At 39.1% G+C, this 57,671-nt stretch carries 50 protein-coding genes and 1 pseudogene (1 of these 51 running past the window's edge); 43 read left to right on the forward strand and 8 right to left on the reverse strand.

Annotated elements, in window-relative coordinates; genetic code table 11:
* Positions 1-177 precede the first annotated feature (177 nt).
* Together HMPREF2988_RS10855 and rpmB are read right to left on the reverse strand one after the other, a co-directional pair.
* Positions 178-2,847 (reverse strand): YfhO family protein, encoded by a 2,670-nt coding sequence (locus HMPREF2988_RS10855; RefSeq protein WP_070770641.1) that lies wholly within the window; start codon positions 2,845-2,847, stop codon positions 178-180.
* 238 nt (positions 2,848-3,085) lie between these two features.
* Positions 3,086-3,274 (reverse strand): 50S ribosomal protein L28, encoded by a 189-nt coding sequence (rpmB, locus tag HMPREF2988_RS10860; protein ID WP_002290463.1) that lies wholly within the window; start codon positions 3,272-3,274, stop codon positions 3,086-3,088.
* 269 nt (positions 3,275-3,543) lie between these two features.
* On the opposite strand from rpmB, the gene HMPREF2988_RS10865 reads away from it, so the two are divergent.
* From HMPREF2988_RS10865 to gshAB, 18 genes are all read left to right on the forward strand, one after another.
* Positions 3,544-3,906 (forward strand): Asp23/Gls24 family envelope stress response protein, encoded by a 363-nt coding sequence (locus HMPREF2988_RS10865; RefSeq protein WP_002290464.1) that lies wholly within the window; start codon positions 3,544-3,546, stop codon positions 3,904-3,906.
* A 51-nt stretch (positions 3,907-3,957) separates the two neighbouring features.
* Positions 3,958-5,640: a DAK2 domain-containing protein gene (locus HMPREF2988_RS10870; RefSeq protein WP_002290465.1), complete on the forward strand. Its 1,683-nt coding sequence runs from the start codon at positions 3,958-3,960 to the stop codon at positions 5,638-5,640.
* Positions 5,641-5,757: 117 nt separating this feature from the next.
* Positions 5,758-7,794: an ATP-dependent DNA helicase RecG gene (gene recG / locus HMPREF2988_RS10875; RefSeq protein ID WP_002336161.1), complete on the forward strand. Its 2,037-nt coding sequence runs from the start codon at positions 5,758-5,760 to the stop codon at positions 7,792-7,794.
* A 48-nt stretch (positions 7,795-7,842) separates the two neighbouring features.
* Positions 7,843-8,844 (forward strand): phosphate acyltransferase PlsX, encoded by a 1,002-nt coding sequence (gene plsX / locus HMPREF2988_RS10880; RefSeq protein WP_002315510.1) that lies wholly within the window; start codon positions 7,843-7,845, stop codon positions 8,842-8,844.
* A gap of 120 nt (positions 8,845-8,964) precedes the next feature.
* On the forward strand, positions 8,965-9,207 hold the full coding sequence (acpP, locus tag HMPREF2988_RS10885) for an acyl carrier protein (protein WP_002294295.1): 243 nt from the start codon (positions 8,965-8,967) through the stop codon (positions 9,205-9,207).
* Positions 9,208-9,474: 267 nt separating this feature from the next.
* On the forward strand, positions 9,475-10,479 hold the full coding sequence (locus tag HMPREF2988_RS10890; RefSeq protein ID WP_002309832.1) for an ABC transporter ATP-binding protein: 1,005 nt from the start codon (positions 9,475-9,477) through the stop codon (positions 10,477-10,479).
* Positions 10,480-11,424 carry an ABC transporter ATP-binding protein gene (locus HMPREF2988_RS10895; protein WP_002309831.1) on the forward strand — a complete coding sequence of 315 codons (945 nt, stop codon included), beginning with the start codon at positions 10,480-10,482 and terminating at the stop codon, positions 11,422-11,424.
* Positions 11,424-12,386: an oligopeptide ABC transporter permease gene (opp4B, locus tag HMPREF2988_RS10900; protein WP_002290474.1), complete on the forward strand. Its 963-nt coding sequence runs from the start codon at positions 11,424-11,426 to the stop codon at positions 12,384-12,386. The genes HMPREF2988_RS10895 and opp4B overlap by 1 nt, the downstream gene beginning before the upstream one ends.
* 26 nt (positions 12,387-12,412) lie before the next feature.
* Complete coding sequence (locus HMPREF2988_RS10905) at positions 12,413-13,327, forward strand: ABC transporter permease (RefSeq protein WP_002290475.1); 915 nt, start codon at positions 12,413-12,415, stop codon at positions 13,325-13,327.
* Positions 13,328-13,353: 26 nt separating this feature from the next.
* Positions 13,354-15,135, forward strand: a complete 1,782-nt coding sequence (locus tag HMPREF2988_RS10910; RefSeq protein WP_002315512.1) for an oligopeptide ABC transporter substrate-binding protein — start codon at positions 13,354-13,356, stop codon at positions 15,133-15,135.
* A gap of 392 nt (positions 15,136-15,527) precedes the next feature.
* Positions 15,528-15,917, forward strand: a complete 390-nt coding sequence (locus HMPREF2988_RS10915) for a hypothetical protein (protein WP_070770642.1) — start codon at positions 15,528-15,530, stop codon at positions 15,915-15,917.
* 41 nt (positions 15,918-15,958) lie between these two features.
* Positions 15,959-17,941, forward strand: coding sequence for a DUF1430 domain-containing protein (locus HMPREF2988_RS10920; RefSeq protein ID WP_070770643.1), 1,983 nt, complete (start codon positions 15,959-15,961; stop codon positions 17,939-17,941).
* Positions 17,934-18,554: an ABC transporter ATP-binding protein gene (locus tag HMPREF2988_RS10925; RefSeq protein WP_070770644.1), complete on the forward strand. Its 621-nt coding sequence runs from the start codon at positions 17,934-17,936 to the stop codon at positions 18,552-18,554. The genes HMPREF2988_RS10920 and HMPREF2988_RS10925 overlap by 8 nt, the downstream gene beginning before the upstream one ends.
* A gap of 532 nt (positions 18,555-19,086) precedes the next feature.
* Positions 19,087-19,773 (forward strand): ribonuclease III, encoded by a 687-nt coding sequence (gene rnc / locus HMPREF2988_RS10930; protein WP_002287896.1) that lies wholly within the window; start codon positions 19,087-19,089, stop codon positions 19,771-19,773.
* A 19-nt stretch (positions 19,774-19,792) separates the two neighbouring features.
* The gene (gene smc, locus HMPREF2988_RS10935; RefSeq protein WP_070770645.1) at positions 19,793-23,374 is read left to right on the forward strand and encodes a chromosome segregation protein SMC; all 3,582 of its coding nucleotides are present in this window, start codon (positions 19,793-19,795) and stop codon (positions 23,372-23,374) included.
* A gap of 8 nt (positions 23,375-23,382) precedes the next feature.
* Positions 23,383-24,192: a Cof-type HAD-IIB family hydrolase gene (locus HMPREF2988_RS10940; protein WP_070770646.1), complete on the forward strand. Its 810-nt coding sequence runs from the start codon at positions 23,383-23,385 to the stop codon at positions 24,190-24,192.
* A gap of 11 nt (positions 24,193-24,203) precedes the next feature.
* The gene (ftsY, locus tag HMPREF2988_RS10945; RefSeq protein ID WP_002287900.1) at positions 24,204-25,202 is read left to right on the forward strand and encodes a signal recognition particle-docking protein FtsY; all 999 of its coding nucleotides are present in this window, start codon (positions 24,204-24,206) and stop codon (positions 25,200-25,202) included.
* A 186-nt stretch (positions 25,203-25,388) separates the two neighbouring features.
* Positions 25,389-27,656 (forward strand): bifunctional glutamate--cysteine ligase GshA/glutathione synthetase GshB, encoded by a 2,268-nt coding sequence (gshAB, locus tag HMPREF2988_RS10950; protein ID WP_070770647.1) that lies wholly within the window; start codon positions 25,389-25,391, stop codon positions 27,654-27,656.
* Positions 27,657-27,743: 87 nt separating this feature from the next.
* On the opposite strand, the gene HMPREF2988_RS10955 is transcribed toward gshAB, so the two are convergent.
* Positions 27,744-28,196 (reverse strand): YueI family protein, encoded by a 453-nt coding sequence (locus HMPREF2988_RS10955; protein ID WP_002315517.1) that lies wholly within the window; start codon positions 28,194-28,196, stop codon positions 27,744-27,746.
* 149 nt (positions 28,197-28,345) lie between these two features.
* Between HMPREF2988_RS10955 and HMPREF2988_RS10960 the strand changes: the two genes are divergently transcribed.
* From HMPREF2988_RS10960 to HMPREF2988_RS10975, 4 genes are read left to right on the forward strand one after another with little or no spacing between them, the layout of a single operon-like run.
* The gene (locus tag HMPREF2988_RS10960; RefSeq protein WP_070770648.1) at positions 28,346-29,296 is read left to right on the forward strand and encodes an ABC transporter permease; all 951 of its coding nucleotides are present in this window, start codon (positions 28,346-28,348) and stop codon (positions 29,294-29,296) included.
* Complete coding sequence (locus HMPREF2988_RS10965; RefSeq protein WP_070770649.1) at positions 29,289-30,248, forward strand: iron chelate uptake ABC transporter family permease subunit; 960 nt, start codon at positions 29,289-29,291, stop codon at positions 30,246-30,248. Before HMPREF2988_RS10960 ends, HMPREF2988_RS10965 begins: the two co-directional genes overlap by 8 nt.
* A complete protein-coding gene (locus HMPREF2988_RS10970) occupies positions 30,245-31,000 on the forward strand; it encodes an iron ABC transporter ATP-binding protein (RefSeq protein WP_002372520.1) in 756 nt (251 codons plus the stop codon). The genes HMPREF2988_RS10965 and HMPREF2988_RS10970 overlap by 4 nt, the downstream gene beginning before the upstream one ends.
* A 22-nt stretch (positions 31,001-31,022) precedes the next feature.
* Positions 31,023-31,976: a siderophore ABC transporter substrate-binding protein gene (locus tag HMPREF2988_RS10975; RefSeq protein ID WP_002290487.1), complete on the forward strand. Its 954-nt coding sequence runs from the start codon at positions 31,023-31,025 to the stop codon at positions 31,974-31,976.
* Positions 31,977-32,115: 139 nt separating this feature from the next.
* Here the strand turns inward: HMPREF2988_RS10975 and HMPREF2988_RS10980 are convergent, their stop codons facing one another.
* Complete coding sequence (locus HMPREF2988_RS10980; RefSeq protein ID WP_002290488.1) at positions 32,116-32,412, reverse strand: hypothetical protein; 297 nt, start codon at positions 32,410-32,412, stop codon at positions 32,116-32,118.
* A gap of 229 nt (positions 32,413-32,641) precedes the next feature.
* Here HMPREF2988_RS10980 and HMPREF2988_RS10985 point away from each other — a divergent pair, with 229 nt between their 5' ends.
* From HMPREF2988_RS10985 to HMPREF2988_RS11015, 7 genes are all read left to right on the forward strand, one after another.
* Positions 32,642-33,223: a GNAT family N-acetyltransferase gene (locus tag HMPREF2988_RS10985; protein WP_070770650.1), complete on the forward strand. Its 582-nt coding sequence runs from the start codon at positions 32,642-32,644 to the stop codon at positions 33,221-33,223.
* A 63-nt stretch (positions 33,224-33,286) separates the two neighbouring features.
* Positions 33,287-33,643, forward strand: a complete 357-nt coding sequence (locus HMPREF2988_RS10990; RefSeq protein WP_002287910.1) for an iron-sulfur cluster biosynthesis family protein — start codon at positions 33,287-33,289, stop codon at positions 33,641-33,643.
* Positions 33,644-33,652: 9 nt separating this feature from the next.
* Positions 33,653-34,552: a metallophosphoesterase gene (locus tag HMPREF2988_RS10995; RefSeq protein WP_070770651.1), complete on the forward strand. Its 900-nt coding sequence runs from the start codon at positions 33,653-33,655 to the stop codon at positions 34,550-34,552.
* A gap of 513 nt (positions 34,553-35,065) precedes the next feature.
* The gene (locus tag HMPREF2988_RS11000) at positions 35,066-35,791 is read left to right on the forward strand and encodes a WxL domain-containing protein (protein WP_025477444.1); all 726 of its coding nucleotides are present in this window, start codon (positions 35,066-35,068) and stop codon (positions 35,789-35,791) included.
* A gap of 146 nt (positions 35,792-35,937) precedes the next feature.
* Complete coding sequence (locus HMPREF2988_RS11005) at positions 35,938-37,965, forward strand: lectin-like domain-containing protein (protein WP_070770652.1); 2,028 nt, start codon at positions 35,938-35,940, stop codon at positions 37,963-37,965.
* A gap of 120 nt (positions 37,966-38,085) precedes the next feature.
* Positions 38,086-39,183, forward strand: a complete 1,098-nt coding sequence (locus HMPREF2988_RS11010; protein ID WP_070770660.1) for a WxLIP family cell surface protein — start codon at positions 38,086-38,088, stop codon at positions 39,181-39,183.
* A gap of 482 nt (positions 39,184-39,665) precedes the next feature.
* Positions 39,666-40,919, forward strand: a complete 1,254-nt coding sequence (locus HMPREF2988_RS11015) for a helix-turn-helix domain-containing protein (RefSeq protein ID WP_256924706.1) — start codon at positions 39,666-39,668, stop codon at positions 40,917-40,919.
* 91 nt (positions 40,920-41,010) lie between these two features.
* Here the strand turns inward: HMPREF2988_RS11015 and HMPREF2988_RS11020 are convergent, their stop codons facing one another.
* Positions 41,011-41,745 (reverse strand): MIP/aquaporin family protein, encoded by a 735-nt coding sequence (locus HMPREF2988_RS11020; protein ID WP_002290500.1) that lies wholly within the window; start codon positions 41,743-41,745, stop codon positions 41,011-41,013.
* Positions 41,746-42,070: 325 nt separating this feature from the next.
* On the opposite strand from HMPREF2988_RS11020, the gene HMPREF2988_RS11025 reads away from it, so the two are divergent.
* The 6 genes and pseudogenes from HMPREF2988_RS11025 (at position 42,071) to HMPREF2988_RS11050 (ending at position 46,478) form a co-directional block, all read left to right on the forward strand.
* Positions 42,071-42,481: a CidA/LrgA family protein gene (locus tag HMPREF2988_RS11025; protein WP_070770654.1), complete on the forward strand. Its 411-nt coding sequence runs from the start codon at positions 42,071-42,073 to the stop codon at positions 42,479-42,481.
* Positions 42,474-43,175 (forward strand): LrgB family protein, encoded by a 702-nt coding sequence (locus HMPREF2988_RS11030; RefSeq protein WP_002315539.1) that lies wholly within the window; start codon positions 42,474-42,476, stop codon positions 43,173-43,175. The genes HMPREF2988_RS11025 and HMPREF2988_RS11030 overlap by 8 nt, the downstream gene beginning before the upstream one ends.
* A pseudogene (locus HMPREF2988_RS11035) lies at positions 43,175-44,761 on the forward strand (helix-turn-helix domain-containing protein). Before HMPREF2988_RS11030 ends, HMPREF2988_RS11035 begins: the two are co-directional and overlap by 1 nt.
* Before the next feature lie 19 nt (positions 44,762-44,780).
* On the forward strand, positions 44,781-45,002 hold the full coding sequence (locus HMPREF2988_RS11040) for a DUF2829 domain-containing protein (protein WP_002290506.1): 222 nt from the start codon (positions 44,781-44,783) through the stop codon (positions 45,000-45,002).
* Positions 44,999-45,760 (forward strand): 3-oxoacyl-ACP reductase, encoded by a 762-nt coding sequence (locus tag HMPREF2988_RS11045; protein ID WP_002290507.1) that lies wholly within the window; start codon positions 44,999-45,001, stop codon positions 45,758-45,760. Before HMPREF2988_RS11040 ends, HMPREF2988_RS11045 begins: the two co-directional genes overlap by 4 nt.
* A gap of 208 nt (positions 45,761-45,968) precedes the next feature.
* Positions 45,969-46,478, forward strand: a complete 510-nt coding sequence (locus HMPREF2988_RS11050) for a QueT transporter family protein (protein ID WP_002290510.1) — start codon at positions 45,969-45,971, stop codon at positions 46,476-46,478.
* A 74-nt stretch (positions 46,479-46,552) separates the two neighbouring features.
* Here the strand turns inward: HMPREF2988_RS11050 and HMPREF2988_RS11055 are convergent, their stop codons facing one another.
* Together HMPREF2988_RS11055 and rpsD are read right to left on the reverse strand one after the other, a co-directional pair.
* Positions 46,553-47,092 carry a biotin transporter BioY gene (locus tag HMPREF2988_RS11055; RefSeq protein ID WP_070770656.1) on the reverse strand — a complete coding sequence of 180 codons (540 nt, stop codon included), beginning with the start codon at positions 47,090-47,092 and terminating at the stop codon, positions 46,553-46,555.
* A gap of 138 nt (positions 47,093-47,230) precedes the next feature.
* Complete coding sequence (gene rpsD / locus HMPREF2988_RS11060; protein ID WP_002294265.1) at positions 47,231-47,842, reverse strand: 30S ribosomal protein S4; 612 nt, start codon at positions 47,840-47,842, stop codon at positions 47,231-47,233.
* Positions 47,843-48,103: 261 nt separating this feature from the next.
* On the opposite strand from rpsD, the gene HMPREF2988_RS11065 reads away from it, so the two are divergent.
* The 8 genes from HMPREF2988_RS11065 (at position 48,104) to HMPREF2988_RS11100 (ending at position 57,347) form a co-directional block, all read left to right on the forward strand.
* Positions 48,104-48,955 carry a formate/nitrite transporter family protein gene (locus tag HMPREF2988_RS11065; protein ID WP_002316577.1) on the forward strand — a complete coding sequence of 284 codons (852 nt, stop codon included), beginning with the start codon at positions 48,104-48,106 and terminating at the stop codon, positions 48,953-48,955.
* 28 nt (positions 48,956-48,983) lie between these two features.
* Entirely contained in the window at positions 48,984-49,619 is a 636-nt protein-coding gene (locus tag HMPREF2988_RS11070) for a DNA alkylation repair protein (protein WP_002290514.1), read from the forward strand.
* A gap of 19 nt (positions 49,620-49,638) precedes the next feature.
* Positions 49,639-50,412 (forward strand): Cof-type HAD-IIB family hydrolase, encoded by a 774-nt coding sequence (locus HMPREF2988_RS11075; RefSeq protein WP_002315544.1) that lies wholly within the window; start codon positions 49,639-49,641, stop codon positions 50,410-50,412.
* A gap of 410 nt (positions 50,413-50,822) precedes the next feature.
* On the forward strand, positions 50,823-51,620 hold the full coding sequence (locus HMPREF2988_RS11080) for a TIGR00282 family metallophosphoesterase (protein ID WP_002290518.1): 798 nt from the start codon (positions 50,823-50,825) through the stop codon (positions 51,618-51,620).
* Entirely contained in the window at positions 51,595-52,011 is a 417-nt protein-coding gene (locus tag HMPREF2988_RS11085) for a YlbF family regulator (RefSeq protein ID WP_050558407.1), read from the forward strand. The genes HMPREF2988_RS11080 and HMPREF2988_RS11085 overlap by 26 nt, the downstream gene beginning before the upstream one ends.
* Entirely contained in the window at positions 51,995-54,640 is a 2,646-nt protein-coding gene (mutS, locus tag HMPREF2988_RS11090; RefSeq protein WP_070770657.1) for a DNA mismatch repair protein MutS, read from the forward strand. Before HMPREF2988_RS11085 ends, mutS begins: the two co-directional genes overlap by 17 nt.
* Positions 54,641-54,657: 17 nt before the next feature.
* On the forward strand, positions 54,658-56,766 hold the full coding sequence (mutL, locus tag HMPREF2988_RS11095) for a DNA mismatch repair endonuclease MutL (RefSeq protein ID WP_070770658.1): 2,109 nt from the start codon (positions 54,658-54,660) through the stop codon (positions 56,764-56,766).
* Positions 56,767-56,786: 20 nt separating this feature from the next.
* Positions 56,787-57,347 (forward strand): Maf family protein, encoded by a 561-nt coding sequence (locus HMPREF2988_RS11100; RefSeq protein WP_002290524.1) that lies wholly within the window; start codon positions 56,787-56,789, stop codon positions 57,345-57,347.
* An 84-nt stretch (positions 57,348-57,431) separates the two neighbouring features.
* Here HMPREF2988_RS11100 and treP read toward each other — a convergent pair whose 3' ends face one another.
* Positions 57,432-57,671: the 3' end of a PTS system trehalose-specific EIIBC component gene (gene treP / locus HMPREF2988_RS11105; RefSeq protein WP_070770659.1), read on the reverse strand. It continues 1,749 nt past the right edge of the window; the window shows 240 of its 1,989 coding nt (coding positions 1,750-1,989); the start codon falls outside the window, past its right edge — the gene reads right to left on this strand; it ends in the stop codon at positions 57,432-57,434.

Raw genomic sequence — 57,671 nt, forward strand, 5'->3', positions numbered from 1 at the left:
CACAAGAAACAATTTCAAAAAACAGCTTCTCACGTTTGATGAATATCGCGACTTGTGAACGAAGCATGGATAAGTGAACCTTCTTTTTGCCACACTACTTTTTTGTAACCAAAAAACGATGGAACGTTGTTTTGATTGCCCTTGATGCGGACAGTCTGAACAGGTTCCATCGTTTCTTTATTTTCTTCGTCTTCTTCTGTGTGTATTTCGCGGTTTTTCTTCTATTGTTGGATCAATCGTGCCATAAAAGGGGCGATTGCGGTCAAGGTACCAGACATAAAGAATAAACAATGCAATACATAGTACAAAAAGGATTGCACCTATCATAAATCCTTCAGGCAAGTAGCTGAAAGTAACCGTGTGTTTACCTGCTGGCACTTTTAGCATCAAGAATGCGTTTTTGAAGTTGCTGACTTTGACTGGTTTCCCATCGATCTCGGCTTTCCATCCTTTGTCGTAAGGAATAGTTGTCACCAACATAGAATCTTCTGCGGTATCTACAGTTCCAGAAGCTTTTCTGCCAGAGGCTTCCATTTCGACACCTTTTTCTTTGATCTGATTCATTGCGGCTTGATAGGCTACAACATCTAGACCAACGACTTTCGGCTCCATGAAACTTACTTCTTTCGTCCCATAAAAACTTGCAGTAAATGTCACCGTTGTCTCTTGGGGGTAATAGCCAAGATCATAGTATTGTCCAGAAATATTGATTTGCGTTTTCCTTGATGTACCATTGACAGTGATCGTTGCACTAGAACTTTCTAATTGTGCAAAATTGGTTGGGAATAAGCTTAAGTAAGCTTGTGTATTTGCAGGTACATGGACTTCCCATGTGAGCTCTTTTGGTTGATTATCTGCCGTCTCTGAATAAGTCACACCAGTCGTTGTTTTTGTGATCGTCGTATTTAACTGATTCTTCAAAGTAGGCGTATAGAATGTAAAATACTGTTCATTTAGACCAGATAATGTATTGATCAAATTTGTCTGACTAGTTAAATTATCTGTTACGGGCTGCTCAATATCATTAACGGATAACGGTGCGGTAAATGCCAGTGGCAATGCATTGACATTCTGATACAGTGTATAGTCGCCGCTTTGACCAGCTTGGCGGAAGCCATATTTGCTGAACGTGCTTTCGTTCTTAGAAATGTTGTATTTGATTCCTGTAAAGCCATCCATCAGCAAAGTATTATTATTGTAGCGGATATTCAAATTTGTTCCTCTTGAACGGAACCCTAATGTATCCAGATAAGAGGAAGAATTACGATTTCTTATAGAAGAAAACAAGCTGATGCCGCTGTAACCGTAGTTGATCGAATCATTTGACGATACCGGATCCAGATTTTCCAAGCGGTAAAACGAGTCAGAATCTTCTTTTGTTTCATTTACAAGAGCTTTCAAGTCAGGATAAGGATCCGTATACAAACTGCGGGAAGCATAATTCCAATCATCAAGGATACCATGGATCATGCTGTTCGTATTGACTAATGCCTCAGCGGACATGATCAATAACAACAATATACTTAGATGGTTGAAGGAAAGTTTTTTATGCTGATAAAATCCCACAGCAAAAGCATAGATCCCTAAGAAAACAACTGTCAATACAAAGGAAGTCATCGTCACATAGGTGTAGCTTCCTTCAGGTTTGATGCCCCATGCCACCGCAAAGAGAGCAGCTACGACCAAAATGATTCCTAACAACAGCCCACGATCGTCTTGTTCTATCCTTTCCCATCCTTTTCCTGCAAGCAGGAGAACTAAGAAAGAGAACAGATAGGCATAACGGAATAAAAACATATTCGGTGCATGCATACCATGCCAAAACAAATTCAATGGAACAAGATAAAAACTTGCGATAAGTATGGCGAAAAGACCACCGTACAAAAACTTATTTTTCAACGGTACTTTCCGACTGGCAAAATAAAACAAGCAAAGGACCAGCGGAAGCAGACCTGCGTAAATGAACGGAATCGAACCGTATTTTGTGGTGTCATAAACACCAATCATGTTTTTCATGATCAGATCCAGATAAGAAGTCGCTTCTGTTTTCAACGTAGTGATTTGACTCAATGCTTCGCCATTTGACCGAAGATCCAGTACTGCTGGCAATACAATGATCATTGAAGCGCCGCCTGCCAGTAAAGAAGTGATCCCATAAGGAACAATCGATTTTTTGTATTCTGACCAGTTTGTCAATAGACGGGCAATAAAATATAAGAAAGAAAAGACACCAATCATGAAGCCCATATAAAAACTGGATAGAAACAAGAGCAAATAGCTGATGAATAAAAGTTTCGGCCGTTTCAGATCCATGACACGATGAATCCCCAAAATCACTAATGGAAGATAAACAAAAGCATCCAGCCACATGATGATCTCCGAATGTGCAGTAATGAATGAGATCAATGCGTAACTGACGCTAAGTGCAACATGCCCCCAGCGAGGAATCTTGAACGTGCGTGCAAGAAACCAAAAAGCTAATCCGGCGCAGCCGACTTTAAGCAAAGTCAGAACATAAAGTGCATCTGGCATCATCTGGTTTGGAAAGAAGAAAACCAGTGGCGTGAAGATCCCGCCGAGATAATAAGAAATCAAAGACAGATAATTCAAGCCCAGAGAAGCATTCCATGTATAGAAAATACTTTGCTTTCCAAGAAGGACATTTCGGAAGCTTGCATGAAAATTAGAAAATTGTGAAAAGGCATCACTTGCCAAAATACTTCTGCTGCTCCCGGGATAGATCCCGATACTTAGATAAACAAGTGCTAAAATCAAAAACGGAATCAGGAAACTAGCTGCTGCGTAGCGTCCGTTTTCTCTAAAAAATGACTTTAAGTTTTTTTTCATATTTATTTTCCACCAAATTTCTATGAAGTTGTATTTAGTTTATCATATCCTTGTTTTTCTCTGCTTAAAAAGAGTCTAGTTTTCATAAAAAAATAAAATTTGGGAATAAATAACTTCATAATTTGTTCGTATAACAAAAATAAACACAAAAAAAGGGGAGGAATCAAAAATTCCACCCGCCAAAATTTTTATTAAATAAAAAACCGTTCACTATCTGAACGGTCCAAGTATCATTCAATTAAACGCGTTCAACTTTTCCTGATTTCAAAGCACGAGTTGACACCCAAACTTTTTTAGGTTTTCCGTCGACCATAACGCGAACTTTTTGTAAGTTAGGTTTAACAGTACGTTTTGTTGAGTTCATAGCGTGTGAACGGTTGTTTCCACTTTTTGTCTTGCGACCTGTAAAGTAACAAACTTTTGCCATGGTAATTTCCTCCTTTGCCTTGATTTGGAGCAATAGAATAATTCAGCTCATACCAGACTAACATATCATATAGATTGGAAATTTGCAAGTACATTTTCATGGATACAATTGACATTTGTGAAGAATAATTGTAAATTAAACAGGGTTATACCTGAAATTTTGCAAGGTTTTTGAGTACTTTGGGTAACTGCCTTTTATTTCAAGTTGCGCTATGATAAAATATGATAGAAGAAAAATGGGAGTATTTTACCCGTTAAGGAGGCTCATTCATGGCTGTAAAAATTCAAACGTCAGCTGGAACCATTGAAATTACCAATGATGTAATTGCAACAGTTGTTGGTGGCGCCGCGACAGATGTGTTCGGTGTTGTAGGAATGGCCAGCAAAAATCAAATTAAAGATAATATTACTGAGATTTTGCGTAAAGAAAATTACTCAAGAGGAGTAGTTGTCCGCCAAGAAGATAATGGTATTGCTGTAGATGTTTATACGATTATCAGCTATGGTACGAAAATCTCTGAAGTTTCTCGCAACGTCCAAGAAAAAGTGAAATACAATCTAGAGGCATTATTAGGCGTAGCTGCCAATTCAGTTAATGTCTTTGTACAAGGTGTTCGTGTACTGCCAGACTAGGCAGGAGACTGGCTGATAACTCAGCAGTCGATCTGAAGGAGGATTATCTAGGTGAGTGTAACAGAAATAAGTGCAAGCCAGTTCCAGGAAATGGTGCAGGCTGGTGCGAATCGTCTGCAAGTAAATGCAGAATACGTCAATTCATTAAATGTATTCCCTGTGCCAGATGGCGATACGGGAACAAATATGAATCTATCTATGACTAGTGGAGCGAAGGCAGTAGTAGATTCAACCTCAGAAAAAGTAGGAGAATTAGCAGCAATGCTTTCAAAAGGATTGCTGATGGGTGCGCGCGGAAATTCCGGCGTTATTTTGTCTCAATTGTTCCGAGGATTTTCTAAGCAAATTCCAGATGTTGTCTCATTAAATGCTTCTGATCTTGCTGCAGCATTCACTCATGGTGTTGAAACTGCGTATAAAGCAGTAATGAAACCAGTAGAAGGAACGATTTTGACAGTAGCTAGAGAAGCAGCAAAAGCTGGAGAAAAGAAAGCGAAGAGTACAGACGATGTCGTTGAAGTGATGACAGCTGTTGTAAAAGGAGCAAAACGTGCTTTAGCTAAAACCCCAGACTTGCTTCCAGTCCTAAAAGAAGTCGGTGTTGTAGACAGTGGAGGACAAGGATTGCTGTTTGTTTATGAGGGCTTTTTAAGCGCATTGAATGGAGAATTCCAAGCGGATGAAACATATGAACCTTCTCCAGCAGAAATGGATGATATGGTCAATGCAGAGCACCATCGCAGTGTCCAAGGACAAATGGCGACAGAAGATATCCATTTTGGTTATTGTACAGAAATCATGGTGAAAATCGGTGAAGGACCTACTGTTGATAGTACGTTCGACTACGAAGAATTCCGTAACTATTTAGATGGTATTGGAGATTCTTTACTTGTGGTCAATGATGACGAGATCATCAAAGTCCACGTGCATACAGAAAACCCAGGAGAAGTCTTGAACTATGGACAAAAATTCGGTTCATTAGTCAAAATCAAAGTCGACAACATGCGCTTGCAGCATGAGACGATTTTGGAACACGATGAAGAAGTGAACGAGTTTGCGAAAAAAGAAACACCACGTATCCCGTATGGTATCGTAGCAATCGCTGCTGGTAAAGGCGTCCAAGAGCTGTTTGAAAGTTTAGGCGCTAATTATGTTATCAGTGGTGGGCAAACAATGAACCCAAGTACGGAAGACATCGTTAAAGCGATCCAAGAAGTGAACGCAGATAAAGTGATTGTCTTACCGAACAACAAAAACATCTTCATGGCAGCTGATCAAGCGGCAGAAGTAGCAGATATCCCAGTAGCAGTTGTTCCTTCAAGAACGATTTCTCAAGGATTGACGGCTATGCTTTCATTCAATGATCAAGCTTCTTTAGAAGAAAACAAAGAAACGATGACAGAAATGTTGTCTAGCGTCGTAAGTGGTCAAGTCACTCACGCAATCAGAGATACCTCAATCGACGGTGTAGAGATCAAAGAAGGCGACTTTTTAGGCATGATCGATGGAAAAATCATGATCTCTAACCCAGATATCACAGCAACAGCGTTAAGTACACTAGAACAAATGATCAATGAGGACACAGAGATCGTAACGATCTTAGCAGGTGATGAAGGAACAGTTGAACAAGCAAATGAATTTGCTGAGAAACTAACAGAAAAACATCCTGATTTGGAAATCGAGATCCACCAAGGAGATCAGCCTGTCTATCCTTATCTATTTTCTGCTGAATAATTCCTGTGACAGAATATCTTTCTAACACAGTATTCATTCATAAAAGGCCTTCGGTTAGTGATCAGGTATGATCACTGACCAAGTCCTTTTTTTGTTAAAGGAGGGAGGAAAAAATATATGCGTTCTTTAGATGATCCAATCACTATGCTGGCAGGAGTCGGAGAAAAAAGAGCGGCTAGTCTTGCCAGCTTGGGCATCCAAACGATTGAAGACTTACTGACTTATTATCCTTTTCGCTACGAAGATATTCAGGAAAGAAATCTAAACGAGATCCAAGATCAAGAAAAGGTTACTTTGAAAGGAATCGTAGTCTCTCCTCCTGTGATGAATCGATTTGGTTATAAAAAAAGCCGATTGCAATTTCGAATGATGCAAGAACATGATGTGTTCAACGTTTCTTTTTTTAATCAACCTTATCTAAAAGAAAAAGTCATTTTATCGGAGGAAATCGCTGTATACGGTAAATGGGATGCAAAGCGTAAAGCCTTGAACGGGATGAAGATTTTAGGTTCTCAAACAATGGATGACTTTTCGCCGATATATCACGTCAACAAATCGATTCGTCAAACGACATTAGTTGATCTAATCAAAAAAGGGTTTCAAGAATACGGCACATTGATCGAAGAAAACCTGCCGAACAACCTTGTGGAGAAATATCGACTACTTGACCGAGCTTCTGCTGTAAGAAGTATGCACTTTCCGAAAAACCACGAAGAAAATCACCAAGCCAAACGACGTGTCGTTTTTGAAGAATTCTTTTTATTTCAAATGCGTCTTCAAGGATTGAAAAAAGCAGAAAAAGCAGAAACGAATGGCTTGGAGATCCTTTATGATGTCCAAAAATTAAAAGAATTTACTCAAAAGTTGCCTTTTGAACTGACAAATGCCCAAAAACGGGTAACGAATGAAATCTGTCGGGATCTTCGCAGTCCTCAACATATGCAGCGACTTTTGCAGGGAGATGTAGGTAGCGGAAAAACAGTGGTTGCCGCAATCGCATTATATGCCACCGTTACAGCGGGTTTCCAAGGTGCGTTGATGGTGCCTACCGAAATCTTGGCACAACAGCACATGGAAAGTTTGCAACAGCTGTTTGATCCCAATGAAGTAACGGTCGCATTGCTTACAGGGTCAACGAAAACAAAAGAACGACGGGAACTCCTTGAAAAACTAGAACGAGGAGAAATCAACGTCGTGATCGGTACACATGCATTGATCCAAGATGGAGTTGAATTTCAGAATTTAGGTCTAGTTATTACGGATGAACAGCACCGTTTTGGTGTGAATCAGCGGAAAGTCCTTCGTGAAAAAGGCTGGCGACCTGATGTCTTGTTTATGACAGCCACTCCGATCCCTAGAACGCTAGCTATCACAGCGTACGGTGAAATGGATGTATCGATCATTGATGAACTTCCAGCTGGACGTATCCCGATTGAAACACGCTGGGTAAGAACACCTCAATTAGACAGTGTACTGGATTGGACAAGGAAAGAACTGGCAAGAGGACATCAAATGTATGTCATCTGTCCACTGATCGAAGAATCAGAAGCATTAGACGTAAAAAACGCAGTGGAAATCTATGAAAAACTTCGTGAACTATTTGCACCAAAATATGAAGTTGGCTTGTTACATGGTAAAATGAAGAATCAGGAAAAAGAAGTGATCATGGAAGCTTTCAAAGATAACCAGATGCAGATATTAGTTTCTACTACGGTAATAGAAGTAGGGGTAAACGTGCCAAACGCAACCGTCATGCTGATTATGGATGCGGATCGATTTGGTTTGGCACAGCTGCATCAGCTTCGTGGACGTGTTGGACGCGGAAGTGATGCTTCCTACTGTATCTTAGTTGCTAATCCCAAAAATGAACTAGGCGTGGAGCGGATGAAAATCATGACAGAGACCACCAATGGTTTTGTACTAAGTGAAAAAGATCTGGAATTACGCGGTCCCGGTGAAGTATTCGGCTTCCGACAATCTGGTTTACCTCAATTTGCGATTGCTGACTTGGTGACAGATGGAAATGTTTTGGAGGTAGCCAGAGAAGAGGCTGCAGCTCTTTGGCAGATAAAGAATTGGCAGATGCTGCCTGAGTATCAGCCTCTAGCACAAAGCCTCCAGATAGAAAATCAGGATAATCGTTATTTCGATTAGCAGACTATGCTATACTTTATAATGATGATGGAAAAAGGAGTTGGAACAATGAAAATTGCCGTAGATGCAATGGGCGGAGATCACGCACCTCAAGCAATTGTAGAAGGCGTGGCTTTAGCGCAGCAAGATTTTCCAGAAGTAGAATTCTTACTTTACGGAAAAGAAGCAGAAATCAAGAAATACTTAATAAATGAAAAAAACATCACGATTATCCATACAGACGAAAAAATCAATAGTGATGATGAGCCAGTAAAAGCGATCCGACGGAAAAAGACTGCTTCAATGGTCCTTGCTGCACAAGCAGTGAAAAACGGCGAAGCGGATGCTATATTTTCAGCAGGGAATACAGGTGCGCTGCTAGCAGCGGGTTTGTTCATCGTAGGACGTATCAAAAATATCGAACGCCCTGGCTTGATGTCTACTTTGCCAGTAGTAGGAAAAGAAGGTGCCGGTTTCGATATGCTGGATCTTGGCGCTAACGCAGAAAACAAACCAGAACATTTGTTGCAATACGGTATTTTAGGTTCTTTCTATGCACGTAAAGTCCGAGGGATCGGACGTCCCCGCGTTGCTCTTTTAAACAACGGAACAGAAGCCACAAAAGGTAGTGAAGTGACGAAAAAAGCCTATGAACTTCTTCAGAATGAAACAAGTTTGAATTTCATTGGAAATGTAGAAGCGCGCGAGTTGCTCAATGGTGTGGCTGACGTAGTAGTCACAGATGGATTTACAGGCAATGCTGTTTTGAAATCCATTGAAGGAACGGCAATGAATATGATGGATCTATTAAAATCCGCTATTCTAAACGAAGGGATCAAAGGGAAAATGGGCGCCATGCTTTTAAAAGACGGCTTGCGTTCTTTGAAATCTGAAATGGATTATTCCAAACATGGCGGAGCTGTTTTGTTTGGCTTGAAAGCACCAGTCATTAAAACCCACGGAGCAACAGGTCCTGATGCTGTCCGCTATACGATCCGCCAAATCCACACGATGCTTGAAACAAATGTAGTAGGACAGTTAGTCGAACAATTTGAAAAAAGCGAAGAATAATATTCAGATAGCTGAGGCAATCCGATTCGTTAAAAAAAGGTGGACATTCCTGAAAAATGTCAGTAAAATTAGCCATGGTGTAGGTAATTGACAAGTGTATGATTCTTGGAGGTGAAAAAGTTGACTCGCGAAGAAGTATTTAACAAAGTAGCGAAAATTATTTCAAATCATTTTGAGATAGATACCGATAAAGTGACGGATGAATTGAACATCAAAGATGATTTAAAAGCTGATTCAATTAGTATTATGGAGTTCGTTTTAGAACTTGAAGATGAATTCGGTACAGAAATTTCAGATGAAGACGCTGAACAAATTGAAACAGTTGGCGGCGCAGTAGATTATATCAGCAGCCATCTCAAATAATTTCAATAAAAGCAAAGAAGGATAAAAAGTTGTATGCAACTTTTTATCCTTCTTTTTTTAATCTTTTTGACACGGAAAAGACATTTTTCTGATAATTCTGGCGATAATTAGAAATTATGTTGCAAAGTAAAGCGGTTTTCTATATAATTATTAATAATTCATTACACAAAGATAAGAATAACCTTTGTTATAAAACGCTTTATTCTGTGTAATGTTCTTTTTTTACTAAGAAAAACTTCCGTTTAGGAAGCAGAGAGGGGTATTCGATTGTCAGATAATCAATTATTAGAAGTTCAGAACCTACATACAGGCTTCCGACTCAAAGATGACTATTACGATGCAGTAGATGATGTTTCATTTACTTTAGACAAAAACGAGATCTTAGCAATCGTTGGGGAATCTGGGTGCGGGAAAAGTACATTAGCTACTACGATTATGGGATTACTTGATCCTAATAACACAAAAATTACAGGTGAAATTTTATATAACGATCTGAATTTAATCGAACTGAACGAAACGCTTTATAATAAAATCCGCGGAAATGATATCGGAATGATTTTCCAAGATCCGTTGTCTGCATTAAATCCTCTCATGAGAATCGAAGACCAGATCAAAGAAGGACTTTCCTATCACACAAAGATGAATGCAGAACAGCGTCAAGCTCGCGCACTGGAATTACTAGAACAAGTAGGGATTCCTAATCCAGCAAGAGTTGGACGTCAATATCCCCATGAATTATCAGGCGGTATGAGACAACGTGTCATCATCGCGATCGCAATCGCCTGCAAACCTCCAATCGTCATTGCAGATGAACCGACGACAGCCCTAGATGTAACCATCCAAGCCCAGATTCTTGATTTACTGAAAGATCTTCAGGAAGAAACAAAAACAGGGATCATCCTGATCACTCATGACTTAGGAGTCGTAGCAGAAATGGCTGATCGAGTGGCAGTGATGTACGGCGGACAGTTTGTTGAAGTAGCGGGTGTAAAAGAACTGTTTGATCATCCGAAACATCCTTATACGCGCTCTTTATTGAATTCTATACCTCAAGAAGGAAATCATGATGCAGAACTCCATGTGATCGAAGGTGTCGTTCCTTCTCTGAAAAACATGCCTCGTAAAGGGTGCCGATTTGCTCCACGTATTCCGTGGATACCAGCAAGTGACCACGAAGAAGATCCTATCCTTCATGAAGTCGCTCCGAACCATTTGGTACGTTGCTCTTGCTACAAGCATTTCCACTTTAGAGACGAAAAAGGAGAGGTGTAGATGACAGAATTAATCACAATCAAAGACCTGAAAGTTCATTACCCTATTCGCAGTGGATTCTTCAATCGAGTAACGGATCATGTATATGCTGTAGATGGTGTGGATTTTATTATCGAAAAAGGAAAGACATATGGTTTGGTGGGAGAGTCCGGTTCCGGAAAATCCACTACAGGAAAAGCAGTCGTTGGTTTAGAAAAGACGACAGCTGGACAAATCATGTATGAAGGAAAAGATGTAACGAAGCGAAGCAACCGAAAAAAAATGGGTTATAACAAAGACGTACAAATGATCTTCCAAGATTCAATGTCTAGTTTGAATCCTAAAAAACGAGTATTGGATATCATTGCAGAACCTATCCGAAATTTTGAACGGTTAAGCGATCAAGAAGAAAAGAAGAAGGTAAAAGGATTGCTAGATATCGTTGGGATGCCGGAAGATGCACTTTACAAATATCCTCATGAATTTTCAGGGGGACAACGCCAACGTCTAGGAGTAGCCCGCGCTGTTGCTACTAATCCAAAATTAATCGTGGCCGATGAACCGGTATCTGCTCTGGATCTATCTGTTCAAGCACAAGTATTGAATTTCATGAAACGGATCCAGCAAGAATACGGTCTCAGCTATTTATTTATTTCTCATGATTTAGGTGTAGTAAAACATATGTGCGACAACATCGCAATTATGTACAAAGGTCGATTTGTAGAAATCGGTACAAGAGAGGACATTTATAATGACCCGCGCCACATCTATACGAAACGTCTGCTTTCAGCAATTCCGCAAATCGATGTAGAAAATCGGGAAAGCCACAAAGAAAATCGCCGAAAAGTAGAACAAGAGTATATCCAAAACCAAAGAGAATACTATGATGCGACTGGCCGAGTCTACGATTTGCGTACGATCACAACTACACATAAAGTGGCGTTGAAAGATGGAGGTGCGAGCTAATGTGGAAAACGATTCTGCGACGTGTTTTATTGATGATCCCGCAAGTTATTATTTTAAGTGTTCTGATCTTCTTATTAGCCCAAGCGATGCCAGGGGATCCATTTACTGGTTTGATCAACCCAAACCAAGATCCGGCAGTGATCGAACAAATGCGACAATCAGCTGGATTGAATGACCCATGGTATGTCCAGTACTTCCGTTGGATCGGAAATGCTTTGCAAGGCGATTTTGGTCAAAGTTTCTTATACAAACGCTCTGTTGCTGACCTAATCGGTGAACGGATCATCAACACGTTATATCTATCGATCTTGACAGTTGTCCTTACTTATTTGATTGCTGTGCCTCTAGGGATGCTAGCAGGCCGGTATCAAAATTCGATCTTGGATAAGATCGTCGTGATTTATAACTTCTTTAGTTTTGCTGTTCCGTTATTTATCTTCGGCTTGATCATGCTGTTTGTTTTTGGTTATCGTTTAGGCTGGTTCCCAACCAGCGGTTCTCAAACACTAGGTTTACAAGGGGGATTTATCACTCAGTGGATAGATCGCTTGAAATATATTCTGCTACCATCGATTACCCAAGCATTTCTGGCGACTGCCGTTACGATCCAATATCTGCGAAGCGAAGTAATCGATTCGAAGTCGCTTGATTTTGTCAGAACAGCCCGTTCCAAAGGGGTACCGACGAATAAAGTATTCAGTAGACATATCTTCCGGAATGCAGCGTTGCCGATGGCTTCGCAAATGGGGTATGAAATCACTTCGTTGATTGCTGGTTCTGTAGTTATCGAAAAGATTTTTGGCTATCCAGGAGTCGGGAAACTATTTATTGACTCTATTGGTCAACGAGACTACACCGTGATCACATCCTTAGTATTGATTTTAGGAATCGCGACGCTAGTGGGGACATTACTGTCAGATATCATTATGAGTATCGTTGACCCGCGTATTCGGATTCAATAAAACCAATCAGAAAGGAGAATGGATCGATGAGTGAAAAAAACAATACAGCAGTTCAAGAAAGTATCCCTCCTATGGGGATACGAATGATTGCTCGAGAATTTAAAAAAGATAAGATCGCTATTTTTTCATTAGGTTTGCTAGTGGTTTTATTATTAGTGATTTTTATCGGTGCGATGCTGACCGATCAGGATAAAGTGATGTATGTTAGTATTTTTGATAAATATGCTGCCCCAGGAGCAGTTTCGACACAAGGACAAAAGTTCATTCTGGGAGCAGATGAAGGCGGACGTGATGTATTAGGTCAATTGATCATAGGTGCTAGAAACTCTGTTACGATCGGATTTGCGATCACGATCCTTACTTCGATCATCGGGGTTGGATTAGGGATCATCTCTGGCTACTACGGAGGGATCATTGACAATATCTTGATGCGAATCGTTGATTTTATCATGATTCTACCGATCATGTTGATCATCATCGTCTTCGTATCGATTATTTCCAGATACAATGTCTGGTCCTTTATTTTCATCATGAGTGCATTTTATTGGGTAGCTAAAGCCCGATTATTCCGAAGCAAGACATTATCTGAAGCAAGAAGAGATTATGTCAGTGCCTCAAAAACAATGGGAACAAGTGATTTTAAAATCATGTTCCGCGAAATCATGCCGAATCTAAGTTCATTGATCATTACGAACTTGACAATGAACTTTGCGGCAAACATCGGTATCGAGACAACTTTGACTTTCTTAGGTTTCGGTTTGCCGGCAAATGTACCTAGTTTAGGTACACTGATCGGTTATGCAAGTAATGGAGAAGTCTTAGTGAATCGGCAATGGATCTGGTTACCCGCATCAATCCTCATTTTAGTTTTGATGTTGAGTATCAATTATGTTGGACAGGCATTCAAGCGTTCTGCAGATGCACGCCAACGGTTAGGCTAGTTATAGAAGCGAAGGGGGAAATAGGAATGAAGAAAACGATTTTTGGATTTGCAACGCTGATGTCTGCGGTCGTTCTTGCAGCATGCGGGGGCGGAGGTACAGATACTTCTGGAAATAACTCTGGAGGCAACAGCAATAACAAAGAGGAATTAACTTTTCCAATCGCAACAAAAAACAATGATGATGCAATCGAAGACGGTGAATTAGAAGCTGCGGTCGCAACGGACAGTCAGTTCAAAGGATTGTTCCAGTGGGAGTTTTATCAAGATTCATATGATGCAGCGTTTATGGCACCCTCTCACGAACCATTGTTTGCAAACGATGATGATTTTAGAATCACAGATGACGGAGCTGCAACACTTGATCTAGACGAAGATACGAAAAAAGCGACAATCAAAGTAAAAGACAACGTTAAATGGTCAGATGGTGAAGATGTAACGGCGGACGATGTGATTTTCCCTTACGAAATCATTGGGAATAAAGATTACACTGGTATTCGTTATGACGACACTTTCCGTAACATCGTAGGTATGGAAGAATATCATGATGGAAGTGCCGATACGATCTCTGGAATCAAAAAGATAGACGACAAAACAGTTGAAATCGAATATAAAGAAGTAAATCCAAGCATGCTTCAATCGGGTGGCGGTATCTGGACATATGCAGCACCGAAACATACGTTAGAAGGTGTAGCAATCAAAGACATGGAATCAAGCGATCAAGTACGTAAAAATCCAGTGACTTTCGGCCCTTATTACATGAGTAATATTGTTGCAGGAGAATCAGTAGAGTACTTACCAAACGAGCACTACTGGAACGGTACGCCTAAATTGAAAAAGATCACGATGAAATCTGTACCGATGGCTAGTGCAACTGAAGCATTGAACTCTAAGCTATATGACATGATTTTCCAAATGCCAACAGATACTTATGATACGTATAAAGAAATTGCTGGCTATACAAACTTAGGACGTGAACAAACTTCTTATACTTATCTAGGATTCAAGTTAGGTAAATGGAATTCAGATACAAAGAGTGTGGAATACAATCCAGATTCAAAAATGGCTGATAAATCATTACGTCAAGCCATGGGCTATGCATTAGATAACAATGCAGTAGGTGAACGTTTCTATGCAGGTTTGAGAAGCAATGCGACTTCATTGATCCCTCCAGTATTCCAGTCATATCACGATGATGAGATGAAAGGATTCACACAAGATTTAGACAAAGCGAAAAAACTATTGGATGATGCCGGCTACAAAGATGTGGACGACGATGGTTTAAGAGAAGACAAAGATGGAAACAAACTAACCATCAACTTTGCTTCGATGTCCGGTGGAGAAACAGCGCAACCATTGGCAGATTACTATATCCAACAATGGAAAGAAATCGGTTTGGATGTCCAATACACAACAGGTCGTCTGATCGAATTCAACTCTTTCTACGATAAATTAGAAAATGATGATCCTGAAATCGATGTTTACCAAGCTGCTTGGAATACAGGAACTGATCCAAATCCAAGTGGACTATGGGGACCAAATGCAGCATTCAACTACACTCGTTATGAATCAGAAGAAAATACAAAGTTGATCAACGATATCAGTTCAAGCAAAGCATTTGATGAAGACTATTTGAAAGAAGCCTATCAAAAATGGCAACAATATGCGTTTGAAGAAGCATTTGCGATTCCAACGTTGTTCCGTAACGAAGTATTGCCAGTCAACGACCGTGTCAAAGACTGGGATTGGTCCTATGATGTACCAAACCCATGGGCAAATGTTTCTGTTACAGCAGATTCACGTTCATAATCAAAAAAAATGACCGAAAAAGGACGATGTCCTTTTTCGGTTTTTTATTTACTGTTATTTTTGTATAGCGAATAAAAATAAATATAGTTTTTTAAAATTTTATTTTAAAAACACGTTGAACATAAATGTGTCATTATATATAATTTAAATAGATTTTAAAGAAGAAAATTGTATAAAATATTTGTTATTTAATTTAAGTTGAATAAAAAATATTGTTATTTTAAATTGATGGGAATCTTTCGCGTAGTTAATAAAAGAGAAGGTTCACACTTATCTCTTTTTAAAATAAAAAAAGGGGGACCGAACGACTGTCGCCTTGTTGCTTGTTCAAGTATGTTTCAATAGTCACTCGTGAGACACTTTAGGCACTCAAAAAAGGGAGCGGATACAAAATGAAGAGAAATGCGAAAAAGATGATATCAAGTTCATGTACACTTATTGCCTTGAGCAGCTGGATCGCACCAATCAATGCCGTTAGTGCGGCTGAAATACCTGAACCATTAGTCATTTCTACTACACCAGAGATTTTCAATATGGATGTGGTGCAAACAGATGTACCACTAAAACAAGGAAGAATAACTGTGAACACTTTTTATGGAGGTGTAACAGGAATACCGGGCTTCGGAACAGTTTGGGGAGAATTTTATCCAACACAAAGAAGAGTGACTGTTTATGCATATGGAAAAGAAAGAAACACAAGAACGGGTAATCCAGGAACAACCGTTCGGGTAACCGCCCCTAGAGCATTTTCTGGAAATACATCTGGCTGGTGGTGGGCATAGAAAGAAGTGCGGCTGATCCAGCCGCTTCTTTCTTCTAAACGATGAAAAAAATCTATCGCTTCTTTTTTCTATTCACAGTCACCAGTTTTTTATATGCTATTTCTTTTGCTGGAACCGAAATGATCAAATCAGCGATTCCAGAAATCCATTCATCGATCATCATCGAAGCAGCGAGTGGTGAAGAAAATCAGCAGGAAATGTACCAGACGATTGCGAAATATGCTAGAGAAAAGCAATTGGATCTCCATAAGATCCTCTTTCGAATCGGCAAAGATGGGGAAACGTATAAAGATATCTATACATTTGGTAAAGAAGGGTATTCGACCTATAGCTTTTCCCCTATAGCATCCGATTATCCTATCAATTTTTATGATTCTTCGAAACTATCTACTGAAGAAGTACTTGGCGGTTATATGATCACAGAGGAACCGCCTGCCAATATGATCGAAGAATTTTATGATATGGGGATGGAAATAACGATTGAAAGGGCACAATGGCCGCTTTATCTAGCTTCAGGTTTGCTATTAAGTATCGGTCAATTGTTCTGTATGCTTTTCTTGTGCTTATTCTTAGCTCTATTATTCTATAAGTCCTCTATGAGAAAGAAAGTCGGGATTCTCGAAACACTTGGACGAAGCAAAGCAAAACTAGTGTGTAAAGATAGTTTGATAGATGCGGCCATCTTCACGGTTATTTTAGCTGGCTTTGCATGGTTTTATCCCTATCTGCACTTTCTTTATCCCCAGATTCTGTTATGGGGGATCGTTGGAATCATCATCATGCACATATCAAGCAGCTGGGTGATTTATTCATGGGGATCGATTGCTGATAAAATAAAGGGACATAAACCGTATAGATGGCTGTCCTACACGAATCACCTTATCAAGGCCGCCTTGCTTGTATTTATCGTAGTAAGCGGGAATATGATCTTGTCTAGTATGGATGAGAACAAACAACTAGAACAGCAATTAGCTTATTGGAATGACATTCCTGATTATTATCACTTGAGATTTAGTAATATCACGACCAAATTACCAGATAATTCTAGAAATTTTACGAGAGAAGAAAGAAAAAAAGAAGCGAAAAGGATCAATCAGGACATGCTTCCTTTATTAGAACGAGCAGAACAATCAGGTGGGATCCTTTTGAGGGATAATGAATTTGGCCATACGAGTGACGTTCTTACCTACATTCAAAATGATGCTTATTGGTTAGTCAACCATAATGCCGTACACGAATTGAAAGTCAAAGATATACACGGAAAACCAATCTATCCATTAGAAGATGCCTTCTTCTATGTGTTGATCCCAGAAAATAAAAAGCAATACACGGATCTGATCGTTAAAATGGCAGAAGATGAAATCACTTTTTACCAGAATTCCTTCGAGTATGAACAAGACGAGTATCAGGGGGAATTAAAGGTGATCTATACCCAATCGAATCAAATCATCTTTAATTATAATTTTGATTTACTTGAGAATATCTTTTCTTTCAATCCGATCATTGTGTCCATTTCTTTGCCTTTGATCCAACCTAATATAGAGATATGGATAAGTGAGGTATCGAACGGCTCCTATTTGTTTCGAAATGGTCGAGAAGTTCAAGTGTTTATTGAAGAGAATGGCATTGAAGATGATTTTTACGGCCTAACATCTGTGAAAGACAGAATCAGCGAAGTAATTGCAAAAGCGCGTTCAGAATTTTACACAGCGCTAGTCGTCTTCTTACTGATTCTTATCAGTTTTGTTGCTATTGAACTATATGCGAGCATGATTTATGCAGAAGTAAATAAGAAAGAATCATTTTTAGCGTACATTACTGGTAAACCGCTGTTCCAGCGTCACAAAACTTACTATTTCATGACGGCAGGGATATCTTCAGGTGTTTTAGGGATCTTACTCATATGGCAGAAGGACTTATGGCCGATTGCACTGACTGTATTCAGCTTTGAGCTGTTTTTGCTGCTCCCAACGACTTATCTATCTGAGAAAAAGCAACGGCTGGAGGTGATCAAAAATGATTGATGTTAGAAAAATCACAAAAAAATACAAAGAGAAAACGATTTTTGAACACCTTTCTTTTTCTGTGCCCGCGGGTTCTATGCTTGCCATCACAGGAGAAAGTGGGATAGGTAAAACGACTTTATTGAATTGTTTAGGCCAGCTGGAAACGATAAATGAAGGGGAAATCTTGATCAATGGCCAAAAAATCAGCCGAAAAAACAGAAAAACATTTTTTCGGGAACAAGCTGGTTTTTTATTTCAAAACTATGCACTGATCGACAACGAAACAGTGAAGCAAAACTTGACCTTGGTCTCAAAAGAGGAGCAGAAAATCAAAGAATCCCTCGAAAAATTTCAGGTAGACCATTTGATAGACAAAAAAATATTTCTCTTAAGCGGAGGCGAACAGCAGCGAGTAGCTCTTGCTCGTTTATTTTTGAAAGAACCAAAGATCATCTTTGCAGATGAGCCAACAGCCTCTCTTGATCAAAAGAACAAAGAAATCGTTCTTCAAGCACTACAAGAACTGAATGCAAAAGGAGCTACGGTCCTTGTGGTTACCCATGATCCAACATTGGCAGCAGAATTCGATCATGTGTTGGACATGAATGAATGGAAGAAATCAATCCAATAAACCTTATTTATGTGTTTATTCTGTTGGTTTTGTCTGATAGTTTACCAGTGATTGGACTGTTTTTTTCAATCGTTTTATTGAAAAGTCATCAGCCAAAGATTCACCCACGATGGATAAAATGGTGTGTTCATTTTGCTCCTTTTTCAAGTGTTACTAACGGTGATTCTTCTATTGAGCATTCATGTTTCAGAGTTTCAGCTAGTACCCGCCCAAGAAGTCATTGAAAACATACGAGAATAAGGGATTGTACAAAAAAAGGAATGTGACAATAGTCGTGTCACATTCCTTTTTTGTATGAATAGTGTTCAATCAGCTATTCCACGGTATTCGTTCAAGAAACGGCAAAATATGAGAAGCTGTCTTTCTGTTTATTTCTCTAATACTCCGAACTAAACGGCTTTTTCACAACCTCTCGTCAATCACTAGGATTATTAAAGCTTTACTTACCTTTTACCCGAACCATTTCAAATTTAACAAAAAACCAGTATAATAAGGAAGTATCGAAAAAATATCCATAAAAGGAATGTGGAAAATGGACAACCAGCTGACAAAAGAACTAAAAGAAAATTATAACATCGTTTTTCACGATCTAAATTTGCTTGAACAAGCTTTTACCCATTCATCCTATGTGAATGAGCATCGCAATCTGCAATTATCGGATAATGAACGACTTGAATTTTTAGGAGATGCCGTTTTAGAATTGATGGTTTCTCAGTATTTATTCCGTTTATATCCTCATTTGCCAGAAGGAAAATTGACAAAAACACGAGCAGCGATCGTTCGCGAAGACAGCTTATCGAAATTTGCCAAAGAATGTCACTTTGATCAATATGTTCTGTTGGGCAAGGGAGAAGAGAATTCAGGAGGACGTACGCGACCAGCATTGCTTTGCGACCTATTCGAAGCTTTTTTAGGCGCGTTATATCTTGACCAAGGATTCGACACGACCCATGCGTTCATCGAAAAAGTGATTTTTCCTAAAGTCAAAGCAGGTGCTTTTTCACATGAGATGGATCATAAAACAAAATTGCAAGAAGTCTTGCAAAAATCAGGTGATGTATCGATCGAATACCGATTGATCAATGAAGAAGGTCCAGCTCATGAACGAGTATTTTGGATCGAAGTTTACGTAGATGATCAATTGATTGGCACTGGACAAGGAAAATCGAAAAAATTAGCAGAACAAGCTGCGGCGGAAAATGCATTGGCAGCACTGTAAAAGTAAGTGAGGGAAAGCTTTGTATTTGAAACGAATTGAAATAGCCGGTTTTAAATCATTTGCAGACAAGACAGTCATTGATTTTGAAAACAGCGTCACAGCAGTGGTTGGACCAAATGGCAGCGGAAAAAGCAATATTACAGAAGCTATCCGCTGGGTATTAGGAGAACAATCTGCTAAAAGTTTGCGAGGCGGAAAAATGCCGGATATCATCTTTGCCGGTTCCGATACCCGTAAGCAGCTGAATATTGCAGAAGTCACAGTGATTTTAGACAATAGTGATCATTATCTGCCATTGGAGTACAATGAGATCAGTGTAACCCGCCGTTATCGACGGACTGGGGAAAGCGAGTTTTTCATCAATAAACAAAGCTGCAGATTAAAAGATATACAAGAATTGTTCTTAGATTCTGGATTAGGAAAAGAATCGTTCTCAATCATTTCTCAAGGAAAAGTAGAAGCGATTTTCAGTAGTAAACCGGAAGACCGTCGTGGGATCTTTGAAGAAGCAGCTGGTGTGTTGAAATACAAGCAGCGGAAAAAGAAAGCAGAACAAAAGCTTTTTGAAACAGAAGACAACCTCAGCCGCGTCCAAGACATCATCCATGAATTGGAAGAACAGTTAACTCCTTTGGCCGCCCAGAGTGAGGCAGCAAAGGAGTTTTTACGGCTAAAAGAAACACTGACTCAAACCGATGTTTCTTTGATGGTTGCTGAAATCAAGACAGCAAAAAAAGATTGGGACAACAAACAAGCACAGCTTGCGAAATTCAATCTAGAATTAGGCAAACTATCTGAGTCGATCCAAGAACAAGAATCCATTTTGGCGAAGCAGCGTAAAGAAAATGCGCAAGCCGACCGTCTGATCGAAAAAAATCAGCAAGTATTATTAGATCTTTCGGAAAAACTGAAGCAGACAGAAGGACAAAAAGATGTTTTGCAGGAGCGGACAAAGCATACACAAAAAAGCTCGCAAGAATATCAAACTTCATTAGCAGAAGCACAAAAAAAGGTTAAACATTTTGAAAAGCTTCAAGAAAGCTTGATGAAAGAAGCAGCAGAAAAAGAAACAGAGATCCAAAAAGCTGAAGCAAATCTCATAAAAACACAGCAAGAATTAGAAAAATACCAAAAATCAACGAAAGAATTATTGGCAGAATTAAGAGATCAATATGTTGATTTGATGCAAGAACAAGCAGCTGTAGGAAACGAACTGAAGTATCTGGAACGTCAATATGTACAAGAAACAGCAAAAAGCAAGCAGACGTTAGCCAAGCAATCGGAAGTAGAAGCATCAGTAGATCGATTGATCTTACAAAAAGAAGAATTGACACAAAAGCAGGCGCAGCTAAAATCATCTTTAACTGAAACAAAAGAGAAGTTAGAAATGATCCAACGAAACGGGAAAAAGTTCCAAGAAGCATTAGCAAAAGAACAGCCTAAAATGTATCAATTGATGAATCAAGTCCAGCAGCTGCGTGCTCGTCAGAAAAGCCTTCAAGAAATCCAAGAAAACTATTTTGGTTTTTACCAAGGCGTTCGATTGGTCTTGCAGCATAAACAGCAGCTTTCCGGTATTGTCGGAGCAGTGGCTGAACTGATCGACGTCCCTGCAGATTTCACGTTAGCCATTGAAACAGCTTTAGGTGGAGCAGCTCAACATGTCATCGTTGAAAATGAAAAAGATGCTCGGCAAGCCATCACGTATTTGAAACAGCAAAGAGGAGGAAGAGCAACATTCCTTCCGCTGACGACAATCAAACCAAGACAGTTACCAGCTCATATATTGACACAAGCAGCAGCTATAGAAGGGTTTATAGGGATTGCCAGTGAACAAGTTGCTTATCCTGATCAAATTCAAACAGTGGTTCAAAACCTGTTAGGAACGATTCTTTTAGCAAAAGACTTAACTAGTGCCAATGCGATCGCACAAACGATCCGCTATCAATACCGAGTGGTTTCCTTAGAAGGTGACGTGATGAATGCCGGAGGATCCATGACAGGTGGAGCGAACAAACGAGGAAACCAAGGCAGTTTGTTTGTACAAAACCAAGAATTGAAACAGTTGACTAGTGAATTCGAAGAAGCAGATAAACAACTTCAAGTGCAAGAAAAGAAAGTTCAGGAGCTGCAGCAAGAAACAGCTCGTTTAGCCGAAGAACAAGAAGTTTTGCGTACACGAGGCGAACAATTACGTTTCGAAGAACAAGAAGCGACAAATCAGTTGCAAAACATCATAAACGAACTTGAACGTTTTGAAAAAGAAAAGCAAATCTCAACTTTTGAGACACGTGAGCTACAGCAGTTTATCGAAGATTACGAAAAACAAACGAACGAGTTGAAAGACAAACAAACAGATCTTGAAACGCAACGTCAACAAATCGACGAAGAGATCAAATCTTTAAGTCAAGAAAGTGACCAGATGGAAGCCAGAAGAGCACAAGTGCAAAGTCAAAAAGCACAAGAACAAGCAGATCTTGCTGTCTTGAAAGAGCAGTTTAATCATCTGCAGATCCAGCTCCGCGGTGCCCGAGTCCAAAAAGCAGAGGCAATCGAACGTCAAGAAGCGATAGAAAAACAGTTGGCGACATTGACAGCAGACTTTTCTGATCATGAAGTCACAGAAGAAAGTTTGGAAAAACAAATTAACGAATTATCTGCTCAGCGAGAAACATTGAAAGCTGAGTTGGCAAAAGCCAAGGAGCAGCGAGATAGAAGGCAGAGGGAAATCGATGAGCTTGAAGCAGTCTTGGCAGAGCGTAATCGTGAGCAAAAAGCACGACTGTCGGAACAATCCAAATTAGAAGTCCAAAAAGACCGAGCTGAAATGATTTTAGATAATCATTTGACCTATCTGCAGTCAGAATATCAGCTGACATTTGAGAAAGCTTCCCATGACTATCAAGAAACAACCGATATCGAAGACAGCAGAATAAAGGTTGCCTCCTTAAAAGAACAAATTGAAAAGCTAGGACCAGTAAACTTAAATTCAATCGAACAATACGAACAAGTCAGTGAAAGACATACCTTCTTAGCAACACAGCGAGATGATCTGTTAGCAGCGAAAAACCAGTTGTTTGAAACGATGGATGAGATGGATGATGAAGTGCGGACAAGATTCAAAGAAGTATTTGAAGCTATCCGTCAAGAATTCAAAATTGTCTTTCCAAATATGTTTGGCGGCGGTAAAGCTGAATTAGTATTGACAGAACCAACGGATCTGCTGAAAACAGGTATTGAGATTGAAGTACAACCTCCTGGCAAGAAACTGCAAAGTTTAAGTTTGCTTTCCGGAGGAGAACGAGCACTTACAGCCATTGCGCTGCTCTTTTCTATTATCCGTGTCTGTCCTGTTCCGTTTTGTATCTTAGATGAGGTAGAAGCAGCGTTAGATGAAGCAAATGTGAAACGTTTTGGTCGTTACTTAAGCGACTTCCAAGATGACACACAATTTATCGTAGTCACACACCGCAAAGGAACGATGGTCGCAGCAGATGTACTGTACGGAGTGACGATGCAGGAATCCGGTGTATCAAAAATCGTTTCTGTACGGATGGAAGATATCAATGAAGAGGCGAAAATCAACGAAACGAAAGTGTAGGAACGAAAATGATCAAATTAGTAGCAATCGATTTGGATGGTACATTATTAAATGAACAAAAGCTGATTTCAGATGAGAATAAACAAGCATTAGCACAAGCAAAACAGCAAGGGGTCAAGATCGTTCTATGTACAGGACGCCCCTTAGCTGCGATGGCGCATTATCTGCAAGAATTAGGGCTGGTAGATGAGGGTGACTATAGCATCACTTTCAACGGCGGTTTGGTACAAAAAAACGATACTGGTGAAATCATGGAAAAGAAAGTGATGGAAGTATCAGATATCCAACACTTATACAAATTGGCTCAGCAATTGGATCTGCCACTAGATGTTTTGTCTGACAATGTGGTTTTACAGCTGCCTAGTGCACCAAGGAAGCAATCCTTGTACAATGTATTGAATAAGCTGCTGCAATTCCAACCAGCGGATATAAGCGATATTACAGATGAATTTGTGCTTAATAAGGCAGTAATCGCTTATGACCAAGAAGAATTAGATCCTAAAATCAAAGAAATACCAGCAGAATTCCATGAAATGTATGAGATCATCAAAACGAGAAGCATGCTTTTGGAATTTATGCCAAAAGGTGTCACAAAAGCTTATGGTATTTCTTTATTGGCAAAAGATCTTGGTTTGAAACAAGAAGAAATCATGGCAATCGGTGATGAAGAAAATGATTTACCGATGATCCAATACGCTGGTCTAGGCGTAGCGATGGAGAATGCTGTGCCTTTCGTCAAAGAAGCAGCAGATTTTGTGACAGCCAGCAATGAAGAAAATGGCGTAGCCAAAGTGATCCAAAAATTTGTATTAGAGTAGGGGGGAGTCAAATGGGATTTTTTGATAAAATCAAGCGTGCTTTTACTGGCGAAGAGAAAACGGAAGAAGTTGAAGTACAGGAGAAGTACGACAAGGGTTTAGAAAAGACGCGTAAAACATTTGGTGAACGGATGAATGAGCTGTTTGCCAATTTTCGAACAGTCGATGAAGACTTTTTTGAAGAATTAGAAGAAACACTTATCGGGGCAGATGTAGGTTTTGAAACAGCGATACGAATCACCGAAGCGTTACGTCAAGAAGTGAAACTCAGAAATGCGAAAAAATCGGCAGAAGTCCAAAATGCGATCATCGAGAAACTTGTGGATCTCTATGAAGCGGAAGGAATCAATGAAGTAAATGAACTAAATATCCAAGAAGACGGACTAACAGTTATTTTGTTTGTCGGCGTCAATGGTGTAGGGAAAACAACAAGTATTGGTAAACTTGCCCATCAGTTCAAAAACGAAGGTAAAAAAGTATTGATGGCAGCAGCAGATACCTTCCGTGCTGGAGCAATCGACCAATTAGTTGTCTGGGGCGAACGCGCTGGTGTTGAAGTTGTTCGTGGCAATGCAGGCGGCGATCCAGCAGCTGTCGTATTCGATGCTTTGGAAAGAGCAAAGACAGAGCAGGCAGATGTTTTACTAGTTGATACTGCAGGCCGACTGCAAAATAAAGTGAACTTGATGAACGAATTAGAAAAAATAAAACGAGTAATCCAGCGGGAATTACCAGAAGCACCCCAAGAAACATTACTTGTATTAGATGCAACAACTGGTCAAAACGCGATGGTTCAAGCAAAACAATTCAAAGAAACAACAGATGTGACCGGTCTTGTTTTGACAAAATTAGATGGTACAGCAAAAGGCGGTATCGTACTTGCTATCCGTAATGAATTGCATTTACCAGTGAAATTGGTTGGGTTGGGTGAAGGAATCGATGACTTGGAGCCGTTTGATCCAAACGATTTTGTCGTTGGATTATTCAAAGGATTGCTAAAAGAAGAATAACCCATGTCTAAAAAGCAGGAGCTGTGACAAAAGTTGCAGCTCCTTGTTTGAATGATTGTTTTTAACATAGCTGTGTTTTTGATGCCTTCATTTTTATACTTATTTGTAAGCGGTTCTCAAACAATTTCGTTCTTTTTCTTAGACTTTTTGATTATAATTAGATTCATATGAATTGGAGGTCACTTAATGATGAATTTTAAGCAATTATTATTGCATGACAATGCGCGCCCTTTTATCGACCAAGCTCGATTTGGTATAGAACGGGAAGGACAGCGGGTTGATCTTGCAGGAAATCTAGCAAAAACCGATCATCCAGCAATCTTTGGCGATCGATCTTATCACCCCTATATCCAAACAGATTTTAGCGAAACACAAACAGAGATGATCACCCCTGTTACCGATTCTATTCCCGAATTATTTCAGTATCTGGCTGCTGTTTATGATGTGACTGCTCGTTCTATACCGAAAGAAGAGATGATCTGGCCATTAAGTATGCCACCTGCCTTACCGGAAAAAGACGAAGAAATCATTATTGCAAAATTAAAAAGTTTCGAAGATGTCTTGTATCGACGTTATTTAGCAAAAGAATACGGGAAGCGAAAACAAATGGTAAGCGGCATCCATTTCAATTTTGAATTTGGTGGCGAATTGTTAAGAACATTGTTCAGCCATCAGGAAGAATTTCAGGATTTTTCTGAATTCAAAACAGAACTTTATTTGAAAACAGCGAGAAATTTTTTACGCTATCGCTGGATGATCACTTATTTATTTGGTGCTTCACCGATGAGTGAGAAGAACTATTTTATAAATGAATCACACCCGCAAGAACCTGTTCGCAGTATTCGAAACAGTGCGCTAGGCTACACGAATCATCCAAATGTGAAAGTTTCCTATGCTTCCATGAAACAGTATTTAGCAGATATTGAGCGAATGATCGAAGAAGGGAAACTTTCGGAGGAGAAAGAATTTTATACACCGCTTCGTTTCCGAGGCGGAAAGAAAGTCGCAGATTTAGCAACAACAGGCGTTCGTTATATTGAATTGCGGAATATCGATCTGAACCCTTACGCAAGGCTGGGAATCAATCCGGAACAAGTTCGTTTCTTACAATTATTCCTGATGTATATGCTATGGACAGAAGAAAAAGAAGACAGTGACCAATGGGTGGCAGAAGGTACGACTCGAAATAACAAAGTAGCACTAGAACAACCATCACATCAGACTGAATTTCATCAAGAAGGTAAAGAAATCCTTGAAGGGATGAAGCAAATGCTGGTTGAATTGGATTGGTTGGATTCTCTTTATTTAGTGGAGGAAGCATTGACTCAAATGGATCATCCCGAACAAACGTTAGCAGCGAAACTCTATCAAGAAGCACAGCTATCGAGTCAGCAAGAAGTTGCTGTGGCATTGGGGCATCAATATTATAAAGAAAGTCATGAACGTCCCTATCAGTTGGCCGGTTTTCGCGAAATGGAACTTTCTACTCAGATATTTATGTTCGATGCCATCCAAAAAGGTGTCCAAGTCAAAGTATTAGATGAGTCGGATCAATTTTTGCGTCTGCAATACCAAGACCATGTAGAATATGTGAAAAATGCAAACATGACAAGTAAGGACAGCTATATCGTTCCACTTATCATGGAAAACAAAACAGTAACGAAAAAAGTTTTAAAAGAAACTGGGTTCCGAGTACCAGGAGGCGCAGAATTTTCATCCATGGAAGAAGCCGTAAAAGCTTATCCAAGATTTGCCGATCAGGCCTTTGTGATCAAACCTAAGTCCACAAATTACGGGTTAGGTATCACGATTTTCAAGGAAGGGGCTGATCTGGAGGATTATCAAGCAGGATTGGCGATTGCTTTTCGTGAAGACAGCTCGGTTTTAGTAGAAGAATTTATGCCGGGAACGGAATATCGTTTCTTTGTAATTGATGGAGAAGTCCAAGCCATCATGTTGCGGGTCCCTGCTAATGTTATTGGTGACGGTATCCGAACAGTGAAAGAACTTGTTGAAGAAAAAAATAGTGACCCTTTGCGTGGAACGAATCATCGTGCACCGTTGGAATTGATCCAATTAGGCGAATTAGAACAATTGATGTTGAAAGAACAAGGGTTAACGATCGAATCAGTTCCCCAAGCCAATCAAATTGTTTATCTAAGGGAGAACTCAAATATCAGTACGGGCGGTGATTCGATCGATATGACGGATGAATTTTCTGAAGCTTACAAAAAAATCGCCGTTTCTGCGGTAGAAGCACTAGGAGCTAAAATCAGTGGTATTGATTTGATCATACCAGATAAAGAAATCGATCCTACAACCGATAAAAAAGCATACGGGATCATTGAAGCAAATTTCAATCCAGCGATGCATATGCATGTTTATCCTTTTGCAGGAAAAGGCAGAAGATTGACGATGAATGTATTGAAATTGTTATATCCTGAAGTATTTTAAACGAAAAAGCTTTTGACAGATTGTCCTATTTGATGTCAATCTGTTCAAAAGCTTTTTTGCATGTAAAAATTTATGTGTTTTTTCGATTTAAAATAAACGATCCCAGAAGCTTTTTTTCTTTTTTGGTTTTTCTTTTTCAGCTGGCGAAGAGTTTTCTTCTGGGTATTTTTTTTCGATATCGATCACAGGTTCATTTACTGCTTCTTTTGCTGTTAAGAGCAATCCGAATTCCTCAGGATTTGCAGTGACGTGATCGTTGACTACAGTGAAACGGCTATTGTTTTTCGTTGCTAGCTGGATATATTGGTTTTGGACAGAAAGGGGTAGAGCCCCATTCAAGAGTATGGAAGCATCTGGATGTTTTTTGAGTTCTTTTAAAAAGTTTTCTTTGTTTTTTGGTTGGATCATTTCAGCAACAGTCATACTAAGATAGCAACGTTCCCTGAATGTCCCTAAATATTTATGCTGTTCTTCAGGGTTCACTAAAGGTGTACCATAAAGTCCCTTATCCAAATGGCTTTTTACATCATCTTGTGCCATAAAAAATACCCTCCTTCTTCTCTTTGTCTTTCTTACGATTATAGCATATTCCCAATAATACCTAAAACATATGAAAAAGCGGTTGCTTTTGTTCAACGATTCACTTAAAATAAGAATGAAAATCATTCTCAATTAGAAAGGTGGATTGGATGCGCTACGGACGACTAGTAGCATTATTAGTTATTTTAAGTAGTATTTCATTGTTCATCGGAGTATCGAATGTACAATTGTCAGAACTGCTCCAGTTAGATGGGCAAAGCTTACAAATCTTGCTAGCGACTCGTTTGCCACGAACGATTTGTTTGATCCTTGTGGGAGCGACCAGTAGTATTTGTGGGTTGATTATGCAACATTTGACCCAAAATAAATTTGTTTCACCAACGACTGCGGGCACGATGGATAGTGCGCGTTTAGGTATTTTAGTGGCTATGATTTTCCTACCTAGTGCATCCTTGATTGTCCGATCCTTGACAGCATTTTGCTTTGCTTTCGCAGGAACATTGCTTTTTTTATCCCTTACGCGATTGTTCCCCCAGAAAAATCAATTGATGCTTCCGTTGATTGGGGTCATGTTAGGGAATATCATTGGTTCAGTTGCTACTTTTTTTGCTTATCAATTCCAGTTGGTACAAAATATGACTTCATGGCTTCAAGGGAATTTTGCGACTGTGATACGAGGAAATTATGAGTTATTGTATGCTGTTGTTCCATTGTTGTTCTTGGTTTGGCTATTTGCTTACCGATTTACGATCATTGGTCTGGGCGAATCGTTTGCAGTAAATTTGGGAATAGATTACCAGAAGATGCAGCTTTTAGGTATTGGCTTGGTTTCATTGGCTAGTGCAGTCATGTTGATCATGGTAGGAAGCATTCCTTTTATCGGAGTGATCATTCCGAATCTTGTCTCTAAAATATATGGAGATCAAGTGCACAAAACCATTGGCGTAACTGCTTTAGCAGGTAGTTTGTTCTTAGTATTTTGCGATCTTGTCGCTCGTGTGTTGATTTTTCCTTATGAAATACCAGTCAGTGTGATCGTTGGAATCATCGGTGGGGCTATCTTCCTTTATCTTCTGATAAGGGGGCGACGATATGCTTAAAAAAAAGCCGTCTATTTTTATTGGTATGTTTGTTCTTGTTCTATTTGTTACAGGAGTGTACTTGACGATCCATACATATGGAAACTGGCATTTTGCGTGGGTATTGAGGAGTAAGAAAATTTTTGCATTTATCCTTGTCTCGCTAGCTGTCAGCAGTGCTACGATCAGCTTTCAGACAATTACGCATAACCAGTTTTTGACTCCTTCCGTATTGGGACTTGAGTCGTTATATGTCCTTGTCCAAACGGTCCTTTTCTTCTTTATCGGAGGAGTGACGATGCTTCAGCAGACAGGTACAGGTTTTTTCTTATTGAACGTTGGGCTGATGGTCGGGTTGAGTCTGTTGTTATTTTTCTTTCTTTTGAAAAAAATGAAAGCAAATCTTTTTTTATTACTGATGTCAGGGATGATTTTAGGCACGCTTTTTGGTAGTGTCAGTACCTTTTTACAAGTCATCATGGATCCGAATGAATATGATTTGCTTCAAGGGAGATTATTTGCAAGTTTTGGCAATATCCAAAGCCAGTATCTTTTGCCTGCTTCTTTGATCATTATCGGCTGCTGGTACCTGTTATTTCGATATCGACATGTGCTAGACGTTTTCCATCTTGGGAAGGAACAAGCTGTAAACCTTGGGGTAGACACAGATCGATTTGAATTTTTTATTTTGTGTTGTGTCAGTCTTTTGACAGGGACATCAACGGCTCTTGTGGGTCCAGTTACTTTTTTAGGGTTTATTGTCGCAAATGTCAGTTACCGTGTATTTTCTACTTATCGTCATGGTCAGCTATTTATCGGAAGCTTTCTGGTAGCTATGCTGTTTCTGACAGGAGGACAGATCGCAGTAGAGCAGATTTTCGGCTGGAATACAACAGTGAGTGTCGTCGTTGAATTTGTCGGAGGAATTTATTTTGTCACAAAATTGATTCGCGAAAGGAAGAGTATCTTATGATCGATTTACAAAAGGTCAATAAACTGTACCATGGAAAATCAGTGGTCAAAGATGTACAGTTAACGATTCCTGAAAAGAAGTTGACTGCTTTTATCGGTCCAAATGGTGCTGGAAAGTCAACGGTGTTGTCGATGATCAGTCGTTTGATACCAAAAGATACAGGTGAAATCTATTTAGACCATAACGAAGTAAAGGCTTGGAAATCCAATGAATTAGCCAAAAAATTATCGATCTTGCGACAATCGAATGAAATAAATGTCCAAATTACTGTGAAAGAATTAGTAGAATTTGGACGATTTCCTTATACGAAAGGAAAATTGACGACTAAAGATCAGAAAATCGTTCAGGAATCACTGGAACACCTCGGGTTAGAAGAAATAGCAGATCAATCGATTGACACTCTTTCAGGAGGTCAACTCCAACGTGCGTATATTGCAATGGTACTAGCGCAAGACACGGATTATATTTTGCTGGATGAACCTTTGAACAATCTAGATATGAATTTTGCTGTTCAAATCATGCAGATCTTAAAAAAGTTAGTACAAGAAATTGGGAAAACGATTGTTATCGTTCTTCATGATATCAACTTTGCTGCAAGTTATGCAGACGAGATTGTTGCAATGAAAGAGGGGCAGTTATTTACGCAAGGAACGACCCAAGAAATGATAAAAAAAGATGTATTGGATGAATTGTACGAAATGGACATACGGATTTGTGAGATTGAAGGCCGCAGATTCTGTCTTTATTTCTAAAACTAACATTAGGAGAGAAGAGATGAAAAAATTAGTAGTAGGTATCTTGATTCTAGCATCATTTGGTTTAGCAGCATGTGGAAATAGTAACAACACCAGTCAGGCAGATACAAAGAAAAGCAGTACGCAAGCTGAAACAGCGTTAACGATAAAAGACAGTAATGGCGATCAAATCGAGGTGCCAAAGAATCCTGAAAAAGTCGTCGTATTCGACAATGGTTCTTTAGATACGATGGATGCTCTTGGTGTTGGAGATAAGGTAGTTGGAGCAGCTACGAGCAGCCTTCCTGAGTATCTTTCCTCCTATAAAAAAGTGGAATCAGCAGGTGGGATCAAAGAACCAGACTTAGAAAAAATCAATCAGCTTCAGCCAGATCTGATCATCATTTCTGGCCGGCAAAGAGATTTTCAAAAAGATCTAAGTCAAATCGCTCCGACTATTTTCCTTTCTTTAGATGCGAAAAAGCCATGGGAATCTTTCCAGCAAAATGTCACTACTTTAGGGGAAATCTTTGGGAAGCAAGAAGAAGCCAAAACTCAATTAGAGGAATTATCCAATGCAATCGATCAGACGAAAAAGAAAGCAGAAGCGTCTGATAAAAAAGCACTAGTCACACTTGTGAATGAAGGGCAATTGTCAGCCTACGGATCAGGTTCTAGATTTGGTTTCATCCATGATTTATTTGGCTTTGAACAAACGGATGATCAAATCGAAGCATCCACTCACGGTCAAAGTGTTTCTTATGAATATGTGCTAGAAAAAAATCCGGATATCTTATTTGTGGTAGACCGAACAAAAGCTATTGGTGGAGACGACAGCAAAGATGATATTTCTGCCAATGAACTGGTAGCACAAACGAATGCTGGTAAAAATCAGCAGATCATCTCCCTTGAACCAGATGTCTGGTATTTAAGCGGGGGCGGTTTAGAGTCAATGAAACTGATGATCGAAGATGTGGATCAAGCATTTAAGTAGAATCAAAAATAATCGAAAAAATTGAACCTACCGCTAAAAGTTAGATTTTCCAGCTAACTTTTAGAGGTAGGTTTTTATGTGTTTGGGAAATCTTTTTTCTTTAATACTCAGGTTAAAGCGCTAATTTCACAACCTTTATTCACGCATGTGTCTCAGCAAGCGGTTGATAGTTGATGATCTGCATTTTTCGATAAAAATCGGCAGGAAGCTTACTCCAACGTTTTAATAATTGATAGAAATAACTTTCTTCTGCTTTGATCTTATACTCGCTTAATATCAATCCGAAACTATTCGTTTGTTTTGCAGCTAATTTTTTATAGATATCCAATGCTTTTGTTTTATCTTCATTGACAAAAAGTGTTTTTACTTCAATATAAGAACCCTCGATGTTTTGTGTTTCTTCGATAAAATAGATACTTTTTATATATTCTTTCATAGTGATTCCTCCAAAGAAGTCTTTTTATTTGATAAGTTTACTTTACCGAAGAGTTGTTAATAATCCGTGAACAAAAAGTTATTCTTTTTCCAATAGTTATTAAGGGATGTTTATTTTTTAGAATATACTTTGTTATTTAAGGAATGGATAAGGTTGGACAAATAACAGGTTGCTTTTTGGAGCCTGCTTCGCTATAGTAGAGAAAAAATAACGAAAGAAGCGGATTTAGATGGGAGAAGAAATTAAAACAGACCTTGTACTGGCAGAAAATCAATGGATAGAAACAGAACGACTTATTTTACGACCCGTCACTTTAGCAGATACAGAGGATGTATATGAATATGCAAGTGATGAGGTAACGACACGGTTCCTCTTTCCCGCAAACCAATCATTAGCAGAAACAAGAGCAACTATTGCTACATCCTTTATAAAGGACCCTTTAGGAAAATATGGTATAGAACTAAAAAAATCAGGTAAACTGATCGGAACGACAGATATCCGTGTGAATGACCACAATGGGACTGCCGAAATCGGGTATGCGCTCAATTCTGCCTATTGGGGAAATGGCTATATGCCTGAAGCTACCGCTGCTTTGCTGAAACTAGGTTTCGAACAATTAGATCTTGTAAGGATCTTTGCTACCCATGACGTGAGAAATTCCAATTCGGGGCGGGTAATGGAGAAGTTACATATGAAAAAAGAAGGATTGATCCCAGATGCTGAGCGAAGAAATGGCGAAGTGGTTTCTTTAGTGATAAGAGGAATCACAAAATCCGAATGGTTGGCTCTCCAACAAACAGGAAACAGCTAAAACCAGACAAATTAGTTGCATCTGATGAATAAAGTGATTATTCTATGACGTGAGGTGATACAGATGAAATTAGAAGTGACAAAAGAAGCACAAGAAGTATTGAAAAATAAATTAGAAGCAGATGATCAACTTTTATTAGATATCGAAAACGGCGACGGTCCATTTGCAGAAAGCCAAGTCAGTTGCCAATTAGACACGGCATTTCGATTGATCATTGTTAAAAAAGATACACAAACAGATCTAAGTCTTTATTCTGTAGTGGCTGATACACCAGTTGGACCAATCAAAATCAAAGACAGTGCAATACTTTACATGGATGATCCATCAACACTTGCTTTAGAACCAACTTACAATAGTTTACAATTAAAAGGACCAAGCGGCTTGAGAAAAGGCAACTTGCAAGTTGTTCGAAAAGACTAGAGGGATAAAATGGGAAAATTGGCGGTCATCAGCGACTTACATGTGGACATCAATAAATTCGGCGAATCAGAGCTGATGCAGCTTTGGCAAGTTTTGCAAAAGCACAAGATCACTCGGCTTCATCTAGCCGGAGATACGGCCAATAAAGTAGATCGTTGCCTAGCTGTTGTCGAATTTTTCGTCAATAAAGGATTATCTACGACCTTTCATTTCGGCAATCACGAGTTGGCAGATGTGCCCAATGAACAGATGATGGACCATTTTCCAGACCCACATTTTTTAAATGAACGGTATATTGCTTTAAATGAGCAGACCGTTCTTTTAGGAATGAATGGCTGGTACGACTATCAGTTTTCCGAATTGAAAGATTACGATGCAATCGTACGAATGAAACGTTTGTATTGGTATGATCGGTTCATCCAGCGTGGGAAAACAGATCTCGAGGTCAATGCAGAAATGCTTGCAGCTGCAAAAAATTTGCTAGACCAGTTGGAAGCAAAAAAGCTTGAGGTCATTCTATCCACTCATTTCGTTCCTAAACGAGCATTTATCGTGTATCAATCTGCTCCTTATGAGCGTTGGAACAAATTAAATGCGTTTTTAGGATCAGAATCATTCGGGAAATTATTAGACCATTACTCAAATATCAAACAAGTAGTTTTTGGTCATACGCATCGGCGGTTCGAAGATCAGTTGATCCATGGAGCAATTTATAGTTGTCGACCATTCGGTTATTATTATGAATGGCAACTGACTCGTGATTTTGTTTTGAAAGAACAGTTGTTAGACAGCTATGATCCTATGAAATTACGCGTACTCTTGCGTGCCCATCACCCAGCTTTTCAGGCCTATCAAACACAACACTTGCAAGAGGAATTTGAACAAGCGATGACGATCATTTCGTATTGAGACAGCATTAGCGATGTGTAAAAGAAAATCCCTGTTAAATATAAGGATAAGTAAGAGCAGTAGATCCATTTATCGTGGATCTGCTGCTTTTTTGCTGTGGAGAATAGTTAGCGAATGTTTATTTGATCAATTGGTTCATAACATAGGGAGTACTAGATGCAAGCGTTTATTCTTTTTTTATCTGATACTGTCAAAAAATAATATAATATGTATTTTTTATTTACTTATAATAACTATTGATTGCAGTCTTGACAGTCAAGTCATATTTTGATGGATGGGGGTGTGAGACGTACAAATGATTTTAAAGACTATGACAGCTATAGTTCTAATTTTAATTGCATCAAGCGGCAATAGAAAAATAAGAATCAAAACGGACTGATGATCACCTAACAACTAATCGACATATATGAGCAGACACGGGACGATATTCTTCTCTCTCATAAGTTCCGTAAAGCAAACATGTGCTATGGATCGATTGTATATTTATTAAAAAAAGAAAGAGGAATGGCAATGATGAAAAAAGAAACTATATTAGTAGCAACGATGTTATTCAGTATGGCAGTAAGTGCGACTTTTGTCTCTGCAGCTGAAGTATACCCAAAGGAATATAACACAGACGGAACGATCACATTTGAAGCAGGAGATGAGGGAATAACTCCTCCAGTTGATCCGGAAGATCCTGATCCCAACGTCCCTGTCGATCCAGTAGACCCTCCAAGTCCTGGAACAGGAGGAGCATTATCGATTGATTATGGATCAAAATTCAAATTTGGGACTCAAAAAATTTCTACTGCAGATAAAACGTATTATGCATCTGCTGATGAAATGACTGATGGTTCTAAAAAACCGACATATGTCCAAGTGACAGATAAAAGAGGAACACTATCTGGGTGGAAATTAAGTGTAGCACAACCAGAACAATTTAAAACTGCCAGTGGGGACGAACTAGTTGGAGCACAGCTGAAGTTTACGAAAGGACAGGCTGTTTCTTTGGTTGATCCAACATATACACCTGAAACGGTTAATTCTGAATTAACGCTGACACCAGGAGGAAATAATACGTTAGCAATCAATGCTAAATCAGGAACAGGTGTGGGGACTTGGGTCTATCGATTTGGTGCGAATGAAAATGAAAATAAAGATGCGGTACAGCTTTCGGTACCTGGTACATCGGTCAAGTTAGCACAACAATATTCTACTAAATTAGTTTGGACATTAGAAGATACACCCAATAACTAGTTTACTTGCAAGAACAGTTGAAAATAAGCATGCAGTCAAACGGTTTTGTGAAGACAATCTAAACAAAGGTTGGTAAAGGCCAAGCTATATTAGTTTGGACAGGAACAGTTCATCTGGGAATTCAACGATCAGGAGGAAAAGATATAGTGAAAAAGAGAAGAATCGCGCTCATTTTAAGCAGTCTATTAGCGACTAATATCTTTCCGATTATAGGGTATTCTTTGGAATCGAATCAGTTGGTGAATGATAATAGAAGAGTCGAAGAAAGCAAAGAGCCTTCGACACTCGATCGTTTAACAGAATCTAGCCAGATCCAAGAAAGCAGTGAGAATTCAAGTACTACTAACAGTAAAGAGACCACTGACAAAGAAGAATCTGAAGAGTTAATCAAACAGCCATTAGAGAATGCCCCGACTTATCGAGTGGGGCTGCCTAATGATCCCAATATTATTTCTATTGATAAGATTTTTCAACAACCTATCGGCACCAGCACATCCATATTGGAAAACGGGAAGCTATTGCAACTGAATCCAGCAGAGAGGTCTCAAAGAGGAGCTATTTGGTCAAACAATAAAATCGATTTACGCTCAGATTTTACATTTAAATGTTATTTATATTTAGGAAATCAACGAGATAAAGCAGGAGATGGTATGACTTTTACATTGACTGGTGATTCTAGAATGGCTAATGATCCCAGTCAAGTTATCGGTTCCCCAGGTATGGGAATTGGTTCTTATTCGACTCGATCAGGACAGCCTTATGTCGCAAATGCACTCTCGATTGAGTTCGACACATATAAAAATAGTGGCTCTTCTGATCGAATGGATCGTGAAATAACTGCCGATAATAAGGGACATGGACATGTCGCCTTTGTCACTCCTAAACCAAATAACAACAATTATTCCGGAGAGCATACTGGCGTAACAGTAGCACCTACCTTTCTCTCTGATGGTACATGGCGTACATTAATCATTCAATGGGACGCGTCTCAAAGAAGTCTCACCTATGATCTGGAAGGTGTCGGTCGCTCTTCTCACATTGTACCTGATCTCATCAGTCAATTCGGTTCTACAGAAGTAAATTGGGGATTTACTTCTTCAACAGGTACATTTTTTCAAGAAAACGCTATCGCGATGACGCAACTTCCATCTAATGTGTCATCATCAGCTGATGTAAAAGTCAATGATAGTGATTATGGGGCCATCGCTGAAGTTGAAAGAAACGATAAGATAACTATCAGAAATACATTGAAAGTTACTGGGAATTTTCTTGAAGATAAGAAATTGGAGACTAGTATAGACCTACCACAAGAATTAAATATTCCTGAGCGTGTCTTGATCAACGGAAATCAAGTTGATGCCAAAGATATCCTGATAACAGGAAACCGAGTCACACTCAATCTAGGAGATTATTTTGTTCTTGGAGATACATTGATTATTGAGTTGGAAACAGACTTGCAAGAAGTCATTCCCGAAAAGGTACTGACTATGCACTTTGAATATCTTGAGAATGCAAAGTTAATTGAGCAGTCAAATGATATAAGTCTGACGATTGCGAAGCTGAAGGAAATAGATGTCCATGTTTATTATAAAGAGAAAGAGAGTCAAAATGAACTCGCAGAAATGAAAACAATCACTGGAAAAATCGGAGAGAGTTATAAAGAAGTTCCTATTGATATTGAGGGATATGTTTTTGACTCTGATTCAGCGAATACAGAAGGTGTCTTTTCCGAAAATACAGCGGATATCTATTTTTATTACAGAAAAGGAAAGCTTTATCTTTCAGCGGCTCCTCAGTATGTAGATTTTGGGCAACATAAAATATCCAATAAACCATTAAGTGTATTTGGGCAGTTCTCAGGTGGATTGAAAATCATGGATGAACGGGCTTCTGGAGGTTGGACATTACAATTGAAACAAGAAAAAGTTCTTACAAATGGAACGTTTGAACTCCCGGAAGCTCTTTCGTTTGTTACTTCTGAAGAGACAACGGTTATAGGGTCATCTGCTGTTACGATTTTTGAAAGTGACCAAAAAGGCGAAAGTGATTTGTCTGCTATTTTAGATTCTACATCTCAACATGGAATCAGAATAGATATTCCTGTAGAAAATCAAAGGATTGGAACATTTGAGGGGAAACTATCCTGGATTCTTGCAGATGTTCCAGAAAATTAATAAAAAGAGAAGATGAGGACAAAAGCATGGTTCACCAAGGACAACAGGAACCATAAATACTTATTTCCTGCACAGCTTAAAATGGCAGAGACACGCTTTTGTTCCCGTCTTTTCTTACATATGATGAAAGGAGCGATTTTCTTGAAACCAAAACAGCAATTATTTATAACACTCCTAGTTATTATAGGGACACTTTTTAACCATTTACCAGTGACAGCTAGTGCATTCAATTTTTCGGTGACGCCAATAACTTCAGAGAATCAGATCGATAAAAGAAAAACTTATTTCGATCTCCAACTTGTTCCAGATCAGGAAGTAGAATTAAAAGCAGAATTGAGAAATGATACGGAAAAAGAAGTGAAAATCGACATTTCTGTGAATAGCGCAACGACTAATTCAAACGTGATGGTTGAATATGGAAAAAATGAGATTGAAAAAGACGAAAGTCTAATCTTTGATCTGATCGACTATGTGAGTTATCCAGAGACAGTGACACTGGAACCTAAAAGCGTTCAAACCGTGGTTTTCCATGCCAAGATGCCAAAAGATCGATTCGATGGTGTATTGGCTGGTGGAATCACATTCAAAGAAATTGTGACGGAAAAGGATCAAACAGAAAACAAGGATCAAAGCTTATCGATTGAGAATGAATACGCCTATACTGTGGCCTTGTTAATGCGACAGACACTGAATGAAGTTGCTCCTAACCTAGTACTCCATGAAGTTAAACCTGATCAAATCAATGCAAGAAATGTCATTTTAGCAAACGTTCAAAATGATCAAAAAACCTATATCAATCAGGTAGTTATTGAAACAAAAATTACAAAAAAAGGACATTCTGAAGTTTTATATCAGGAGGAAAAAGAAGGATTGCAGATTGCGCCGAATACAAACTTTTCTTTTCCAACAGCTTTGAATGGTCAGCCACTAACTCCAGGCGAATATCATCTCACAATGACCATTCTAGGAAATGAAAATGAAAATGGAAAATTCTCAAGAAAAAAAGAAAATACCACTATCAACTATACCGACCAATGGATATTTGAAAAAGTGTTTATGATAGACGGGAAAGAAGCCAAGGAATTGAATACGAAGGATGTGACGATTAAAAAGACCAATAATTGGATCTACATCTTGGAAGCGCTGATTTTCTTGTTGTTCGTTTTAATACTTATCCTTTGGTTTATTTTGAGAAAGAAAGAAGAGAAAGAAAAGTAAAATCAAAATAACAAATAATAGTTTTTCCTTATTGCGTGATATTTAAGTCCTTTTTCGATAGTATAAAATGCTTTTGTATTAGCGTAGATGCCTATAAGTAAATGATATAATCATTATAACAGGTATAACAGTAAGAATGGTCAATAAACGGATCCTCCAGGTTGTATGTAGCGTACAGTTGGGACGATGTAGGAAATACGAATAAGAAGGGATAGTAGCAGTGAAGGAATGGAAACAGCAATATACGTAGAAAGAGCTGATGGCTAATGAATTATGAGTTTTTTTTAAGCAAGGAAGATTATAGAAGTTATTCATTACTTAAATATTTAGAAGCAAGCTCAAATTTATCAGAATCAATCTCGGATATTCAAGAGAAACTATCGTTATCGACATTTCTCTTGAAAAAAACTATCGATAAGCTAAAACATGATTTACAAATGTTCGATTTAGAGAAAAATTTTCGTCTAACTGTTAATGAATTGATGATATGTTTGGAAATCAATGGTAAAAGTTCTAGTAAAGCCCTATTATCTCGCTATATAACAGATTCTTTATCCATGAAAATGGTATTGGCTTTCTTTCAGGAAAAATATATCTCAATAGAAAATTTTGCTGAACAGCATCATGTGAGTTATTCTGTGGCGTATAAAGTATTGCAAGGGCTGAAAAGAAATCTAAAAAAGTATCAAATTTTTTTTGAGAAAAGAAAGTTGACAGGAAATCCTAAAAACATCCGCCTTTTTTTATATAATCTTTTTAACTCAACAGAAATAAGTGTTGAAAAGTTGTATGCGCTACCTATAATTATAAAAACAGAAAAAATGGTAAAAAATTTAAATCGGTATTATCCTCTTTCCGCTTATGAAAAAAAGAAATTATTCCACTTTTTAGCAATCAATCTATTGTCTGAACAAGAAGATTCTTTAGATATTGTCAACAATCAGCCGCTATTTTTCTCAGATATAGGATTTTTCTATCTAAAAGGAGTACTGGAGACAGAATCAGTTGTTTTTATCTGTAAGATCCTCTCGTGGCTTTATCTCCATGATAAGTTAGATCAAAAGTATTTGAGGAAAAAAGAAGATGAAACAATCGAATGGTTGAATGAGCGGTTCATTGAAAGTTTTGAAAAACGGTTCAAACGGTTACCGAAAGAAACGAGAAAATCGATCCAAAATGAGTTAACCAAAATACATTTTAAACTTTTGCATTATACCCTTAATAAATCGGATGAATTTCCACTAGATATTTCTTTTTTTAATCAAAACTATCCTACATTTTATTGCTATCTATTAGAGTATATGAATGATCTAATGTCAAAACACAAAGAGTTGCTTCAAGATAAATTTTTTCTTTTTTTCAGTTATTTATTGTTATTGATCAATCACATACCCGTTCAACTAGTTTCTGAGCCAGTAAAGATCATCATCGATTTTTCCTATGGTGCTGCCTATAATCGATTTATCAAGAAAAATTTAAGTTTGTACATTAATCTGAATACGGAAGTGATAGAGGCTGGAAAACCTGATTTTCCGGATGTTATAATCACGAATAGAAACAATTTATATGAAGAAAGTGTGTCTCAAGTAGTGGTTTGGCTTGATCCGCCAAGAGCAGTAGACTGGGGGAACCTTACAAAGATTTTGTTGACTATCCAAGAAGAGAAATACAAAGACAGCAAAATTGACAAGCAAATAGACGATTTTCCTGAAGAAATCATCGACAGGATCGAATAGTGAACTTCTTTTAGAAAGTCCACCTGCTTTTTCTAAAATAAAAAAACTTGGTACGCAATCGCTGTACCAAGTTTTTTTATTTAGCTTTTAATTAAGCCATAAATAATAATTTATATAAGAATACTGCTACGACACCAGCACAGATAGGTGCAACAACGGGTACCCATGCATATCCCCATTGAGAAGAACCTTTATGTTTCAATGGAAGTAGTGCGTGTACAAGACGTGGTGCAAAGTCACGAGCTGGGTTCAGACCAGGACCTGTAGGACCACCAAGTGAAGCAACTAATGTCCATACAAGGAAACCAAGTGCTAAGTGAGCTGTACCAAGGTTATCTTGGAAGAATGGTGCTTTTGTAATACCTAAAGCTCCAAAGAATAAAACGAATGAACCAAAGAATTCATTGACGAAACCATTGAATTTAGAACCAACACTGTTGATTGTTGAGAATGTACCTAACACATGGTTTACATCTTCTGTTTGGTCGTAGTAAGGTTTGTAACAAGCCACTACGATCAATTGTCCGATCGCTGCACCAATCAATTGTGCAATGATATAAGGAACAACTTCAGCCCAAGGGAACAATCCATTAGACGCTAAGGCAATCGTAAATGCTGGGTTGATGTGGTTACCGCTGATTCCGCCAAAGATCATTGCCGGCATCATAACCCCAAATCCATATCCGACAGCAATCAGCATCCAGTCGCTGCCATATCCTTTTGTACCTTTTAAATCTACGTTTGCTACAGCACCGTTACCTAGCACGATTAGTAATGCTGTACCAATCATTTCCGCCGCAAGACGGGTCATTAGTGAGTAATCCATAAATACCTCCAAATGTTATAAAAATGCAAAAAAAAAGAAACATCAACACGAAAAGCATCGGTGCAGTGTTTCGTGTCGGAAGGATTTCTGCAGTCTTAACAAATGTGAATAAAAAAATGATTTCCATTACGTATAAGAAACCAGACCAACAGTAAAACTCCAACTCTTTTTAAAAGTTCTCCACAAATCACCAAGCTTAACTATAAATATACCAAAAAAAAAACGTTTTTTTTCTCAAAAATTGTATCTTAGAAACAGCATGTTTTGAAACTTTCAGAAAAGGTTTGTTAGTAAAATGAAAGCTATACGTAAGGAGTGTTGTTTGATGAAATTTTTTCAAGAGTTTTTCATTATTATTTTCTTTTCTGTATTAGGAGAAGGTATCCGAATTTTTGCTCATTTACCTATTCCTGGGAGTATCTTAGGTATTCTTTTTTTATTTTTAGCATTTGAAATGCATCTTGTTGATCCTGAAAAAATCGGAGCAACTGGTGATTTTTTATTGAATAATCTAGCTATTTTATTTGTTCCAGCTGGTGTAGGTTTATTGGAATATTTTGATGACATTGCTTCGATATGGCCTGTTTTACTGGGGGCAGTCGTCGTGTGCTCCATCGTCACGATGGTTGCAGCGGGAAAAACGGCAGAAGGGGTAGAAGCTTTGCTAGGCTATGTCCGTAAGAAAAAAGCAAGCAGGGTATCTGTAAACGAAATGGAGGAGAATCAAATTGACTGAGTTTTTTGTGAATCCATTATTTGGCTTAAGTTTGACTTTAGGAGTGTACGTATTATCTGACAAATTTTTGCGGAAATATAAACTGCCTGTTTTGAATCCTCTCGTATTATCGATTGTTGTTATTATCTTATTTCTGCATTTTTCTGGCGTCAGCTATAAAGAGTATAATATCGGCGGCAATTTTTTGACTATGCTGATTACTCCTGCGACAGTGGCACTTGCCATCCCGCTTTATAAAAACTTCCGTTTGTTGAAAGAAAATTTTTATCCTGTAATAGCTGCGATTTTGGCAGGGATAGTCGCAAATTGCTTGGTTAGTGTAGGGATCGGTTATTTTTTCTCTCTTCATAAAGAGATGGTCATCTCATTACTACCGAAATCTGTAACGACGGCTATTTCTGTCGATTTGTCTCATACGATGGGTGGGGTGAACGCCGTGACTCTTGCTATTGTTGTCTCTACAGGTATTTTTGGCTCGCTGATCGCTACTCATATTTTCCGCTTATTCAAGATCGAAAGTCCCGTTGCTCGCGGTGTGGCGTTAGGAAGTACTTCTCATGCTATCGGCACAGCAAAAGCAATCGAGATTGGCGAAGTAGAAGGGATCATTTCAGGGCTTGCGATATGCGTAAATGGGATATTGACCGTTTTGTTGCTGCCGTTATTCTTTCAGCCTTTTGCTGGCTTGTTTTGATGCGAAAACCACTATTTTATGCTACAATAACCAAAACGTTCTAGCATAAAAAAGGAGGGAAAGACGTGTATTTGTCTTCCGAGTATCTTAAACAATTTGATAAAGATCTATATTATAAGATTCTCCTCCTAGAAAGTTTTGAGGATCAAGCTTGGCATACTGCTGCACAATTAGCGCAAGTTGTTCAGCTGGATGCCCGCAGTGTGTCGAAATACCTAAACGAGCTGTCTAAAAACTATCAGCAGTTTAGCGGTAAGACGCATCCTTTGTTTACAAAAAATCACCGTTCTGGTTATAACTTTTATGATACGCTCGATTCGATTGAACATGAGCGTTTTTTAATCTATCTCGTGCAAAGTACGCTGAAATTCCAGCTGCTGCACGACATTTTTTTTGAAGAATTCCACACGATGTACCAATTTGCGCAAAAGCATTACATTAGTGAATCCACTGCTCATCGAAAAATCAATGAATGGAAACAGCAACTGCAAACTTATGGCATTCGTCTGCAACGAGGTACATATATCGCGCAAGGCGAAGAAGAAATCATTCGACTTTACTTGCATATGACATTCTGGCAGTTGTTTCGAGGGAAAATCTGGCCGTTTGAAACGATTTCTCAAATGGACGTAAAGAATATGGCAGAACATATCATGGCTTTTTTCAACGTTCGTTTGAATGAAATCAAAAAAAGACGATTGGAATACATGCTAGGTGCCTTTTTTTTAAGAAAATCACAGAAGCATTATGTGGTATTGAATGAGAAAAAAAGAGGGCTGATCGCAGACAATCTGTTGTTCCAGCGATTCTGCCAAGTCATGGAGCCGGTATTTCCTAATTATTTTCAAGTAGAAGACGAATTAGGCGCATTGTTTCTTGTTCTGATGACGCGTGAAGAATATTATAGTGATCCTAAGATACGGAAGAAAATTTTTGATTTTCATCAACAAGCAGAAACACCGCCTTTTGCAGCTCTTTCTGAAGCAAAAGCAGCTCTTTCTCTTTATCAAGAAGAGCAGGAGCTACCAGCGGAAGATCTGACCTTTGAGGCAGAAAACTATTTGTTCAGTAGTCATTTTTTCGCCTATCTTTTTCCTAACGCAAAAGAAACGATTGATGGAAACAGTAGTGACTTCATTAATCATTTAGTCATTGAAAACAAGGAATTAAAACAATGGTTAGTACGCTTTTTTGAAAGCAGACACAAACAGCCTAATCATCTGGCGTTTAAAAATCATGCGTTTTTGATGGGACGGTATCTGACTGTGTTTAAAACATTAGGAGCCTTTACTCCACAGCTTCCAAAGATCACGATCCTCTTGATGACAGATTTCCCATTATTTGAAGAGCAACTGTTAGAGGAGGGGTTACGGACGTTTTTCCGTAATGATTATCAGCTGATTTTTCTACCAACGGATTATCGGGGAAGAGAAGTGGATCTTCTGATTTCCACAAGTAAAGTTCATCGAAAACCGTGGGCGGATCTTGACTATTTTATTGTGACCGAAGAATTAAAATTGATAGATTACATTCAGCTATCTCAAAAATTTGAAATGATTCAAAAACAAAAACAATCAAAAAAATAATAAAAAAAGGAGAATAAAGATGACATTTGAAGAAATTTTACCAGAATTGAAAAAAGGTGCAAAGATTATTCGTAAAGGATGGAGTGGATTTGAGCTTTATGTTGTTCTCGTATCCGATGATGAATTTGATGGTTGTCCGGTGACGCCTTACTTATTGATCAAAACAAGTGATGAAGGTTTTTCTAGCTTCGCTCCTACAGTTTGCGATATTTTAGCAGATGATTGGGCGATCGTAGAATGAAAAACCGTTATCCAGATTTAGCTAAACAGGTCGTATTTATTACAGGAGCTGCTTCTGGTATTGGTGCTGCGCAAGCCCAAGCTTTTCTGGAACAAGATGCCTTTGTGTTTGGATTAGATCAAAAATTTGGAAAAATGGAAGAACTTTCTTTTCGATTTCCTGAAACTTTTGCCTACGCACTAGGGGATGTCCGACAGAGGAAAGAACTCCAACAAGCGGTATCGAAATGCCAAAATCATTTTGGTGAAGTTACGATTTTATTGAATACTGCGGGGGTATTAGATGCATACAAATCCTTGATGGAAACTGACGAATCGCTGTGGGATCTGATTTATGAAACGAATGTGAAAAGCATGTATCATCTAACAAGCATCATCCTTCCTGATATGATCCGTCGAAAAAGCGGAACAATCATTAACATGGCTTCGATTGCGGGTTTGGTTGCTGGCGGAGGTGGGATCGCTTATACAAGTGCGAAACATGCAATCGTCGGTTTTACTAAACAACTCGCTCTGGATTACGCGGAGCAGGGGATCCGAGTAAAAGGAATTGCTCCAGGAGCCATCCAAACGCCGATGAATGCGGCTGATTTTGAAGGAAAAGGTGAGATGGCAGAGTGGGTGGCAAATGAAACACCAGTCAAGCGATGGGCACAGCCGGAAGAAGTAGCGGAGCTGACATTATTTCTTGCCTCTCCTCAAGCAAGCTATATACAAGGAACGATTATTCCAATCGACGGTGGCTGGTTGCTAAAATAACCTTGTGTTTTTTTCAAGCTTCTGTATGATAAGAAATAAAGAGAGAACCAAATGGTTGATGATAAAAGAAAGTCGATGATTGTTCCCGGCATTTGATGTCAGACAGCTTTTTCACAACCTTCTGCGGCACTTCAGTTGGAATTTTCTTCCCATCCTTTGGTCGCAGTCATTACCAAGATAAAATTATCTTGCAAAGGAGAAATAGAACATGGAAAAAAATAATACCCGTTCAGCCAAACGCTGGACAACGACAGATGTGACTCGGATGGCGCTAGTCACTGGTTTATATGTGGCAGTGACGCTGGTTTTGTCTGTTTTTAGTTTTGGAGTGATTCAGATTCGTCTCTCGGAGATGTTCAACTATCTGTCCTTGTATAACAAAAGATACATCGCCGCGGTAACAGCGGGAGTAGCTTTGGCTAATATTGCTTCTCCTCTTGGACTGATAGATGTTGTAGTAGGAAGCGTCAGCACGCTGATTGTATTGCTTATCAACTATAAAATCACTAGTCGCATCAAAAACATGAAAATCAAAATGGCTGTGACAGCATGCGTATTCGCTTTTTCCATGTTTACAGTAGCTGGTCAGCTAACGATTTTATATCAACTACCTTTTTTCTTGAATTGGTGGGTGATTGCTTTAGGAGAATTGGCATCAATGATTGTCGGTGGGATAATTATTTATTGGATCGGTAAAAAAGTAGATTTGACAAAATAAAGATCTGTTTAAATTAAAATAAGGCAGCGTGGAAGAGACCGGATGTTGAGTCTTCTTCCATGCTGCTTTTTTGCTCAATTCGTTCGAAGAAATCGATTTAGCCGTTTTTTCATCAAGACACCGATATAGGCTGCTCCAATTGCTTTGATTGCTTCCGGCAGTAAAAAAGGCAGTAGCCCACTGGCAAATGCAGTTGTAAAAGTAAGGTCGCCACTTATCTTCAGCCAGATCGTCCCACAGACTAATGCGGTAAGAGAGCCCATTAGATTGGCAAAGATTGCGTATAAGTAATGAGCGTCTGTTTTTTCGATCATCCAGCCAGTTAGCCATGTTTGAAAGAGAAATCCAATCAAATATCCGCCAGTTGGACCAAATAAAACAGCTATGCCTCCAGTCATCCCTGAAAATACAGGAAGACCGATCAAACCCAGTAAAAGATAAACTGTAACCGATATCAATCCCAGTTTTCTTCCGAGAAAAGTGGCTGTCAGTCCAATAGCAAATGTTTGCCCTGTCAAAGGAACCAAACCAAAAGGAATGGTCATCTGAGAAAGGACAGAAATAATCGTGGCAAATTCCGCAGCCAGTATCAATTCTTTCAATGTTCGGTTCATAATGCCCTCTTTTCGTTAACTTAATATTTTTATTTGGTTAACGAAATTGTAAAACAAAGTGATTGCTTTGTAAATAGGAAATAAAAAAAAGACCAACTATCCAATAGATAGCGGTCTTTTTCAAGAAAGCTTTTGAAATTATAAGCTTTGGTTGTAGTATTCAACGACAAGAGCTTCGTCGATTTCTGGATATAGTTCGTCACGTTCTGGTAAACGAGTCAATGAACCTTCCAATTTTTCAGCGTCAAAGCTTACAAATGCTGGACGTCCAACAGTTGCTTCTACAGCTTCTTTTACTGTTACGATGTTTTGTGATTTTTCACGAACTGAGATCACTTGACCCACTTCTACGTGGTATGAAGGGATATCAACGCGTTTGCCATCAACTAAAATGTGACCATGGTTAACTAATTGACGTGCTTGACGACGAGTCGTTGCAAGTCCTAAACGGTAAACAACATTGTCTAAACGTTGTTCTAGTAAGATCATGAAGTTAACACCATGTTTACCTTCTTTGATTTTGCTAGCTTTTACGAACAAGTTACGGAATTGACGTTCGTTCATTCCGTACATGTGACGAAGTTTTTGTTTTTCAGTTAATTGCATGCCGTATTCTGATTGTTTGCCACGGCTGTTAGGTCCGTGTTGACCTGGTGCGTAAGGGCGACGTGCTAATTCTTTTCCTGTGCCTGACAATGAGATGCCTAAGCGACGAGAAATTTTCCATGATGGTCCTGTATAACGAGACATTAAAATTTCCTCCAATGAATATAAGTTTTTGGAGTAAAATAATCCGTTGAAAAATTCATAATCATATAGTTTGTTCTTCAATCTTCACCTTTGCAGCCGCGGTTACACAATCGAACCCGAGACGGGGCAACAAACTAGGGATGAGTTATTATTTTTCTGCTGCATTATTTTACACAAACTACAGTATATGATAGATCATCCATGAATGTCAAGATAATTAGTACGTAAAAACGCTTTACAAACCTAGGCTCTCTTTATAAAATGAGAAGGTATGTGCAAATGGAAAAAAGTGAAGGAAGTTTAAGGAGAAAATCAATGAATCCGGTATCACCATTATTTGAGAAAATCGATGCTTCAATTGAAAAGAAGGCGAACCTTTTTGAAAACAGCTTTTCACGTTACGCTGTTCGAGCGGTTCTTGCCTGTTTGTTTTTGACTTTAGGAACGGCTGTGGCATTTGCGATCGCGATGAAGGGGGAAGATATCGCGCACGGTCTAGGAAAGATTTTATACGCATTTATGTTCAGCTGGGGTCTGGTCATGATTCTATACATGAACGCCGAATTAGGAACATCGAATATGCTTTATATGACCGTGGGTGTTTTTCGGCAGAGACTTGCTTTAAGTAAGGCAGCCAAGATTCTATTTGCCTGTATTTTTTTCAATATGATTGGCGGTATGTTATGTGGATTTCTTATTTCTATGACTACGCCATTTCAAGATTTAACGTTGGACAACTTTATGTTAGAATCAATAGCAGTAAAACTAGCAAAACCTGCAACAACGATTTTGGTGGAAGGAATGTTTGCGAATATCGTTGTCAATACCGCTGTACTGATCAGCATGCGGATGAAAGAGGATGCTGGGAAAGTGATCACGGTCGTATTCATTATTTTCATTTTTGCTTTTTTAGGATATGAACACGTGATAGCGAATTTTCCTGCCTTTACGCTTGCTTACTTTGCTTCTCATGGACAGATGGACGGAATGACAGCCAGCAATGTGTTACATAATTTGTTTTTTGCTTTGGCAGGGAATTATATTGGTGGCGGTTTAGTGATGGGACTGGGTTATGCTTGGCTGAATCAATCAAAATCATCCTATGTGGACTAAAAAGTCGTTCATTAAGGGAGGAAATACCATGGAAGTGTTAGTTTTTCCAAAAAATGAAGAAAAAGCGTTACAAATGGAAAAGTACATGAAAAATCTTTTTCCTTTTGCTGGGGTACCTAAGCCGGAACGCGCTCTTTTGCAACAGCCGTTATTGGATGAAAGCAAACATTTATCTGTTTCTGAAGTTTTAGCTTTTGTTCATTATTATTATGAACAAATCGAAAGAGAATATCAGTATGTGGCGATCGATTTAGTCCAAAAAAACATCAAACGGCTTACCTTTGAAGAGATAGTTGCATTGTTACCACTAGTCCAGAAAAAAGAATGGTGGGACAGCATCGATTCTTGGAGAAAAGTATACAGTACATGGTGTAAAGCCCATCCAGAGCAACGTAAAGAAGTCTTTCAGTTGTTCGAAAAAAAGGAAGATTTCTGGTTGCGTCGAATAGCAATCACGTTGCAATTAGGTTATAAACAGCAAACAGACACAGCACTATTGATCCGAGCAATAGACGAAGACCGTCAAACAAAGGAATTCTTTATCCAAAAAGCAATCGGTTGGGCATTGCGTGATTATAGTAAGACCGATGCCGCTTGGGTAAAAAGTCAGCTGACAACAGATTTGAGCAAGTTAGCTGTTCGCGAGGCAAGCAAGTATTTATAAGAAAGCGAGACGACAAGAGATGAGACGCAAATTATTTGCTTTTGATATTGATGGAACGTTGTTAGATTCAAATAAACAAGCTTTAGATAGCACGAGAGAAGCATTGGAAAAATTACGCAAAGCCGGTCATCTGGTCACGATTGCTACAGGGCGGAGCCGGTTCCATGCGCAAGAAGTCATTCGAGATCTGGATTTTACGAACTACATTTTATGTAATGGAGCGGCCGGTTTTTTAGACCATGAACAAGTATATAAGAACTTACTAGATCGCGAACAGTTGGATGCATTCGTCGAGGAAGCGCATCATGAACAGATCGACACAGCTTTTGTCAGCTTAGACAATATCAAACGTTCTTCTTCCAATGATGTAACGGTGATGGAAGAGGCGATGCATTCTTTCGGTGCTGTCTTGCCTGAACTAGATCAGTTTTTTGCAGAGGAACAAGAAATCTATCAAGCGTTAGCATTTTTCGATCAAACCTATGATGGAAAATTCTCCTCATATGATAAGATTCGATTTGTCCGCTGGCATGAGAACAGTGTAGATGTCGTTCCCCAAAACGGTTCTAAAGCGGCGACGATCCTACACTTAGCAGAACAAGTAGGCATCCCGCATGAAGATATTATCAGCTTTGGTGACGGACAAAACGACCGTGAAATGTTGCGTATGTCAGGAATCGGAATAGCTATGGGGAATGCTGTGCCAGAAGTACAAGCAGAAGCCAAGATGGTCACTGATACAAATGATCAAGATGGTATCTGGAAGGCATTGAAAGAGTTAAGTGTGATTTAAAAGAGGTTGTGAAAAAGCTGTTCTGCATCAAGTAATAAGAACAGCCAAACAAAAATAGCTCCTCCTATTTTTCGTTTGGCTGGGCTTATTACCGCAGATGAAAGCTTTTGAACACCGTTTAAGGAAGATGGCGTTACAGAAGTGGTCAGTTTCAAGTAATAAGAAGGGATTTATGAAAATTGCTTCTCAAATTTTTGAAAAATTTTGGCTTATTTCTGAAGAAGCAGCAGATGGAACAACGTTTATTCGGGAAATGGGACTGTGACAAGATTTTTGCCACAGTCCCATTTCTTTATTTTATTTTTCAAATCTAAGAAATATCAGGAAAGAGTTCCTTTTGTTTGACCTTTTCTTTCTTATTGAAAACAACTATAATATAGAGTGATGTTAAAAGAGAAGAGGAATTTAGTGTGCGGGTATTGTTTATTGGTGATGTAGTAGGTTCAATGGGACGAGAGATGATTACTGAATATCTTCCTAGGTTGAAGAAGAAGTATCGTCCGCAAGTAACGATCGTAAATGGTGAGAATGCCGCTTCTGGACGTGGAATCACAGAAAAAATCTATAAAAAATTTTTGCAAGACGGTGTAGACGTCGTGACGATGGGAAATCATACGTGGGACAACCGCGGGATCTTTGAGTTTGTAAATGAAGCCAAAAAGATGGTTCGGCCGGCAAATTTTCCGGAAGGGACGCCTGGACAAGGGATGGTCTTTGTCAAAGTGAATCAGATCGAATTGGCAGTAATCAACATGCAAGCTCGTTCTTTCATGGTGGACTTGGATGATCCTTTCCGTAAAATGAAGGAACTAGTAGAAGAAGCTAGGAAACGTACGCCAATCATTTTTGTAGATTTTCATGGAGAAACAACAAGTGAAAAACAAGCGATGGGCTGGTTTTTAGATGGGAAAGTTTCAGCAGTGGTCGGTACACATACACATGTCCAGACAAATGATGCGCGAATTTTGCCAAAAGGCACAGCGTATCTGACAGACGTTGGGATGACAGGACCCTATGATGGTATTTTGGGTATGCGCAGAGAACCTGTGATCGAAAAGTTTCTGACCGCATTACCAAAACGTTTTGAAGTTGTCGAACAAGGCCGATCGATTTTAAGCGGCTGTATCTTAGAATTGGATGATACGACAGGTCATGCAAAAGAAATCCAGCTGATTCAAATCAATGAGGATCGACCGTTCATGGAGTAGAAAGAGAGGCAGTTTTTTGCAGCAGGAGCCGGAAATTCAAAAAGAAGTAAGGAAACTGACAAAACTTTTAAGAGAAAATGAAACGATCATTCGCTACAAAGAACTTGAAGAAAAGATTCAGCAAAACCAGTATTTAGCTGAGTTGAGAGAGAAAATAAAACAAGCGCAAAAAGAAGCTGTTCATTTTGCCCACTATGACAAACCAGCAGCAGAACAAGAAGCAATCAAGCGAGCGGATCAATTCATGAAAGAATTTGATCAGCATCCGCTTGTTATAGCTTATAGAAAACAGCTTTTGGAAGCAGATGATCTGCTTCATCATTTAACAACGATGATACAAGAAGAAATCAATGGACAAATAGAGGAGGAAAAACATGCCTCAAAAAACTAAAAATACTCCTATGATGGAACAATATCTAAGCATCAAGGCACAATACCAAGATGCTTTTTTGTTCTATCGTTTAGGAGACTTTTATGAATTATTTTATGAAGATGCGATCAAGGCATCACAGCTTTTGGAATTAACGTTGACGAGCAGAAATCGAAATGCAGAAGAACCTATTCCTATGTGCGGTGTCCCTCACCATGCAGCACAAGGATATATCGATGCCTTGATTGAAAAAGGCTATAAAGTAGCGATTTGCGAGCAGGTAGAAGATCCAAAGACGACTAAAGGGATGGTCAAGCGCGAAGTGATCCAGCTAGTCACTCCTGGTACAGTCATGGACAGCAAAGGATTGTCGGCAAAAGACAACAATTTTTTAACAGCTGTAGTTAGTCAAGGAAATGAATTTGGCTTTGCTTATGCCGATCTAAGTACGGGAGAATTGAAGACGGCTCGGTTGCATGATGAAGAAGCTGTTTTAAATGAAGCCTCTGCATTGCAGACAAAAGAACTCGTATTAGGCAGTGAGATCACTGATACCCTTCGTGAACAGCTAAGCGGGCGTTTAGGGCTAGTCTTTTCTCAACAAAATGAGATGGAAGAAAACGCGGAATTTAGCTTTTTGACAAGCGAACTAGTCGATCCGCTGGAAAAAGAAGCAACCGGCAAACTATTGACTTATTTAGCGGTAACACAAAAGCGGAGTTTAGCGCATATCCAAAAAGCAGTAGAATACCAACCAGATCATTTTTTGAAAATGGATTATTATTCAAAATTCAACCTAGAATTAAGCCAATCTATTCGGACTGGGAAAAAGCACGGCACTCTTCTATGGTTATTAGATGAAACAAAAACAGCAATGGGCGGCCGTTTATTAAAACAATGGCTAGACCGTCCGCTTATCCAGGCAAAACAAATTAAAGCAAGACAAGAAATGGTCGCTTCTTTGCTAGACAGTTATTTTGAACGTATCGATTTGCAGTCAGCATTAACGAAAGTCTATGATCTGGAACGCCTAGCAGGTCGAGTAGCTTTCGGTAATGTCAATGGGCGAGACTTGATCCAGTTGAAAATTTCTTTAGAACAAGTGCCAATGATCAGAGGGTTGATTGAAGGAATCGATCAAGGTCAATGGCAAAGTCTGCTTTCAGAAATGCAACCGATGGACCATCTCGTCCAATTGATTGACCAAGCTATCCAAGATGATCCGCCGTTACAAATAACGGAAGGAAACATCATCAAAGATGGATTCAATGAGCAGCTCGATACGTACCGTTCTGCTATGAGAAACGGAAAGAAGTGGCTAGCAGAACTTGAAGCAAAAGAGCGTCAAGAAACAGGAATCAAGAACTTAAAAATCGGATTTAACCGCGTTTTCGGTTATTATATAGAAATCACAAAAGCAAATCTTGGAAATGCAGAGCTGGAGAAGTATGAACGAAAACAAACCTTAGCAAATGCAGAGCGTTTCATCACACCAGAACTAAAAGAATTGGAGACACAAATCCTCGAAGCAGAAGAAAAATCTGTTGATTTAGAATATCAGTTGTTTTTAGCTGTGAGAGAAGAAGTCAAAAAGGCTATCCAGCCGCTACAAGTACTTGCAAAAGCAATCAGCGCAGCAGATGTGCTACAAAGTTTTGCAACGATCAGCGAACGCTATCAGTATGTTCGGCCAGAACTTGTCAGTGACAAGCATCAGCTTCTGATCAAAGACGGGCGACATCCTGTAGTAGAAAAAGTATTAGGACATCAGGAATATATCCCTAACAGCGTAGAAATGGCAGAAGACGAAATGATCTTGCTGATCACAGGACCGAATATGTCTGGTAAAAGTACGTATATGCGCCAGTTGGCATTAACTGTTCTGATGGCGCAAATGGGCTGTTTCGTTCCGGCAAAACAAGCAGTTTTACCTATTTTTGATCGGATTTTTACCCGAATTGGTGCAAGTGACGACTTAATTGCTGGACAAAGTACTTTTATGGTAGAGATGATGGAAGCCAATCAAGCCCTGCGTTATGCTACGCCAAACAGTTTGATTTTGTTTGACGAACTCGGGCGAGGAACAGCAACCTATGACGGAATGGCGTTGGCCCAAGCAATCATCGAATATATCCATCGTCATGTACAAGCAAAAACACTCTTTTCTACCCATTATCATGAACTGACGGTACTTGAAAAAGAACTTCCGCAGCTTAAAAATGTCCATGTTGGAGCTGTTGAAAAAGACGGAGAAGTTGTCTTCTTGCATAAAATGATGGATGGACCTGCGGATAAAAGCTACGGTATACATGTGGCAAAAATCGCAGGATTGCCTGCCAATCTACTTGAGCGAGCAGCAGATATCCTGCATACGCTAGAAAATGGCGATAACGGACACCATACTGTTCCAGCTGAAGTAGAAGAAAAGACTAAAACAGCCAAACAGGAGCAAATAAAACCACCTGCAGAAAAAGTAAACCAAGACCCTATACAAGACAGTGTCAAAGAAGAAAACCAACAACTTTCTTTATTCGGTGAATTATCCGAAAATGAAACAGAAGTCATTGAATCACTGAAGCAAATAAATTTACTAGAAATGACGCCAATGGATGCACTAAACACATTATATGAATTACAAAAACAACTGTAGGAAGAAGGCGGATATCGATGGCCAAAATCCAAGAATTATCTGAACGTTTAGCTAATCAGATCGCTGCGGGAGAAGTAGTGGAACGACCAGCTTCCGTCGTGAAAGAATTAGTGGAAAATGCAATTGACGCCGGTAGTACTCAGATTGATATCTTAGTTGAAGAAGCGGGACTGCGGACGATCCAAGTGATTGATAACGGAGAAGGCATTTTGGCAGACGACGTAGAGAATGCCTTCAAGCGGCATGCGACAAGTAAGATCCATAATCGCGATGATCTTTTTCGCATACGAACGCTGGGCTTTCGAGGGGAAGCTTTGCCAAGTATTGCCTCTGTTTCTGAAATGACTCTGGAAACGGCGAATCAGGAAGAAAAACAAGGTACTTATCTTTCGCTCAAAGGCGGTGAGGTCTTGGAGCATCGGCCAGCACCTCTGCGTCAAGGAACGAAGATTACCGTCAGCAACCTGTTCTTCAATACGCCAGCCCGCTTGAAGTACGTGAAAACACTGCACACAGAATTAGCGAACATCGGGGACATCGTCAATCGTCTGGCATTAAGTCACCCATCAATCGCTTTTCGTTTAGTACATGATGGAAACAAAATGTTGGCAACTGCTGGAAATGGCGATCTGAAACAAACGATTGCGGGAATCTACGGATTATCTACCGCTAAAAAAATGTTGAAAATCGAAGGAAAAGATCTAGATTTTGAGTTATTTGGTTATGTTTCATTGCCAGAGGTGACTCGTGCCAGTCGGAATTACTTATCGACGATCATCAATGGACGTTTTATCAAGAATTTTTCCTTAAATAAAGCAATCGTTGCAGGTTATGGATCAAAATTAATGGTCGGCCGTTTTCCTATTGCTATATTGGAAATCAAGATGGACCCGCTTTTAGTCGATGTAAATGTCCATCCGACGAAGCAGGAAGTCCGGTTGTCGAAGGAAAAAGAACTAACAGAGCTAATTAGTAACGCCATTCAAAAAGCATTGTCCCAAGAAAACCTGATTCCAAGTGCCGCGGATAATCTACGGTTCAAGAAAAAAGTACCAGATCAGCCTAAAAAGGAACAAATCGAAATCGATTTGTCCTACGCTTTTGAAGAAGAAAAACCTAAAAAGCCAAGTAGTTTAAATTTTGACCGAGAGACAGGAACCTTTTTTGTAGAAGAACCAAAGAGCACATTTGTTGACAGATCTGTTGATAAGTCTGTGGAAAATGTTGAAAACTTTTCTGGTTTTTCTGAAGAAAACACCAGTTATCCAGAAAAAACAGCGAAAACGGTGGATAAGTTTGGTGAAAATGTTGATAACTTTGTAGAAAAAACAGTGGAAAAATCTGAAAAGAAAGAAATTACTACTGTGGATAACACAGAAGAAACAAATAAAGAACAGATAGATATATCCTTGGAAGAGGATGAACAGATTTACGAGAAAGAATTGACACTGCACCCTGAATTTGATTTCACTCAAGGAAACGACAAAACATTAGAACAAGCGATCAAGAAACTAGAAACGGAAAAACCAGTTCAACGTTTTCCTCAATTGGAATATTTTGGACAGATGCACGGAACGTATCTTTTTGCCCAAAGTAGCGACGGATTGTACATCATCGATCAGCATGCTGCTCAAGAGCGTATCAAATATGAATATTTCCGAGAAAAAATTGGGGAAGTATCTGATGATCTGCAAGAATTGCTTGTTCCATTTGTGTTGGACTATCCAAACAGTGATGCTTTGAAATTAAAAGAGCAAAAGCATTTGCTAGAAGACGCAGGGATTTATTTAGAAGAATTTGGTCAAAACAGCTTTATTGTACGGGCCCATCCTACTTGGTATCCCAATGGTGAAGAAGAATCGATTATTCGCGAGATGATCGACATGCTACTGACGACAGGAAGTGTGAGCGTAAAAAAATTCCGTGAAGCAACAGCAATCATGATGAGCTGTAAACGATCGATCAAAGCCAACCATTATTTGAATGAAGCACAAGCACGTGTGCTGCTGAAAGATTTAGCACAATGCGAAAATCCGTTCAATTGTCCCCATGGCCGCCCAGTATTGATTCACTTTACCAACTCGGATATGGAAAGAATGTTCAAACGGATCCAAGACCCGCATTAAGTCAGAGAGAAGAGGGAAACATGAAGATTATACTAGCATCTCAATCACCAAGAAGAAAAGAGTTATTGGCTCACATCGTTTCAGAATTCGAGATCGAACCTGCTGATATTGATGAAACGCCATTTCCAGACGAACTGCCAGTCGATTATGTACGCAGAATGGCTGAAGAAAAAGCACGAACTGTTTGGGAACAAAAAGAAAAGAAAGACAGCTTAGTGATTGCTAGCGACACGACTGTTGTTCTCAACCAGGAGATCATGGGTAAACCAGAAGATATGGCTGAGGCTGAAGTCATGTTGAAAAAATTAAGCGGGGAAACACATACTGTATACACAGCAGTTGTTTTAAAAACAAAGGAGCGAGAAGAACGAATACTAGCAGAAGCACATGTCACTTTTTATCCACTGACAGATGAAGAAATCAATCGTTACTTGGAGACGGGAGACTATGCGGATAAAGCAGGGGCATACGGCATCCAAAATGCTGCAAGTGTATTCGTCAAAGAAATTTCTGGAGATTACTACAGTATCGTAGGGTTTCCGATTGGTGCTGTCAATCAGGCACTGAAAACATTCAATTAAACAAAAAAGCGGACTATCTGATTTTCGATTGAAAATCCATGATAGCCCGTCTTTTTTATTGAAAAGATTACTTATCTACTCTGATTAAGATTTTACTTCAGCTTTACCGACTGCTTCGCCTGGGCGAACAAGTCCTGATTGGTCAAGGGATAGACCAGCAACTTTTTCGTTATTAGTTAAAGCAACAATAATGTCAGTTTTCTTACCAGCTTGTTCTATTTCTGGCAAATCCATTTCAGCAATCAGAGTTTCTGGTGTGACAAGATCTCCTTCTTTCACGAATACAGTGAAAGGAACGCCTTTTAGTTCAACGGTATCTAATCC

Origin of the sequence: Enterococcus sp. HMSC061C05, assembly GCF_001814765.1 — a bacterium.
Taxonomy (GTDB): domain Bacteria; phylum Bacillota; class Bacilli; order Lactobacillales; family Enterococcaceae; genus Enterococcus_B; species Enterococcus_B lactis.

What these genes read in the sequence shown, in the direction of transcription:
- HMPREF2988_RS10990 (WP_002287910.1), top strand. Translation starts at nt 33,287, where the DNA reads ATGAAATTAGAAGTGACAAAAGAAGCACAAGAAGTATTGAAAAATAAA.
- HMPREF2988_RS10920 (WP_070770643.1), top strand. Translation starts at nt 15,959, where the DNA reads ATGAAAAAAATCTATCGCTTCTTTTTTCTATTCACAGTCACCAGTTTT.
- HMPREF2988_RS10940 (WP_070770646.1), top strand. Translation starts at nt 23,383, where the DNA reads ATGATCAAATTAGTAGCAATCGATTTGGATGGTACATTATTAAATGAA.
- HMPREF2988_RS11045 (WP_002290507.1), top strand. Translation starts at nt 44,999, where the DNA reads ATGAAAAACCGTTATCCAGATTTAGCTAAACAGGTCGTATTTATTACA.
- HMPREF2988_RS10985 (WP_070770650.1), top strand. Translation starts at nt 32,642, where the DNA reads ATGGGAGAAGAAATTAAAACAGACCTTGTACTGGCAGAAAATCAATGG.
- ftsY (WP_002287900.1), top strand. Translation starts at nt 24,204, where the DNA reads ATGGGATTTTTTGATAAAATCAAGCGTGCTTTTACTGGCGAAGAGAAA.
- HMPREF2988_RS10910 (WP_002315512.1), top strand. Translation starts at nt 13,354, where the DNA reads ATGAAGAAAACGATTTTTGGATTTGCAACGCTGATGTCTGCGGTCGTT.
- rpsD (WP_002294265.1), bottom strand. Translation starts at nt 47,842, where the DNA reads ATGTCTCGTTATACAGGACCATCATGGAAAATTTCTCGTCGCTTAGGC.
- HMPREF2988_RS11085 (WP_050558407.1), top strand. Translation starts at nt 51,595, where the DNA reads ATGAGGATCGACCGTTCATGGAGTAGAAAGAGAGGCAGTTTTTTGCAG.
- mutL (WP_070770658.1), top strand. Translation starts at nt 54,658, where the DNA reads ATGGCCAAAATCCAAGAATTATCTGAACGTTTAGCTAATCAGATCGCT.
- HMPREF2988_RS11075 (WP_002315544.1), top strand. Translation starts at nt 49,639, where the DNA reads ATGAGACGCAAATTATTTGCTTTTGATATTGATGGAACGTTGTTAGAT.
- HMPREF2988_RS10960 (WP_070770648.1), top strand. Translation starts at nt 28,346, where the DNA reads ATGCGCTACGGACGACTAGTAGCATTATTAGTTATTTTAAGTAGTATT.
- HMPREF2988_RS10955 (WP_002315517.1), bottom strand. Translation starts at nt 28,196, where the DNA reads ATGGCACAAGATGATGTAAAAAGCCATTTGGATAAGGGACTTTATGGT.
- recG (WP_002336161.1), top strand. Translation starts at nt 5,758, where the DNA reads ATGCGTTCTTTAGATGATCCAATCACTATGCTGGCAGGAGTCGGAGAA.
- mutS (WP_070770657.1), top strand. Translation starts at nt 51,995, where the DNA reads ATGCCTCAAAAAACTAAAAATACTCCTATGATGGAACAATATCTAAGC.
- HMPREF2988_RS10895 (WP_002309831.1), top strand. Translation starts at nt 10,480, where the DNA reads ATGACAGAATTAATCACAATCAAAGACCTGAAAGTTCATTACCCTATT.
- HMPREF2988_RS11040 (WP_002290506.1), top strand. Translation starts at nt 44,781, where the DNA reads ATGACATTTGAAGAAATTTTACCAGAATTGAAAAAAGGTGCAAAGATT.
- HMPREF2988_RS10905 (WP_002290475.1), top strand. Translation starts at nt 12,413, where the DNA reads ATGAGTGAAAAAAACAATACAGCAGTTCAAGAAAGTATCCCTCCTATG.
- HMPREF2988_RS11055 (WP_070770656.1), bottom strand. Translation starts at nt 47,092, where the DNA reads ATGAACCGAACATTGAAAGAATTGATACTGGCTGCGGAATTTGCCACG.
- plsX (WP_002315510.1), top strand. Translation starts at nt 7,843, where the DNA reads ATGAAAATTGCCGTAGATGCAATGGGCGGAGATCACGCACCTCAAGCA.
- HMPREF2988_RS11010 (WP_070770660.1), top strand. Translation starts at nt 38,086, where the DNA reads ATGATGAAAGGAGCGATTTTCTTGAAACCAAAACAGCAATTATTTATA.
- HMPREF2988_RS11100 (WP_002290524.1), top strand. Translation starts at nt 56,787, where the DNA reads ATGAAGATTATACTAGCATCTCAATCACCAAGAAGAAAAGAGTTATTG.
- HMPREF2988_RS10865 (WP_002290464.1), top strand. Translation starts at nt 3,544, where the DNA reads ATGGCTGTAAAAATTCAAACGTCAGCTGGAACCATTGAAATTACCAAT.
- HMPREF2988_RS11020 (WP_002290500.1), bottom strand. Translation starts at nt 41,745, where the DNA reads ATGGATTACTCACTAATGACCCGTCTTGCGGCGGAAATGATTGGTACA.
- HMPREF2988_RS10995 (WP_070770651.1), top strand. Translation starts at nt 33,653, where the DNA reads ATGGGAAAATTGGCGGTCATCAGCGACTTACATGTGGACATCAATAAA.
- HMPREF2988_RS11050 (WP_002290510.1), top strand. Translation starts at nt 45,969, where the DNA reads ATGGAAAAAAATAATACCCGTTCAGCCAAACGCTGGACAACGACAGAT.
- gshAB (WP_070770647.1), top strand. Translation starts at nt 25,389, where the DNA reads ATGATGAATTTTAAGCAATTATTATTGCATGACAATGCGCGCCCTTTT.
- HMPREF2988_RS10855 (WP_070770641.1), bottom strand. Translation starts at nt 2,847, where the DNA reads ATGAAAAAAAACTTAAAGTCATTTTTTAGAGAAAACGGACGCTACGCA.
- HMPREF2988_RS10925 (WP_070770644.1), top strand. Translation starts at nt 17,934, where the DNA reads ATGATTGATGTTAGAAAAATCACAAAAAAATACAAAGAGAAAACGATT.
- HMPREF2988_RS11065 (WP_002316577.1), top strand. Translation starts at nt 48,104, where the DNA reads ATGAGAAGGTATGTGCAAATGGAAAAAAGTGAAGGAAGTTTAAGGAGA.
- opp4B (WP_002290474.1), top strand. Translation starts at nt 11,424, where the DNA reads ATGTGGAAAACGATTCTGCGACGTGTTTTATTGATGATCCCGCAAGTT.
- HMPREF2988_RS11025 (WP_070770654.1), top strand. Translation starts at nt 42,071, where the DNA reads ATGAAATTTTTTCAAGAGTTTTTCATTATTATTTTCTTTTCTGTATTA.
- HMPREF2988_RS11000 (WP_025477444.1), top strand. Translation starts at nt 35,066, where the DNA reads ATGAAAAAAGAAACTATATTAGTAGCAACGATGTTATTCAGTATGGCA.
- rpmB (WP_002290463.1), bottom strand. Translation starts at nt 3,274, where the DNA reads ATGGCAAAAGTTTGTTACTTTACAGGTCGCAAGACAAAAAGTGGAAAC.
- HMPREF2988_RS10965 (WP_070770649.1), top strand. Translation starts at nt 29,289, where the DNA reads ATGCTTAAAAAAAAGCCGTCTATTTTTATTGGTATGTTTGTTCTTGTT.
- HMPREF2988_RS11015 (WP_256924706.1), top strand. Translation starts at nt 39,666, where the DNA reads ATGATATGTTTGGAAATCAATGGTAAAAGTTCTAGTAAAGCCCTATTA.
- HMPREF2988_RS10915 (WP_070770642.1), top strand. Translation starts at nt 15,528, where the DNA reads ATGAAGAGAAATGCGAAAAAGATGATATCAAGTTCATGTACACTTATT.
- HMPREF2988_RS10970 (WP_002372520.1), top strand. Translation starts at nt 30,245, where the DNA reads ATGATCGATTTACAAAAGGTCAATAAACTGTACCATGGAAAATCAGTG.
- HMPREF2988_RS11070 (WP_002290514.1), top strand. Translation starts at nt 48,984, where the DNA reads ATGGAAGTGTTAGTTTTTCCAAAAAATGAAGAAAAAGCGTTACAAATG.
- rnc (WP_002287896.1), top strand. Translation starts at nt 19,087, where the DNA reads ATGGACAACCAGCTGACAAAAGAACTAAAAGAAAATTATAACATCGTT.
- HMPREF2988_RS10975 (WP_002290487.1), top strand. Translation starts at nt 31,023, where the DNA reads ATGAAAAAATTAGTAGTAGGTATCTTGATTCTAGCATCATTTGGTTTA.
- HMPREF2988_RS10980 (WP_002290488.1), bottom strand. Translation starts at nt 32,412, where the DNA reads ATGAAAGAATATATAAAAAGTATCTATTTTATCGAAGAAACACAAAAC.